Below are 56,423 nucleotides of genomic sequence, written 5' to 3'. Positions count from 1 at the left end.
GAGCCGCAGCGGCTGCGGGTCCTGGACCAGGACGCCGAGCAGCCCGGTGTGGCCGTCGGGGAGGCGGCCGATCCGCTGCCGCTCCTCGTCCGTCATGCCGGAGGTGAAGAGCTCGGTGATGCGGCGGCGCTCGGGGTCGACGACCCCGAGCGCCCCGTAGCGGGCTCCGGTCAGCTCGGTGGCGGAGTCCACGATGTGCTGGAGGGTGGCGCGGAGTTCGAGGTCGGTGCCGACGCTGAGGACCGCTTCGAGCAGCATGGGCAGGCGGGGGGCGTCCTCGTCCTCATCCATGATCGTCATGGTCTCATTGTCGTACGAATCATCCGCTTTCGAATGCTTCAGCGCTCGGCCGTTCCCGGGTTCAGTCCGTGTCGGCGAGCGGGTCGCGCTCCGTCAGCGGGTCGAGGACCATCGGCTGGACCTTGCCCTCCAGCATCGCGCCGAGCCCGAGGACCGCGCACACGTCCGGCCGTTCGGCGATGTGCACCGGCATGCCGGTCGCCTCGCGCAGCATCTGGTCGAGGCCCGGCAGCAGGGCGCTGCCGCCCACCATCATGATCCCGCGGTCCGCGAGGTCGGCCACCAGATCCGGCGGGCAGTCCCGCAGCACCTTCCCGATGCCGTCGAGGACCGCCGTCAGCGGCGTGTGGATCGCCTCCCGTACGGCCGCGGTGTCGACGGTCACCGAACGGGCCAGGCCCGTGGCGACGTCCCGGCCGTGGATCTCCGTCCAGGCGGGACCGTGGGGCGTCAGGCCGTTGCCGCTGAGGGCCAGTTGCAGGGGGCGCACCGACTGGCTCGGCAGCATCAGCTCGTGGTGGTGGCGCAGGTGCTGGATGACGGCGTGGTCGATGGCGTCGCCGCCGACCGGCATCCGCTCCGCCGTGACGATCGCGCCGAGCGAGAGCACCGCGACCTGCGTGGTCGCCGCCCCGCACACCAGGATCATGGTCGCGGTCGGCTGCTCGACGGGAAGCCCGCAGCCCACGGCCGCCGCGATCAGGGTGTCGACCAGCTCGACCCGGCGCGCCCCGAGACCCACGAGGGTCTCGACGGCGGCGCGCTGCGCCAGCGGATCGCTGTCGTGCGGGGTGCAGGCGGCCGCGCGCAGCCGGGGCTTGCGGCGCAGCTGCCGGCGCAGCTTCTCGCCCAGGAGGTGACGGAGCATCCGCTGCGCCATCTCGATGTCGACGACCGTGCCGCCCGAGACCGGGCGCACGACGCGGATGTAGTCGGGGGTGCGGCCGGTCATCTTCTCGGCGAGCGCGCCGACGGCGATCAGCGCGCCGGTGCGGGTGTTGACGGCGGCGACGCTCGGCTCGTCGACGACGAGTCCGGCGCCCTTGACGAAAACCCGGGTGCGGGCGGCACCCAGGTCGACGGCGACATGGCAACGACGCAGCTGTTCAAGGCTGACGGTCACGGCGGATCCTCCGGAGTGCGGTGCTGGCGCGGGCGAGGCGGGTCGCGATTCGCGGTCCTGTTCGCATCGTCCGGCCGTCCGGGCCGCGGCGCGCGCTGGGCTGAGCCGCCCGGGGCCCCGGTGCCGGGCGGTGCCTTACCTCCCACTCCGGGTGAGGAGGCTCCGCCGCGAGCCCGGAGGCGATCCGTCCCGAAGCGGGAGAATCACGACGCACCGCCGTCGACCTGCGGTTTCCACACAGGATCCTCACTTCCGCGCCTACCTGACGCCGGGCCCGGCCGCATAGCCTGCGGGCCCCATGGACTACTGCCACGCGTGCCGGCGGCATCTCAACGGGGCCCTCGCCTGTGCCGGGTGCGGGACGCCTGTCGAGGAACTGCGGTACGAGACCCCCCGCATAGCGGTCCCCACCCCGGACCGCGGCTACCGCGAGCCGGACCGGCCCGCGGCCTACGGCGAGCCCGACGGGCCCGCGCCCGAGCACGTCTACGAGCTGGACGTCCTCGAACCGCCGCGCCCGGCCACCGGCGGACGCCGCGCTGCCCGGGTCGCCGCGCAGGACCGCGCCGCCCGGGACCGCTCCGCCCCGCGCCGGGGGAGGAGGTCCCGCTCGCGCCGGGGCCGTACGGTCCTGGTGGGCACGGTGGGCCTGGTCCTCGCGGCCGGCTCGCTGACCTTGGGAAAGCTCGCCCTGGAGGAGCCCCCGCCGAACGGCGCCGCCACCGCCGTGGAGGAGCTGGAGGTCACCGAGACCCCGCTGCCGCCCGCGCCCGTGGAAGACACCGAACCGCCGAACGGACCGAGCCCTGCCCCGGTCACGGACGCCCCGGGCTCCCCCTCCGCGCGCCCCCACCAGGTGAGCGCGGACTCGACGGCGAGCGCGGGCGCGGGCGCGGGCTCCGGCACGGGCACGGACACGGGCTCCGGTTCCGGTGGGGGTACGGGGGCGGGTGCGGGCTCCGGTACGGGCACGGGCCCGGGTCCCGCCACCGGCCAGGGGGACGGCGGTGCCCCGCCCGAGGCCCCCACGACCACCGGACCGGCCTCCCCGCCCACCACGCCCACGGCGACGACCTCCGCGACGGCGAGCGACCCGACGCCGGGCGACTCGGACACCCCCGGCGCCCCCACGCCCTCGGCCTCGAGCCCCACCCCGACCCGCACCCCGACACCCACCCCGACCCCGACCTGCACCCGCTTCCTCTGGTGGTGCGTCTAGGGCGTGTTTCGAAAGTAGCGTCGTCCGCCCGGAGGGCGGGCGCGGCGGTGTCTGGTGCGTGCGATCGCAAGGCGGAGGGTCGCCCTCGTACTGGGCGTACGAGGGCGATCCCGACAACGCGGCGAGCGTGCGTGCCAGGCGCCGCCGCGCAGACGGGACTTTCGAAACACGCCCTAGGGCTCAGGGCCCGGCCCTACGCCACGTCCGCGCCCAGCATCCGCCTCAGCAGGTCCCGCAGGAGGGTCCGCTCGGTCTCCGTCAGTTCGCCGAGCGGCTCGCGGGCGAAGTCCAGGGACTCGCGGAGGCGGCGGGCCGTGTCGCGGCCCTCTTCCGTGGGGGCGGCCAGCTTGACGCGGCGGTCCGCCGGGTCCGGGCGGCGTTCCACCAGGCCACGGGCCTCCAGGCGGTCGACGATGCCGGTGATGTTGGAAGGCTCGCACTTCAGCTTCTGGGCGATGTGCCGCATCGGCAGCGGCTCCAGGGAGAGCAGGCCGAGGACGCGGGCCTGGGCGCCGGTCAGCGCGTGCTGCGCGGCCGCCTGCTCGTACTCCTCGTAGTAACGCGCGACGACCGTGCCGATGAGCTCGACGACTTCGAGGGTCAGGGGGTCCGTGCGTGGGGTGGCCATGGGCAGCAGTCTACCCAGATACTTGACAACCTGAAATATCTAGGCGCATGGTTGTTTGAGGTAGTGAACCTTTTGCAATCCGAAGCTTTTCTGGAGGCCGTGCTCATGTCCGTTCTTCCCGCGTCCAGCCGTGAGTGGCACCTCGTCGCCCGTCCCCACGGCTGGCCCGTGCCGTCGGACTTCGCCCTGCGCGAGACCCCGGTCACCGAGCCCGCCGAGGGCCGGATCCTCGTGCGCAACCTGCACTTCTCCGTCGACCCGTACATGCGCGGCCGGATGAACGACGTGAAGTCGTACATCCCGCCCTTCAAGCTGGACCACCCCATGGACGGCGGCGCGGTCGGCGAGGTCGTCGCGTCCAACGCCGAGGGCTTCGCCGTCGGCGACCACGTCCTGCACGGTCTGGGCTGGCGCGAGTACGCCGACGTCCCCGCCCAGCACGCCACCAAGGTCGACCCGGCGCTCGCCCCCCTCTCCGCGTACCTCGGCGTGCTCGGCATGACCGGCCTCACGGCCTACGCCGGCCTCTTCGAGGTCGCCTCCTTCAAGGAGGGCGACGCCGTCTTCGTCTCCGGCGCGGCCGGCGCCGTCGGCAGCCAGGTCGGCCAGATGGCCAGGCTCAGGGGCGCCTCCCGGGTCATCGGCTCCGCCGGCTCCGACGAGAAGGTCAAGTTCCTCGTCGAGGAGCTCGGCTTCGACGCGGCCTTCAACTACAAGAACGGCCCGGTCAAGGACCAGCTCCGCGAGGCCGCCCCGGACGGCATCGACGTCTACTTCGACAACGTCGGCGGGGACCACCTCGAAGCCGCGATCTCCTCGCTCAACGTGCACGGCCGCGCCACCATCTGCGGCATGATCGCCCAGTACAACGACACCGAGCCGGTCCCCGGCCCGCGCAACATGGCGATGATCATCGGCAAGCGGCTTCGGCTCCAGGGCGTCCTCGTCGGCGACCACTACGGCCTGCAGAACCAGTTCGTCCAGGAGGTCGGCGGCTGGCTCGCCTCGGGCGAGCTGAAGCACCGCGAGACCTTCGTCGAGGGCATCGAGAACGGCGTGGACGCCTTCCTCGGCCTGCTCCGCGGCGACAACACCGGAAAGATGATCGTCTCGGCGACCCGCTAGTCTTCCCTCAGCCGCCGCGATCGTGGGCGCGAGTCGACGGCGGAACGAACAAGGAAGACACCAGCATGTCGATCCAGCACTCCGACGTCCTCTACACCGCCGTCGCCACCGCCGAGAACGGCCGTGACGGGCGGGTGGCGACCGACGATGGTCAGCTCGACGTCGTCGTGAACCCGCCCAAGGCCATGGGCGGCTCCGGCGCGGGCACCAACCCCGAGCAGCTCTTCGCGGCCGGCTACAGCGCCTGCTTCCAGGGCGCGCTCGGCGTCGTCGCCCGCAACGAGAACGCCGACGTCTCCGGCTCGACGGTCACCGCCGAGGTCGGCATCGGCAAGAACGACGACGGCTTCGGGATCATCGTCAAGATCTCGGCGACCATCCCGAACGTGGACGCCGAGACCGCCAAGGGCCTCATCGAGAAGGCCCACCAGGTCTGCCCGTACTCCAAGGCGACCCGCGGCAACATCACGGTCGAGCTCGCGGTCTGATCCCAGGACGCGCAGCGCGTACGAGGGCCGCACCCCCGGCACCGGGGGTGCGGCCCTCGCCGTGTCCGGAGCGGCTGCGGCATCATGTCCGTGTCCTGCGGACAGGGGGAGTCGAGTGTCGTCGCACAACGGGCCGGAGCAGACCGGACACGGGCTGATCGGCGGGCGCTACCGCCTCGGCGAGCGGCTCGGCCAGGGCGGGACGGGCGTCGTCCGGCGGGCCACCGACGAACTCCTCGGCCGCCCCGTCGCCGTCAAGACGCTCGCGCTCGACCACGGCGCCGATCCGGCGGGCGCCCTGCGGGAGGCCCGGATCGTCGCCCAGGTCCGCCACCCCCATGTGATCGTCGTCCACGACGTCGTCGAGCACGAGGGCCGCCCCGCCCTGGTGATGGAGCTGGTCGACGGCGGCTCGCTCGCCGACCGGCTGGCCGCCGGCCGCGCCCTGTCCCCCCGGGAGGCCGCGCGCCTCGGCCTCGACCTCCTCGACGCGCTGTCCGCGGCCCACGCCCACGGGGTGCTCCACCGGGACGTGAAGCCCGCCAACGTCCTCCTGGAGAAGGGCACCGGCCGGGCCGTCCTCACGGACTTCGGCATCGCCAGCCTCCCCGGCGCCACCACGCTCAGCGGGACCGGGATCTTCGTCGGCACCCCCGAGTACACCGCTCCGGAGCGGATGAAGGGCGAGGACGGCGGCCCGGCCTCCGACCTGTGGTCGCTCGGCGCGCTGCTGTGCGCGGCCGCCACGGGCACGTCGCCGTTCCGCCGGGACTCCATCGGGGCCGTCCTGCACGCCGTCGTGTACGAGGAGATCCGGCCGTCCGACCGGATGGGACCGCTCGTCCCCGTCGTCCGGGGCCTCCTCGAACGTGACCCGGACCGGCGCCTGAGCGCCCCCGAGGCCCGCCGGATGCTCGCCGCCTGCGCCACGGGGGAGGAGGCGGCGGAGGGGACCCGGTCGGCGGCCGAGGGCCACCCGCCGACCGCCCGCGACGCCGGGCTCGCCACCACCCCGAGGCTCACCCCGGAGGCCGGTCACCCCACCGGAGGCGACCACCACCACCCCGGGGGCCACCCCCACAGCGGCCCCACGGACGGCGGCCCCGCAGCCCCCGGCCGCTCCCGCGCCCAGGCCGCCCTCGCGCTGCCCTTCGTGGCCGCCGTCCTCGCGGCCTCCGTCGCCGCCGTGACGGTCGCGGTGCTGCTCGCCGCCCGCGACGACCGGTCACCGGAGACGGGACCCGCCACCTCCACCCGTACGACGGCCCCCGCGCCCCGCCCCGTACCCGCCGGGTACACGGCCGTCGAGGACGAGCGGGGCTTCACCCTGGCCGTGCCCGCCGGGGCGCGCCGCTCGACCGACGGCGACCGGATCTTCTACACCACGGGCGACGGGGCCGTCTGGGTCGGGGTCAGGATCCGGGCGGTCCCGGCCGGCGGGGCGATCGGGGCGATGCGTACCGCCGCCGCGGCCGGCCCGGGTACGAACAAGGGGTACCGCGACGCCACCGTCGAGGAGGCGAGTCACCAGGGACTGCCGGCCGCCCGCTGGGAGTTCACCTGGGACGGCTTCACGCGCGCCGAGGGCCCCCGGCACACCGTCGACCTGTGCTGGGAGCAGGCCGGGACCCTCTACGACCTGTGGGTTTCGGCCCCGGTGGGCCGCGCCGCCGAGGCCCGGGGCCACTTCGACACGGCCCTCGATTCCTTCCGTACGAGCGGCGGTTAGGGTGACCCCCATGCGTGATTTCGGGGTGGGTTTCAAGTACTTGATGCGGGGCCAGAAATGGGTCGGCAGGCACGGGCGCTGGTTCGGCTTCGGGCTGCTGCCCGGACTCGTGACGCTCGTCCTCTACTCCGGCGCGCTCGTCGGTCTCGGCTACGGCGCCGACGACCTCGCCGCCTGGGCGACGCCCTTCGCCGACGACTGGAGCTCGCCCTGGCTCGACGTCGTCCGCGGCACCCTGACGGCGCTCGTCTTCGCCTTCGGGCTCTTCCTCGCGGTGATCACCTTCACCGCCGTCACCCTCCTCGTCGGGCAGCCCTTCTACGAGTCGCTCTCCGAGGAGGTCGACCGTGGCGAGGGCGGCGACGTCCCCGAGTCGGGTCTGCCGCTCTGGCGCGAGCTGTGGATCTCGGCCCGAGACAGCCTGCGGGTCCTGCTGCGGGTCGCGTTCTACGGCGTCCTGCTCTTCGCCTGCGGGTTCATCCCCGTCGTCGGCCAGACCGTGGTCCCCGCCATAGGGTTCTGCGTCTCCGGTTTCTTCCTCGCCGAGGAGCTGACGGCCGTCGCGCTCCAGCGCCGGGGAGTCGAGCTCAAGGAGCGGCTGCGGCTGCTGCGCGGGCGCCGGATGGCCGCCCTGGGCTTCGGAGTTCCGCTGACCCTCGCCTTCCTCGTGCCCTTCGTCGCCGTCTTCCTCATGCCGGGCGCGGTCGCCGGGGCCACCCTGATGGCCCGTGACCTGCGCGGCGAGACGGCCGGGGGCGCTCCTGGGGAGGACGGCCGGGAAAACGATCGAGAAGACGGCAACCTTCCTTCCTCCGGTGGCGACCAGGGGGTGCACCACTTCCCCCACTGAAGAAGGAACCATGACGTCACACAAGCGGAAGACGGGCCGCCGCCGCGCGGTCATCGGCGGCCTGAGCGCCCTCGGCATCACCGGCGCGGCGATCGTCACCACCAGCCTGCTCGCCCCGGCGGGCGCGGCGAGCGCCGTCGCGGCCTGGCCGGAGGCGAGGGGCAGCAAGCCGGTCGCCACGACCATCGAGGTCTCCGGCACGTACGACGGGAAGCTGAAGCGCTTCTACGGCACCGGTGAGCTCGGCTCGGACGGCCAGGACGAGAGCCAGAAGCCGCTGTTCGTCCTCAAGGACGGCGCCGTCCTCAAGAACGTGGTCCTCGGCACCCCGGCCGCCGACGGCGTCCACTGCCTCGGCAGCTGCACCCTGCAGAACGTCTGGTGGGAGAACGTCGGCGAGGACGCCGCCACCTTCAAGGGCACCTCCGCCTCGTCCGTGTACGCGGTCTACGGCGGCGGCGCGAAGGGCGCCTCCGACAAGGTCTTCCAGTTCAACGGCGCGGGCAAGCTGGTCGTCACCAAGTTCCAGGTCGCCGACTTCGGCAAGCTCGTTCGCTCCTGCGGCAACTGCAAGAAGCAGTACCCGCGCACGATCCTGATCAACGACGTCGACGTCACCGCGCCCGGCAAGTCGATCGTCGGCGTCAACGCCAACTACGGCGACACCGCGACCTTGCGGAACATCCGGATCCACGGCGACGCGCAGAAGAAGATCAAGCCGTGCACCCGCTTCACCGGCAACAACACCGGCAAGGAGCCCCAGGAGACCGGCACCGGCCCGGACGGCACCACCTGCCGCTACGCCGCCGGGGACCTCTCGTACGACTGATCCCAGCCGAGCCCCCGGCCCTCCCGCGTCCCATCCCCGAGGGCCGGGCTCATCCCGGAGGACCGGGCTCATCCCGGAGGACCGGGTTCGTCGGGATCGTCCCGGGCCGCCGCGACCGTCCACGGCCGCCCGGTCTCCTCGTGCCTCAGCCCACCTCGGCGACCACGAAACCGGGCTTCTCCGGCCCCGCGTCCGCGATCCGTTCGCCGTCCGGGCCCCAGACCCCGGCCCTGCCCGTGCCGACCCCGTCCTCGTTGGGCCCCAGGACGTTGCCGAGCACCACGTACAGGCCGAAGTCCCGGGCCCGTACCGGATAGACGCTCTCGAAGGAGTCGTTGTCGGCGGAGAGCACCGAGCTCGCCAGGTACACGGTGCAGCCGTCGGCGGCGGCCCGCTCGGCCAGCTCGGGGAAGCGGTTGTCGTAACAGGTGGCGAGGGCGAACCGGACCCCGTCGAGCGTGAACCGCCCGTCGGTGTCGCCCGGCGCGAAGACCTCCGCCTCGACCCCGTACAGGTGCCGCTTGTCGTAGCGGGCGAGGAGCGAGCCGTCCGGACCGATCACGAGCGTGGTGATCCCGGCACCCGAACCACCCGTCCGCACCGGCCCGTTGATCACAGCCGCCGCCCCGGCGGCCCGGCAGGCCTCCCGTACGGGTTCGAGCCGGGGGTCGTTCTCGGTGAGGGCCAGCGCGGGCGTGTCCCGGATCAGGGACGGCTCGTACCCGGTGAGCGCCAGCTCGGCGAAGACCACGATCCGGGCCCCCTCCGCCCCGGCCGCCCGGACCAGACCGGCGATCGTACGGACGTTGGTGTCGATGTCCCCGGCGACCGGGGCGAACTGGGTGGCAGCGACGATCATGACCGTCATCCTCTCGTGAGGATCTGTAAGGGTCAACGCAGGAGGGAGTCTGTTAGCTCCTGTGCCGTCTCGCGGAGTACGGCGAGGAAGGCGGTCGCCGCGACCGTCGGGAGCGGCGGGGTGGCCGCGCAGATCCGGCGGTACGGGACGTCCTCCGGGTGGATCGTGACGAGCGCGACGTCCGGGCGCACCGAGGACGCCGCGAGCGCCGGGACGAGCGTGACGCCGAGGCCCGCCGCGACCGCGCCGAGCTTGGCGATCCAGTCATGGGCGAGCAGCCCCGTGCGCGGCCGGAAGCCGGCCGTGACGGCCGGCCGGAACAGCGTGTCCTCCAGGCGCTCGTGGCCGACGATCCACTCCTCGTCCGCGAGCTCCGCGAGCCGCACCGCCCGCCGCCCCGCGCAGCGGTGCCCCCGCGCCAGGGCCACCAGCATCGGCTCGTCGAGCAGATGGCGCAGCGTCACCGCCGGTGGCGGGGGAGTGCCCTGCGGCGGGGCGACCACCGCGAGGTCCTCCTCCCCGGCGGCCACCAGGCCCAGGTGCTTCACGGAGGGTCCCTCCACCCGGCTGACCGTCACCCCCGGATGCCGCTGCCGGAACGCGGCCTGCGCGCGCGGCACCAGGGCCGCCGTGGCGCTGGAGAAGGCCCCGAGCCGCAGCAGCCCGCCGTCCAGGGAGCGCAGCGCCTCCAGCTCCGCCCGGGCGGCGGCGAGCCGGTCCCGGACCGCCTCCGCGTGCGGCACCAGCACCCGGCCCGCCTCGGTCAGCCGCACCCCGCGCGGCAGCCGCTCGAAGAGTTCAGCGCCGACCTCGTCCTCCAGGGACTGGATCTGGCGGGAGACCGCGGACTGGGTGTAGCCGAGGACGTGCGCCGCGGCGGTGAAGGAGCCCGCGCGGGCGACCGCGAGGAAGACCTCGTACAAGCCATGAGAACCAGGCATGCCGACCATGCTAGACATTCGCTTGTGGCATGCCTCGGGCGACCCTAGCGTCGGGGGCATGGACACCACATCTCAGAAGATCGCCTTCCTCGGCCTCGGATCCATGGGCCTGCCGATGGCCCGCCGCCTGCTGGGCGCCGGCCACCCCCTGACCGTCTGGAACCGTACGGCCGCCAAGGCCGCCGCCCTCGTCGCCGACGGCGCCGTCCGCGCCGCGACCCCCGCCGAGGCCGTCCGGGACGCCGACGTCGTCGTCACGATGCTCGCGGACCCGGCCGCGGCGCTCGCCGTCGCGGACGAGCTGATCCCGGCGCTGCGTCCCGGCACCCACTGGATCGACACCTCGACGGTCGGTCCGGACACCGTCGCCGCCCTCGCCGCCCGACTCCCCGCCGGGGTCACCCTGATCGACGCGCCCGTCATGGGCAGCGTCGACCGCGCGGCCGCCGGCGAGCTGATGATCCTCGCGGGCGGCGACACGGCGCCCGTCGCCGCCGTCCTCGGCCGGCTCGGCACCGTCACGCCCTGCGGAGGCCCCGGTGCGGGCGCCGCCCTCAAGCTCGTCCTCATCAACGCCGTCATCGGCGGGGTCGCCCTCGTCTCCGAGGCCCTCACGCTCGCGGGCGCGCTCGGCCTGCCCCGCGAGCTCACGCTGCGCACCCTCGGCGCGGGCCCCCTCGCGGGCGCCGTCGACCGGGCCACCGCCGCCGGCTCGTACTTCCCGGTCGCCCTGGCCGCGAAGGACGTCGCCCTGGCCATCTCGTCGGCGAAGCTCCCCGTCCTGGAGGCCGTCCACGCCCTCCTGACCGGAGACCCGGCCCTCCTCGGCGAGGACCTGGCGGCGGTCGCCCGTTAACGCGGTTCCCCGCCGCCGCGCAGCAGCCGCAGGAAGTCCCGGAACGCGCCCGGCATGTCCACCGCCGACGGGTCCAGGAGCCACTGGTACTGGAGGCCGTCCATCACCGCCGTGAGCAGCGGCGCCGCCCGCTCCGGGGTGAGGCCGCCCGGCAGCCGCTCGCCGAACTCCAGGCGCAGGACGTCCGCCATGTTGGCCCGCACCTGCGCGTACCGCTCGGTGAAGAACTCCCGCGCCGGGTGCCCGTCCGTGACGCTCTCGCCGAGCAGCGCGGAGAAGGTCTGCACGATCCCGGGCCGCATCGCGTTGTACTCGACGAGGGACTCCAGAAGGTCGAGCCGCCAGCCCTCGCGGTCCCGGCCCCCGCTCGTGTCCCAGCGGTCCCGCTCCTCCAGGACCGCGACGAGCAGCGCCTCCTTCGTCGGGAAGTAGTGCAGCAGCCCCTGCTGGGTCAGCCCGACGCGCTCGGCGACGGAGCCCAGGGTGGCGCCCCGGTAGCCGCGCTCGGCGATCACTTCGAGGGCGGCGCGCAGGATGTCCGCGCGCCGTTCCTCGCTCCTGGCCCGCACCATCGCCGTGGCCCCCTTCCGCAGGTTCGTCGAACAGGACCGTACCCCCTCCCCCTCCCTCATAAGTAACGAAGTCATCACGTTGCCTACCGGTCTACAGGTAGTGGGGGCACGATGAGCCCATCGGGGTCATCGGCACGTCAACGAGGAGGTACGGCCATGGTGGAGCGGACGCCACTTCGAGGCATACAGCGAGGACCCGTACCTCACCGGCGCCATCGGCACCGGTTACGTCCAGGGCGTCCAGGAAGGCGGCGTCGGCACCACCGTCAAGCACTTCGTCGCCAACGACGCCGAGACCGACCGCTTCACCGTCGACAACAGGATCGCGCCCCGCCCCCTCCGCGAGCTCTACCTCGCCCCCTTCGAGGCCATCGTCAAGAACGCCCACCCCTGGGGCATCATGACCGCGTACAACCAGGTCAACGGCGTGTCGATGACCGAGCACCACCAGCTCGTGAACGAGGTCCTCCGCGGCGAGTGGGGCTTCGACGGCTGCAACGTCTCCGACTGGATGGCCGCCCGTTCCACCACCGCCGACATCGAGGGCGGCCTCGACGTCGCCATGCCAGGACCCACCACCGTCTACGGCGAGGCCCTCGCCGCGGCCGTCCGCGTCGGCGAGGTCGAGGAGGCCGCCGTCGACACGGCCGTACGCAACGTCCTGCGGCTCGCCGCCCGCGTCGGCGCCCTCGAAGGCGCCCCGCCGGTCGTCACGGAGCACCCCGCCGCCATCGACGGCGACGCCCTCGCCCGCGAACTCGCCCGCCGCGGCTTCGTCCTCGTACGGAACGAGAACGGCGCCCTCCCGCTGAAGAACGGCACCGTCGCCCTCTCCGGCGCCGCCGCACGCGACGCCCGGATCCTCGGCGGCGGCTCCGCCCAGGTCTTCCCCGACCACGTCGTCTCCCCGCTCGACGGCCTCACCGCCGCCCTCCCGGACGGCGCCCTGACCTTCAGCCTGGGGGCAGACCCCAGCGAGGAACTCACCCCCGCCGACCAGGGCTTCAGCCTCCGAGCCGTCTGCCGCGACGCCGACGGCACCGTCCTCGGCGAGGGCTCCCTGCCCAACGGCCAGGTCCAGTGGATCGGCGACGACCTGCCCGAGGGCGTCACCCACGAGAACCTCGCCTCCATCGAGGTCGTCGGCACCTTCACCCCGCGCGAGTCCGGCGAGCACTCCTTCGGCACCCGCGGCCTCGGCGCCTACACCCTCACCGTCGGCGGCGAGACCCTCTACGACGGCGTGCAGGCCATGGGCCCCGAGACCGACCCCTTCGAGGCGTTCTTCGGCTCCCCGGTCGAGCGCGCCAAGGTCGCCCTCACCGCGGGGGAGACCGTCGAGGTCTCCCTGCTCCACACCCTGGACACGGAGTTCGCGGCCCCGCTCCCGGCCGTCATGTTCTCCTTCGTCCACCTCGGCCCCCGCCGTGACCCCGACGAACTGATCGCCGAGGCCGTCGAAGCCGCCCGCGCCGCCGACACCGCCGTCGTGGTCGTCGCCACCACCGAGCGCGTCGAGTCCGAGGGCTTCGACCGCGAGGACCTCGCCCTCCCCGGCCGCCAGGACGACCTCGTACGGGCCGTGGCCGCCGCCAACCCGAACACCGTCGTCGTCGTCAACGCCGGCTCCCCGGTCGAGCTGCCCTGGCGCGAGGACGTGGCCGCGATCCTGCTCGGCTGGTTCCCCGGCCAGGAGGGCGGCGCCGCCCTCGCCGACGTCCTCACCGGCGCCGAGGAGCCCGGCGGCCGCCTCCCCACCACCTGGCCCGCCACCCTCGCCGACGCCCCCGTCACCGAGGTCACCCCGACGGACGGCGAACTGCCCTACTCCGAGGGCGTCTTCATCGGCTACCGCGCCTGGGACAGGGCCGGCGTCGTCCCCGCGTACCCCTTCGGCCACGGCCTCGGCTACACCACCTGGTCGTACGACTCCCTGATCGCCGCCGCCGGCAAGGCCACCGTCCGGATCACCAACACCGGCGACCGGCCCGGCCGCGAGACCGTCCAGATCTACCTGGCCCCGGCCTCCGACCGCACCGAACGCCCCGCCCGCTGGCTGGCCGGCTTCGCGAGCGTCGAGGCCGCGCCCGGCGAGACCGTCGAGACCGAGATCGCGCTGCCCCGCCGCGCCTTCGAGATCTGGGACGAGGAGAAGAACGGCTGGACCCTCGTCACGGGCGCCTACGAGGTCGTCGCCGCCCACTCCCTGACGGACGCGCGACTGACCGCCACCATGGAGGTCTGACCTCCCCGGGACCGGCCCCGGGGCGGCACCTGACAACCGCCCCGGGGCCCCTCACTCCTTCGTGATCCGCCGGTACGCCAGCTCCGCGAGCCGCGCCTGCCCGTCCCTGCTCGGATGGAACCAGTCCCAGGGGCTCAACTGCCCGCCGTCGAAGCGGAAACCGAAGACGGCCCCGCCGTCGTACCGGCAACGCGCGTCCTTCGCGCAGACCTCCTTTAGGACCTCGTTGTACGCCACCACCCGGTCCCGCACCGCCGACCGGCGCCGCTCGGCCGCCGGACCCAGGTCCTCCGCGTCCGCCAGCATCGCGCCGCAGACCCCCAGCCTCCACACCTCGAGCCCCCGCGGACTCACCCGCCCCGTCGACCACAGATGCTTCAGGTCCGGCACGCTCGCCACGTACACCTGCGCCTTCGGCGCGCCCGCCCGCAGCCGGGCGAGGGCCGCCTCGAAGGAGGCGCGGAAATCGGCGACCGGGGTCATGAGGTCCGGGGTGGGCCGGCAGGCGTCGTTCGCCCCCATCATCACCGTCACCAGCTCGGGCCTCTCGGCCGCCGCCCCGGCCATCTGCCCGGGAAGCTCCGCCATCCGGGCGCCCGTGCGGGCCAGGTTCCAGCTGCGGGTGGCCACCTTCTCCGGGCCGAGCAGCCGCAGCGCCAGACTGTTGACGGCGGTGTCCGTCCCGGTCGCCCACGACACCTCGGGGCAGTCCGCGAGGAGCGAGCACGCGTCGAACGCGCGGGTCACGGAGTCGCCGACGGCCGCCACGGAGGCGGGGGAGACGTCCCACAGGGGTTCCCGCTCCGGCGTCGGGCGGACGGTCGGGCGGGCGCTCGGCGCCGCTGCTTCCGGGCTCCCGGCCGTGCAACCGGAGATCACCCCTCCGCACAGCAGCGCCGCCGTCGCGGCGGCGACAGCGGTACGGAATCGGCGTCGGCCGCGCATCCAGGGTCCCTCCTTCGGCGTCCTCGCGGGTGAAAGCTTCGTGTTCACCAGCCCCCGGACCGACCGTACGTCACACCGATGACGGTGCGGCACGGTAGCTTTTCCCCCGTCGAACCAGAGGCACCTTTGCCGACCGGCTCCGGTAAATTACATCACGTCACATGCTGTCCCCTTTTTGATGGTTTGCGATGTTCTGCCCCTGATGCTGTTTACTGAGGCCGCTGGGAAAAGGCGAACCTCGTCCCACACTGGAGGTCCCGGTGACGACACGTGGAGTCCTGTACGTTCACTCCGCACCGCGCGCGCTGTGCCCGCACGTCGAATGGGCGGTCGGGGGCGTCCTCGGTGCGAGGGTCCAGCTCGACTGGATCCGCCAGCCGGCGTCCCCCGGCACCTGGAGAGCCGAGTTCTCCTGGCAGGGCCAGACCGGCACCGCCTCCAAGCTCGCCTCCGCGCTCCGCGGCTGGCAGATGCTGCGCTTCGAGGTCACTGCGGAACCCTGCTCCACCGCCGAGGGCGAGCGCTACAGCGCCACCCCCGACCTGGGCATCTTCCATGCCGTCACCGGCATGCACGGGGACATCCTGATCCCCGAGGACCGGCTGCGGGCCGCCCTCGCGCGCTCCGCGCAGGGCGAGACCCAGCTGGAGGCGGAGATCGCCAAGCTCCTCGGGAAGCCCTGGGACGACGAGCTGGAACCCTTCCGGTACGCGGGCGAGGGCGCCCCCGTCCGCTGGCTGCATCAGGTCGTCTGACGCCGAGAACGCCCTGAGGCCCGCGCGGGCCCCGTGCGCGATGCCCCGGGACCCTCGGCCCTCGCCTGCGCCGACCCACACGAAAGGCCCACCCCCGACACCGGGGATGGGCCTCACGCGTCAGGCGCGGATCAGACCGTGCGGAACGCCAGCACCACGTTGTGGCCGCCGAAGCCGAACGAGTTGTTGATCGCGGCGATCGTGCCCTGCGGGAGTTCGCGGGGCTCGTCGCGGACGATGTCCGCCTCGACCTCGGGGTCCAGCTCGTCGACGTTGATCGTCGGCGGCGCCAGGCGGTGGTGGAGCGCCAGGACCGTCGCGACGGTCTCGATGCCGCCGGCACCACCCAGGAGGTGACCGGTCATCGACTTCGTCGCGGAGATCGCGACGTGGTCCAGGTCGTCGCCCAGGATCTTCCGCAGCGCCTTGATCTCGGCGACGTCACCCTGCGGCGTCGACGTGGCGTGCGCGTTGAGGTGGACGACCTCGGACGGCTTGAGGTCCGTCGAGTCCAGCAGGTTCTGCATCGCGGCGGCGATGCCCCGGCCGGTCGGCTCGGGCTGCGCGATGTGGTGGCTGTCGGCCGACAGGCCCTGCCCCAGCACCTCGCAGTAGATCCGGGCGCCGCGCGCCTTCGCGTGCTCCTCGGACTCGAGGATCACCACGCCCGCGCCCTCGCCGAGCACGAAGCCGTCGCGGCCCGTGTCGTACGGACGCGAAGCCTTCGTCGGCTCGTCGTTGCTCTTGGACATCGCCATCATGTTGGCGAAGGCGGCGATCGGCAGCGGGTGGATCGCGGCCTCGGTACCGCCGGCGACGACCACGTCGGCACGGCCGGTACGGATCATCTCGACGGCGTAGCCGATCGCCTCGGCACCCGACGCGCACGCGGAGACGGGAGTGTGGACGCCCGCCCGGGCGTTCACCTCCAGGCCCACGTTCGCGGAGGGGCTGTTCGGCATGAGCATGGGCACGGTGTGCGGGGAGACGCGGCGTACGCCCTTCTCCTTCAGCACGTCGTACTGGTCGAGCAGAGTCGTTACGCCACCGATGCCGGAGGCGATGACGGAGCCGAGCCGCTCGGGCACGATCTTCTCGTCCTCACCGGCCGGGCCGGTGTAGCCCGCGTCGGCCCACGCCTCGCGGGCCGCGATCAGCGCGAACTGCGCCGAGCGGTCCAGCTTGCGGGCGAGCGGGCGGGGCAGCACGTCGCCGGGGTCGACCGCGGCGAGCGCCGCGATCTTGACGGGCAGTTCGGCGAAGCGCTCGCCCTCGAGGGGCTTGACGCCGGAGCGTCCCGCGATCAGACCTTCCCAGGTCGATGCGGAGTCGCCACCCAGCGGTGTGGTTGCGCCGAGACCGGTGACGACCACGGTGCGATTGGTCGAGCTCACAGGAATTCTTTCTCCACGTGTGTGATGGTCGGAGTACGGCGCCACCGCCGGGTGGCGGACCGAGTCAGCGAGGGCCGAATCAGGCCTGGTGCTTCAGGATGTAGTCAGCGGCGTCGCCGACCGTCTTGAGGTTCTTGACGTCCTCGTCGGGGATCTTCACGTCGAAGCGCTCCTCGGCGGCGACGACGACCTCGACCATGGACAGCGAGTCGACGTCCAGGTCGTCGGTGAAGGACTTGTCCAGCTGGACGTCCTCGACCGGGATGCCGGCGATCTCGTTGACGATCTCGGCGAGGCCCTTGACGATCTCGTCCTGGGTGTGAGCCATAGTGGCGCTCCTTCTTGCGGTTACTTCGGTAAGGGGGGCTTCCGGAAGATCCGGTGTGCCTAGGGGAGGGTAACGACCGTCGCGGCGTAGACGAGACCCGCCCCGAAGCCGATGACGAGCGCGGTGTCGCCGCTCTTCGCCTTCCCGGTCGCCAGGAGCCGCTCCATCGCGAGCGGGATCGAGGCGGCCGAGGTGTTGCCGGTGGTCTCCACGTCGCGGGCGACCGTGACGTGCTCCGGCAGCTTCAGAGTCTTCACCATCGAGTCGATGATCCGCATGTTCGCCTGGTGCGGGATGAAGACGTCCAGGTCGTCCGCCGTGATGCCGGCGGCGTCCAGCGCCTGCTGGGCGACCTTCGCCATCTCGAAGACGGCCCAGCGGAAGACCGCCTGGCCCTCCTGCGTGATGGCGGGGAACTTGATCTCGCCCTGCTCGTTGAGCGGCAGCTGCGAGACGTCACCGGTGGGGGTCCGCCCTGCTCCAGCCGAGCCGAGAGCTTGGGGGAGGAACTCGTTCCACGGCACGGTCTGCTTGATCGTCTCGGACTTGTCGCCCTCGGAACCCCAGACCGTGGGGCCGATGTGCGGCTCCTCGGAGGGGCCGACGACCACGGCGCCGGCGCCGTCGCCGAACAGGAAGGCCGTCGCGCGGTCCTCCAGATCCGTCAGGTCGCTGAGCCGCTCCACGCCGATGACGAGGACGTACTCCGCCGAACCCTCGACGATCATGCCCTTGGCAAGCGTCAGACCATAGCCGAAGCCCGCGCAGCCGGCGGAGATGTCGAAGGCGGCCGGCTTCCCCGCGCCGATCTTGTCGGCGATCTCGGTGGCGACCGCCGGGGTCTGCTTGAAGTGCGAGACCGTGGAGACGATCACGGCGCCGATCTGCTCGGGGGTGATCCCGGCGTCGGCGATGGCCTTGCCCGAGGCCTCCACCGACATGGCGGCGACCGTCTCCTCCGGGGAGGCCCAGTGGCGGGTGGCGATGCCGGAGCGCGAGCGGATCCACTCGTCGGACGAGTCGATCTTCTCGAGGATCACCTCGTTCGGCACGACCCGGGTGGGGCGGTAGCCGCCGACACCGAGGATCCGCGCGTACGGGGCGCCCTTGCTGGGCTTGATCTTCGACATGTTTCTCGACACTCCTTGTCAGACGGCCGCGTGCTCGGCGATGAGCGTACGGGCCGCGTCGAGGTCGTCGGGAGTCTTGAGCGCGACCGTGGCCACGCCCGGCAGGGCCCGCTTGGCGATACCGGTCAGGGTGCCGCCGGGGCACACCTCGATCAGCGCGGTCGCGCCGAGCGCCTGGAAGGTCTCCATGCACAGGTCCCAGCGGACCGGGTTCGCGACCTGGCCGACCAGCCGGGCCACGACCTCGGCGCCGTCGGTGACGACCTGCCCGTCCTTGTTGGAGACGTAGCGGGTGACCGGAGCGGCCGGGGACAGCTGCTTTGCCGCCTCCTCCAGCCTGGCCACGGCCGGGGCCATGTGGTGCGTGTGGAAGGCGCCCGCGACCTTGAGCGCGACGACCCGGCGGACGCCCTCGGGCTTGTCCGCCTCCAGGGCGGCCAGCTGCTCCAGGGTGCCGGCGGCCACGATCTGGCCGGCGCCGTTCACGTTGGCCGCCGTCAGGCCGAGCTTCTCCAGATGCGGGACGGTCACCTCGGGGTCGCCGCCGAGCAGCGCCGACATGCCCGTCGCTGTGATCGCGGCGGCGTCGGCCATCGCGAGTCCGCGGGTACGGACGAGGCGGAGCGCGGCGGTGTCGTCGAGGACGCCCGCGAACGCGGCGGCGGTGAACTCGCCGACGCTGTGACCGGCGACGACGCCGGGAGACACGTCACCGAGGGCCGCGGCGGACAGCAGGCCGGCGGCGACGAGGAGCGGCTGCGCCACGGCGGTGTCGCGGATCTCGTCCGCGTCCGCCTTCGTGCCGTAGTGGGCGAGGTCGAGCTCGATGGCGTCGGACCAGGCCGCGATGCGGTCGGCGGCGCCGGGGAGTTCGAGCCAGGGGGTCAGGAAGCCGGGCGTCTGGGCGCCTTGGCCGGGAGCGACGAGTACGAGCACCCTCACACTCTCTCTTGGGGACGGCTCCGAGCGCCCGTGGGGACAGGGACCAAGAACCGTCGGGGGAATTGTTGGTGTTCGACAAAAGTCTAGGACTGCGGATCTCCGTCGGCCAAGCGTCCCAGGATCAGGGCGATCCGCAGCGTGAACGCGGAGCGCACGTCGGAGGGTGACCAGCCGGTGACGTCGGTCACACGTCGAAGCCGGTAGCGCACGGTGTTCGGGTGGACGAAGAGCATCCGGGCCGCGCCTTCCAGGCTGCTCGCCTGCTCCAGGTAGACACTGAGAGTTTCGAGGAGCGCCGAGCCCGCTTCCTCCAGTGGTCTGTAGATCTCCTCCACCAACTGCTCGCGCGCCGAAGGGTCGGAGGCGATGGCGCGCTCCGGAAGGAGATCGTCCGCCAGGACCGGCCGGGGCGCGTCCTGCCACGCCGAACAGGCCTTGAGACCGGCCGCCGCGGCCTGCGCGGAGCGGGTCGCGGCGAGCAGGTCGGGGACGATGGGGCCGGCCACGACCGGACCCTGCGCGTACGGCCCGATCAGGGCCTTCGCCACCGCGAGGGGGTTGTCGTTGCCGCCCGCGATGACGACGAGCCGGTTGCCGAGGACGCCGGTGAGGACCTGCAGCTTGGCGTGCCGGGCGGCGCGGCGGATCGCCTCCACCGTCAGCTCGCTGTCCCCGTCGGGGGCGGTGCCGAGGACCACGCACACATGGTCGGGCGAGTTCCAGCCGAGCGCGGCGGCCCTCGACACGGCCCCCTCGTCGGCCTCCCCCGAGAGCACCGCGTTGACGACGAGCGATTCGAGTCGCGCGTCCCAGGCACCCCGGGCCTCGGCGGCCTGCGCGTACACCTGGGCGGTCGCGAACGCGATCTCGCGCGCGTAGACGAGGAGCGCCTCCCGGAGCACGGACTCGTCCCCGGGGGCGGCGACCTCCTCGATCGCCGACTCCATGACCTCGATGGTCGTGCGGACCATCTCCACCGTCTGCCGCAGGGTGATCGCGCGGGTCAGCTCACGGGGCGCCGTGCCGAAGACGTCGGTGGAGATGGCCTGCGGGGTCTCCGGGTGCCGGAACCACTCGGTGAACGCGGCGATGCCGGCCTGCGCGACCAGCCCGATCCACGACCGGTTCTCGGGCGGCATCGCGCGGTACCACGGCAGCGTCTCGTCCATGCGGGCGATGGCACCGGCGGCGAGCCGCCCGGAGGACTGTTCGAGGCGTTTCAGGGTCGCGGCGTGCGGATGGGGGGCGTTCACGGGTTCAGGCACGGGGACAAGACTGCCTTATCGGGACGCGGGCATGCGGGGTCGGGGCCGCCTCCCCGCGCTACGGTACGGCCGTGATACGCATCCAGCGCGCGGGTGACCGGTACCCCGGGGGCGACCCGGGGGCCGGGATCGAGACCCGGCACGCCCTGTCCTTCGGGCCGCACTACGACCCCGACAACCTCCGCTTCGGCGCGCTCCTCGCCTGCAACGAGGAGCGGCTCGCACCCGGTGCAGGCTTCGACGAGCACCCCCACAGCCACACGGAGATCGTGACGTGGGTGGTGGAGGGCGAACTCACGCACCACGACACGGCGGGACACACCACGGTGGCCCGCCCCGGCGACCTCCAGCACCTGAGCGCGGCGGCCGGCGTGCGCCACGTCGAGCGCAACGACGCCGCCGTCCCCCTGGTCTTCGTCCAGATGTGGCTCGCCCCCCTGTCGCCGGGCGGGGAGCCCTCGTACGAGGTGGTACGCGGCCTCGGGGACTCGTACGCCCTCCCGGCGGCGGGCGCGGTCCTGCACGTGGAGCGCCTGAGGACGGGCGAGTCCGCCGGGCTGCCGGCGGCGGACTTCACGTACGTACACGTGGTGCGGGGCGGGGTGTCGCTGGGCGACACGGAACTCGCCCCCGGCGACGCGGCCCGGCTCACCGGCACCCCGGGACTCGCCCTGACGGCGACGGCGGACGCGGAGGTCCTGATCTGGGGGATGCGGGCGCCTTGACGCCCCGCTGCGGGCGGTCGTCCCGCCAGGGGCGGCGCCCCCGCTCCCCCCACGTTGTGGGCAGGCGTTCCGCTGGGGCGATGGGGCCCCTGCTCGAGCGGAGCCGAGAGCTTGGGCCGTACGCCGCCCGCACCGGGCGAGGCGCAAGCCGGTACGGCGCCGCGTCAGCGCAGCGCGCTCTTTGACTTCCAGGCCGGCCAGGACAGGTTCCACGCCCCGTAGCCGTTGCCCTCCGCCACCGTCCCCTTCGTCTCGCGGCCCTTGATCTCGAAGGGATCGCCGACGTTCACCGCCGCGTAGAAGGAGGCGGCGTCGGCGTCGCTCATGCCTATGCACCCCGAACTCCGGTTGGCGCGCCCGAAGTACGCCGCGTTCCACGGAGCCGCGTGCGCGTACATGCCCGACCAGGTCAGCCGCATCGAGTAGTCGACGTCCTTGTCGTAGGCGTCGCCGAGCCCCACGGTCTCCGAGTTCATGTTGATCGTGCCCTCCTTCGCCATCAGCACGGCCGTGCCCCGCCAGGACCGCTTGTCGCCGCCGGGGGTGCCGCCGGAGACCGGGATCGTACGGACCGCCCGCCCGTCGCGCTCCACCGTCAGCCGGTGGGCGTCGAGGTCGACCTCGACCACCTGCGCGGCGCCGACGGTGAAGCCGGTGCGGTAGTCCCGTACGAACCAGCCGCCACCCGAGTCCGTACCGTCGAGGTCCGCTTCGAGGGTGACCTTCGTGCCCGGCTTCCAGTACGCGCGAGGACGCCAGTCCACCCTGTCCCGGCCCGAGTAGTCCTTGATCCAGCCCCAGGAACCCTCGGTGCCGTTCGAGGTCGTCACCTTGAGCTGCCTCTCCACGTCCGCCTTCCGCGTCACCGGCAGGTCGAAGACGATGGAGAGCGGGTGGGCGATGCCGACGGTGGTGTTCTTGCCCGGGGCCAGGGTCAGCTTGTTGACCTTGTCGGGCTCCGGGGTGGCGAAGGACGACCGGCTGGTCGACTCCCTGCCGTCGGCCGTACGGGACGTCACCTCGACCGTGTACGAGGTGCCCGGTGCCGCCTTGCGGTCCGATGCCCAGCTCGTACCGCCCTTGTCCGTACGGCCCTCCAGAACACCGCCGTCGCCGTCGACGACCCGTACCGCCGTGAGGGTGCCGCCGGTCGCGGTCACCGCCACCGGGCTGCCGGCCGTCTTCCTCACGACCGTCACCTTCGCCGGCGGCGCGTCCGACGCCCCGGACGGGCCCCCGTTCGCGGCCTGGGCCGTGCAGGCGGTGAGGGACACGGTCAGCGCGACGGCCGCCAGGACGGGACGGGCTGTGCGTATCGGCAGCACGGAAGACCTCCGCGGTGTGAGGGAGAAAGGGTGGGATGTCCTGGACTGTAGGCCCCTTCCGTACCTTCTCGGGGCGTCGGACGCCTCTGTGACGAGGGCTGCGGCACAACGGTCATCGTCCGGTCACCATCACCGCGCGCACCCGTCGCATTCGGCTGTGAGCCTGCTGTGCGCCCCACCACCGAGGGGCGGAACAAGGAGGCTCCCGTTGTGTCAGCGCTGCTCGTGACGGCCGCACCCACCGACCGCCGCGCCCCCGCGGGACCGGTCAGGCTCGGGCCCGTGACCCCCGAGGCGTACCGGGCGTTCCTCGGCTCCCGCCACGGCGCGGACGGGCCCAGCTTCCTCCAACTCCCCTCCTGGGCCCAGGTCAAGGACGGCTGGAGCCACCGACTCGTCGGATGGGGACGGGAAGGCGGCGAGCTCTCGGGTGTCGCGCTCGTCCTCCTCCGGCCCTTCCCCGGCACCCGGAAGTACTTCGCCTACCTCCCCGAAGGACCCGTCGCCGACTGGGCCGACCCCGACCTGGACGGCTGGCTCGCCCCGCTCCTCGGCCACCTCCGCTCCCTCGGCGCCTTCGCCGTCCGCATGGGACCCGGGCCCGCCTACCGCCGGTGGAACGCCGCCACCGTCAAGGCCGCCACCGGACCCGGCCGCCGGCTCTCCGACGTCCTCGCCGACGAGGTCGACCCGCTGGGAACCGCCGTCGCCGAACGGCTCCGGGCCCGCGGCTGGCGCAGGTGCGGCGGCGACTCCGAGGACGGGGCCGACGCCCAGCCCCGGCACGTCTTCCAGGTCCCGCTCACCGGCCGCACCACCGACGACCTGTGGACCGGCCTCAACCAGGAGTGGCGGCGCAACGTCCGCAAGGCGCGGAAGTCCGGCGTCGAGGTCGTCGTCGGCTCCGCCGCCGACCTGCCCGAGTTCTACCGGCTCCTGCGCGTCACCGAGGAACGCGACGGCTTCCGCCTCGGCCGCTCGCTCGCCTACTACGAGCGCCAGTACGCCGTCCTCAACGCCGAACAGCCCGGCCGCATGAAGCTCTACCTCGCCCGCCACGAGGGCGAGATCCTCGCCGCGCACACCATGCTCGCCGTCGGCGGCCGCGTCTGGTACCAGACCGGCGCCTCCGCCGACCACCGCCGCGAAGTGCGGCCCTCCAACGCCCTCCAGTGGCGCATGCTGCTCGACGCCCACGCCCTCGGCGCCGCCGTCTACGACCTCCGCGGGGTACCCTCCACCCTCGATCCGGACGACCGCGCCCACGGCCTCCTCCGCTGGAAGCTCGGCACGGGCGGACAGGTCGTCGAGACGCTGGGGGAGTGGGAGATTCCGATGCAGGGCACGACCAACGGGGCGCTGTACCGCGCCTTCCACGCCTATCTGGCCCGTCGATGACGGCCACCACGCTCACCGCTCCCACGCGGGCGAAAGCCTCCGCGCTGCGCAGCGGCGCCCTCATGGCCGCCGGCTCCCTCGCCTCCCGCGCCACCGGCTTCGTACGGGCCTCCGTCGTCGCCGCCGCACTCGGCGCGGGCTACGTCGCCGACGGGTACGCGGTCGGCAACTCCGTCCCCACCATCGTCTACATGCTGCTCCTCGGCGGCGCCCTCAACGCCGTCTTCGTCCCCGAACTCGTCAAGGCGGCCAAGGAACACGAGGACGGGGGCGTCGCCTACACCGACCGGCTCCTCACCCTGAGCGCGCTCGCCCTGACCGCGCTCACGGCGGCCGCGGTCCTCGCCGCTCCGCTCATCGTCGACACGTACACCGACTACACGGGCGCGCAGCGGGACATGACCATCGCCTTCGCGCGCGCGTGCCTGCCGCAGATCTTCTTCCTCGGACTCTTCACCCTGCTCGGCCAGGTCCTCAACGCCCGGGGCCGGTTCGGCGCCATGATGTGGACCCCGGTCCTCAACAACGTCGTCACCGTCACCGTCTTCGGCCTCTTCCTGGCCGTCAGCGACGGTGGCGAACTCACCCCCGGGGAGACCGCCCTCCTCGGCTGGGGCACCACCGCCGGCATCGCCGTCCAGGCCCTCGCCCTGCTGCCCTCGCTGCGCGCCGCCGGCTTCCGCTGGCGGCCCCGCTTCGACTGGCGGGGCAGCGGCCTCGCCGCCCCGCTGCGTTCGGCGGGATGGCTGGTGCTGCTCGTCCTCACGAACCAGGGCGCGTACTGGGTGACGACGTGGCTCGCGACCTCGGCGGGCGGTTCGGTCAGCGGCGGAGGCCTCGCCGCGTACAACAACGCGTACCTCCTCTGGACGGTCCCGCACGGCATCGTCACCGTCTCCCTCGTCACCGCGCTGCTGCCCCGGATGAGCGGGGCGGCGGCCGACGGCGACCTCGCGGGGGTCCGGCGGGACGTCGCCTACGCGCAGCGCACCAGTGCGGCGGCGATCGTCCCCGCGGCCTGCGCGCTCCTCGCGCTCGCCGTCCCGCTGATGACGGTGGTCTTCCGGTACGGGGCGACCACGGGCGACGACATCCGCGCGATGTCCTGGACCCTGGTGGCCTTCGCGCCCGGCCTGGTCGCCCTGTCCGGCCAGTACGTGTGCACCCGCGCGTTCTACGCCCTGAGCGACACCCGCACCCCGTTCTTCCTGAACCTGGTCATCGCCGCCCTGAACGCGGGCCTCTCCCTGACCGCCTACCACCTCCTCCCGACCCGCTGGGCGGTCACGGGCATGGCGGCGGCGTACTCGCTGGCGCTGTGGGCGGGCTGGGCGGTCACGGCGTACGTCCTGGGGCGGCGGCTGGGTGACGGCCCGTCCGGCGGGACGTTCCCCGCGCTGGCCCGGCTCCTCGTCGCGGCGGTGCCGGCGGCGGGGTACGGACTGTTCGTCGCGGACGCGGCGGGGGTGGCGGGGCCGGTGGTGGCGGGCGTGGCGGGAGCGGCGACGGTCCTGGCGACGTTCGCGGTCCTGTCCCGCCCGCTCGCCCTCACGGAACTCCAGACCCTCCTGACGGCGGCCACGACCCGCTTCCGCGCCGCGACCCATCGGGCTTGACGAGCCCGGCCGGTGGGGGCCTGAGCCCGTGCGGGGCGCTGCTCCGGCCCACCCGTCGTGTGGGCGGCCCGCCCGCCCGTCACCCTCCCCGGCAGGGGACGACATCGACCTTGGGATACTCCAGCCATGCCCCGCGTGCTGCTCATAGAAGACGACCCGTCCGTCCGCGAAGGCGTAGAGCTCGGCCTCCGCCGCCGCGGCCACGACGTCCGCACCGCCCCCACCGGCGAGGCGGGGCTCGCCGCGCTCGGGGAGTTCCGGCCCGACCTGCTGCTCCTCGACCTGATGCTGCCCGGCATGAACGGCGTCCAGGTCTGCCGCCGGGTACGGGAGAGCAGCCAGCTGCCGATCATCATGCTCACCGCCCGCGGCGACGACTTCGACGTCGTCATCGGCCTGGAGGCCGGGGCCGACGACTACATCGTCAAGCCCGCCCGTACCGAGGTCATCGAGGCCCGGATCCGCGCGGTCCTGCGGCGCATCGAGGAGCCCGCCGCCGGCCGGTCCGCCGTGGAGTTCCACGGGGAACTCGCCGTCGACCGGGCGGGCCTGACCGTCGCGAAGGCGGGCGAACGCGTCGCCCTCGCCCCATCCGAGCTGAAACTGCTGCTGCACCTCACGGCCGCCCCCGAGCAGGTCTTCAGCCGGCAGCAGCTCCTCGAACACGTCTGGGAGCACAGCTACCACGGGGACGCCCGCCTGGTGGACGCCTGTGTCCGTCGGCTGCGGAACAAGATCGAGGACACCCCGGGCGAACCCCGGTACATCCAGACCCTCCGGGGCTTCGGCTACCGCTTCGGCCCCCTGTGAAGGCCCGCAGGAGCCCGGAGCACCCGGAGGGACGGGGCCGCGCCCGCCGCCCCCGGCTCCGCCCCTTCGGCCTCCGTACCCGCCTCGTCCTCGCCTTCCTCCTCGTCGCGGCCGTCGGCTGCGGCACCACCGCCGCGCTCACCTACCGCGCCGCCCGCACCGCCATCCTGGAGCAGACCCAGGACACCGCCGTCTCCGCCCTGCGTGACCAGATCGAACCTCTGGCCATCACCCTGCCCGTCGACGCCGACTCCCTGCGGGAAACGGCCATCGCCATCGCCGGCCAGGGCAAGCCCCGTCCCTGGCGGGTCTACGCCGAGTACGGCACCGTCCGCGTCTCCTCCACCGACCGGCCGACCTCCTCCGTCATCACCCCGCAACTGCGGGCCCGGGCCCAGGGCCGCTCGGCCACCCCGCACGGCAGTTTCCAGCGGGTCGTGAAGAACGGCACGCCGTATCTGACGGTCGCCGTCCCCGCCGTGTTCCGGACACACGCGACGAAGGGGACGGGCCAGCCCACCGGCCTCGTGTTCTACGCCGTCATGGAACTCGACGAGGAGGAGGCCAACATCGAGGCCATGGTGACCGCGGCCCGCGACGGCGCCCTCCCGGCCCTGGCCGTGGCCCTGATCCCCGCGCTCATCGCCTCCCGCGGAGTGCTCCGCCCCGTACGGGAACTGCGGCGCGCCGCCCACAGCATGGGCCGCGGCCGGCTCGACACCCGCATCCACGCCAAGGGAAGCGACGAACTCGCCGACCTCGCTCGCACGTTCAACGAGTCCGCCGCCCAGCTGGAACGTTCCGTCACGGAGCTCCGCGACGCCGAGGCCCGCGCCCGCCGCTTCGCCTCCGACGTCTCGCACGAGCTGCGCACCCCGCTCGCCGGCATGCTCGCGGTCACCGAGGTCCTCGACGAGGACGCCGCGAGCCTCGACAGCGACACCGCCCGCGCCGTCCGGCTGATCAGCGCCGAGACCGGGAAGCTCGCCGTGCTCGTCGAGGACCTGATGGAGATCTCCCGCTTCGACGCGCGCGCCGCCGAGCTCCACACCGACGAGGTCGACGCCGCCGACTGCGTCCGCAAGACCCTCCAGCACCGGCACTGGACCGACCCGGCCCGGGTCGTCACGTACCTTGAGGAGGGGATCAGGGCGCGGCTCGACCCGCGCCGCTTCGACGTCGTCGTCGCCAACCTCGTCGGCAACGCGCTGCGGCACGGGGCCGCGCCGGTGACGGTCAGGGTGCACGCGGAGGGGGACGAGCTGGTGACGGAGGTCGCCGACCGGGGGCCGGGCATCCACCCGGACGTCCTGCCGCACGTCTTCGACCGCTTCTACAAGGCGGACCGGGCCAGGACCCGTTCGGCGGGCAGCGGCCTCGGTCTGGCGATCACCCTGGAGAACGTCCGGCTGCACGGCGGCACCGTCCACGCCGCCAACGACCCGGCGGGCGGCGCGGTCTTCACCGTACGGATGCCGCTGTGAGGCGCCGGACCGCCGCCGCGGCCCTCCTGGGCACGGTCGCGCTCACCGCCTGCGGCATCCAGGAGACCGACGTCGTCGAGGCGGGCGGCGCCGCGACCGTCGCCGTCCGCCCGCAGCCCGAGTTCCGGATGGTGCTCTACTTCCTCGGGCCGGACGGCCGGCCGGCCCCGGTGGTCCGCGATTTCGGGCAGCCGTTCCCCGACTCGACGTTCACCGCGAGCGGCTCCCTCGCTGACGCGGAGCACCGGAACGGCTCGGGCCTCGGCTCCGGGCAGGCGCAGGAGACGCCGGGCTCGCGGGTCGCCACCGACAAGGTGCTCGCGGTGCTCCTCGCCGGCCCGGCCGCCGCCGACAAGGCGGCGGGCCTGACCACGGGACTCCCGGTGTCCGAGGAGACACCGCACGTCGAGGAGGTCCCGGGGGACGGCCGGACCCCGGAGGGACGCCGCGTCGTCCGGCTCCGGGCGCCGTTCCCCGTCAGGGACCTGCCGGAGGCGGCCGTCCAGCAGCTGGTGTGCACGGCGGCGTACGCGGAGGACGGCGGCGGCAAGGTCGAGGTGAGCGTCACGGGCGCCGACGGCATCCTCCCGAAGACGCGCTGCGAGAGCTGAACCCCCGGGGGTCAGCGGGCCCGCAGATCCGCCAGCACCGCGTCCGTGAACGGCGGCCACGCCTCCACCGCCCACGCCCCGAAGGGCCGGTCGGTGAGGGCGACGCACGCGGCCCCTGTGCTGTTCCCACCCGCCCACCGGGCGTCCGGGTCGATCCACAGGAACGTTCCGGCCTGCCCGAAGTGCCCGAAGGTGCGCGGCGAGGAGCTCGCGCCCGTCCAGTGCGGGGACTTGCCGTCGCGGATCTCGAAACCGAGCCCCCAGTCGTTCGGCTTCTGGTGCCCGTAGCCGGGCAGGATGCCGGTCAGGCCGGGGTACGTGACGGTCATCGCGTCCAGGACGGTCCGCGCGTCGAGCAGCCGCGGCGCCTGCACCTCGGCGGCGAACCGCACGAGGTCGTCCACGGTCGACACGCCGTCCTTCGCGGGCGAGCCCTCCAGGATCGTGGAGGTCATGCCGAGGGGCTCCAGGACCGCCTGGTGCAGGTACTCGGCGAAGGGGATGTCGGTCGCCTTGGCGACGTGGTCGCCGAGGGCCTCGAAGCCGGTGTTGGAGTAGATCCGTCGGGTGCCCGGCGCGGCCATGACCCGGTTCTCGTCGAAGGCGAGCCCCGAGGTGTGGGCGAGGAGATGGCGGACGGTCGAGCCCTCGGGCCCGGCCGGCTCGTCGAGGTCGATCGCCCCCTCCTCGTACGCGACGAGGACGGCGTACGCCGCGAGCGGCTTGGTGACGGAGGCGAGCGGGAAGCGCCGTCCGGTGGGGCCGTGGGACCCGGCCAGGGTGCCGTCCGCGCGGACCACGGCGGCGGCCGCGGTGGGGACGGGCCAGTTCTCGATCGACGCCAGGCTCGGCAAGCTGCTCTGCATGGGCCCGAGCCTACTTGCTTCGAGTGCGCTCCAACGTTTTAGCGTGGGGCCCATGAGCGTGATCGAGAGCACGACCAGGCTTGCGGGCAAGGACCGCTACACCATCAGTGAGGTGGCCGCCCTGACGGGCCTTTCGGCGCACACCCTGCGCTGGTACGAGCGGATCGGCCTGTTGCCGCACGTGGACCGGTCGCACACCGGGCAGCGCCGCTTCACCGAGCAGGACCTCGGCTGGCTGGCCTTCGTCGGCAAGCTGCGGCTGACCGGGATGCCGGTCGCCGACATGGTCAGGTACGCCGAGCTGGTGCGCGCGGGGGACCACACCCGGGACGAACGGCGGGAGCTCCTGGAGGCCACCCGGCGGGACGTCCTCACCCGGATCACCGAGCTCCAGGACACGCTCGCCGTGCTCGACATCAAGATCGGCCATTACGGGACCGTATGCGGAGGAACACCTTCATGACCAGCGTGACCAGGATCGACACCGTACGCCTCGGCCAGGACGGACCCCGGATCGGCGTCCAGGGCTTCGGCGCCATGGGCATCAGCGAGTTCTACGGCGACACCGACGAGGCCGCCGCCCGCGACACCCTCGACGCGGCCCTGGAGGCCGGCGTCACCCTGATCGACACCGCCGACATCTACGGCAGCGGCGCCAACGAGGAGTTCCTCGCCCCGTTCCTCGCCGCCCACCGCGACGAGGTCACCCTCGCCACCAAGTTCGCCATAGAGCGCCGCGCCGACGACCCGGCCTACCGGGCCGTCCGCAACGACCCCGCCTACATCAAGAAGGCCGCCGAGGACAGCCTGCGCCGCCTCGGCGTCGAGACCATCGACCTCTACTACATGCACCGCCGCGACCCGGAGGTCCCCTTCGCCGAGTCCGTCGGCGCCATGGCCGAGCTCGTCCAGGAGGGCAAGGTCCGCTTCCTGGGCCTGAGCGAGGTCACCGGGCCCGAACTGCGCGAGGCCCACGCGGTGCACCCGATCGCCGCCCTCCAGTCGGAGTGGTCGCTCTTCTCCCGGGACGTGGAGCGCAGCGCCGTCGGCGCCGCCGCCGAACTCGGCGTGACCTTCGTGCCGTACTCGCCGCTCGGCCGGGGTTTCCTGACCGGTGCGTTCGCGGACGCCTCCAAGGAGCTGTCGGGCGACGACTTCCGTCGGCACCAGCCCCGGTTCTCCGGTGAGAACGCCGAGCGGAACGCGGCCCTCCTCGACCCGGTCCGGAAGATCGCCGCCGCCCACGGCGCGACGCCGGCCCAGATCGCCCTCGCCTGGGTCCAGCAGCGCGCGGCCGTGCACGGCCTCACGGTCGTCCCCATCCCCGGCACCCGCAAGCGCTCCCGCCTCCTGGAGAACGCCGCCGCCACCCGTATCGTCCTCACCGCCGCCGAACTCGCCGAACTGGAACCGATCGCCGGCCAGGTGGCGGGCGACCGCTACCCGGACATGAGCTCCACGTCGGCGGCCCGGGAGGCGTAGTACCCGCGCGCTCACGCCAGCCCCAGGGCGAAGACCGCGAAGCCCGCCGCGAGGAGCCCCGCCAGGGTGCGGCGGGCCGGACCGGTCTTCGCCCACGGGGCCTCGAAGGCGCGCGCGTACCGGCCGATCAGGACCAACAGGCCGGCGAAGACCGGCATCCAGGCAAGACGGGCGAGGATCCAGCCCACCGAGTCCGGCGCGCCCACCAGGCCCGCGACCTCCCCGGCGTACGAGGCGGGGATCGCGGCCGTGAGCATCGCCGTCTGGTGCCAGCACAGGATCGTCATCGCGGACAGGTTGACCATGACGACCGGCGCCCACAGCGCGGGCCGCTTCAGGAGCCCGCCGAGCCGGCTCCTGAGCAGGATCGCCGCACCGCTCTGCGCGGCGGCGAGGGCGAGGACGAGCAGCGACGGCGGGTGCGAGTTGGTGCGGGCCTCGCCGGGGACACCGACCATCGACGCCGGGTAGCCGAAGACCAGCAGGAGGGCGGCGAACAGCGCGGCGCCGCCGAGCAGCAGCCCCCACGCGTGGCGCCGGCCGACCCGGCCCTCGCCCCACGAGACGCCGAGCTGATACGCGAAGAGCCAGCCGGGCAGGATGTTCAGGACGCTCAGCCAGGACGGCACGGCATCGGCGTACGGCCCGTACCGCAGGAAGTCGACGACGGCGACCGAGCCGAGCAGCGGCGCCGCGGCCCAGACCCCGAGACGGCGGGCCGCCCGCACGCACCACGGGGTCAGCGCGGTCACCACCGTGTACACCCCGACGAACCAGAGCGGCTGGATCACCAGCGTGGACGCCGTCCGCAGCGTGTCCACCGGCACCCCGAGGCCGAAGTGCAGGACGGGCAGCAGCGCCGCCCACACGGCCGTGACCCCGAGCACCGGACGGCCGAGCCGGGCGAGCCTGCCGCCCAGCCACGCGTGCGTGGAGCCCGTCCGGCGCCGGTACGACAGGACCGACGCGTAGCCGCCGACCAGGAAGAAGATCCCCAGCATCTGAAGGACCCAGCTGACGGGCGCGAGACCGGCGAAGGTGCCGAGCGGGCTGGCGTTGTGGATCGCACCGTCGGCGGAGAGCGTGAAGCCGCCGAGCAGCCAGTGCCCGGTCGGCACGGCGATCAGGGCGAGGGCGCGCAGTCCGTCGATCGCCCGGTCGCGGTGGGAGGGCGTGGAGGACTCGATCCTCTCGACGAGCCCGTTCATCGGACGTCCCCCTCGGCGATCGCGGCGAACGCACGGAGGGAGGCGGTGCCGGGCGCGAAGTAGCCGCCGTGCCCGGTGGCGTCCCCGGCCGGGACCCGGCGCGCCCCGAAGGCCGGGTCGGTGGGGTCGGCGCCGTGCCCGAGCCCCGCGAACTCGACGTTCGGGATCCGGTCGATCCAGTCGGTGGGGTCCTTCGCCGCCCAGACGCGGGCGGAGGTCCCGAGCTCGGCGACGTTCCCGGCGCGCATCCCGGGGGATCCGAAGACCACCAGATCCTTGGCCTTCAGTCCGTGGGCGGCGAGACCGCAGACCACGGAGCCGTAGCTGTGGCAGAACAGGGACGGCTCGGCCGCGCCGACCGCGGCGAGCCCGTCCACGAACCGGGTCAGCCGCCCGGCCCCGGCCTCGGCGAGCCGGCCGGTGGCCGCGTCCAGGCCGACACCCACGGGCGTGGTGTATCCGGCCCAGGCCACGACGGCCGTGTGACCACCGGTCGCCCGGCGCAGGGCGGCCGCCATGTCCGCGAGCGGCCGCACGTGCCCCGCGTCGACGTCGGAGCCGGGCACGATCACGGCCACCCGCTCGGCCCGCGCCAGGTCCCCGTAGACCAGGGCCACCTGCCCCCGGCCGCGCGGATCGTGGGCGAGGACCCGCGCTCCGCCGAACTCCCCGTGCGTGGAGCGGGCGTTGGCCTCGTACCTCAGCTCCAGGGGCGCCCCGTCGAGATTCCCGACGACCGTCGGGTGCGTGCGCGCCAGCTCCCGCTGCCGTACGGGACTCAGCCCGGCGAAGAAGCGCGCGACCCCGGCCGGGTCCATCCGCTCCGGGTCCGGCAGCCCCGCGGCCCGCCACGCCGCCGTCCCCGCCGGCGCCCCGGTCACGGCCTCCTGGCTGTTCCCGGACGCCCAGCCGGCCGTCCCTGCGATCACACCGGCCACCACGGCGGTGGTGATCAGGTTCCTCGAAAAGCGGCGCATCGGCCCGCCCTCCCTCGCTCTCGTCGTTGGCGAGAGGAAGGTAGGAAGACGAGGGGTGACGACACGTCACACCGGGGAGCCAACTCCCCACTGATACCCGGGTAGGGGGTGGAGGAGCGGCCAACCCCCTTGTCAGGGTGGGGGTTTCCCCCCTCGCGTCAGCGGGACTCGCCCGGCGTCACCAGGCCCGACTCGTACGCGAAGACCACCGCCTGCGCCCGGTCGCGCAGGTCCAGCTTGGCGAGGACCCGCCCGATGTGGGTCTTCACCGTCTGCTCGGCGAGGACCAGACCGTCCGCGATCTCCTGGTTGGACAGGCCCCGGGCGATCAGCTCCAGGACCTCCGTCTCACGCGGGGTGAGCCCGTTCAGGCGCAACGCCGTGGTGTCCCGGCGGGGCGCCGGGCGCGAGGCCGCGAAGTCGGCGATGAGACGGCGGGTCACGGACGGGGCGAGCAGCGCCTCGCCCGCCGCCACCACCCGTACCGCCGCGATCAGATCGGCCGGCGGCGCGTCCTTGAGGAGGAAGCCGGACGCGCCCGCGCGCAGCGCCTCGTACACGTAGTCGTCGACGTCGAAGGTGGTCAGCATCAGGACCTTCGGCCGGTGCGTGACCCCGGCCGGCGGATGCAGGATCTCCCGGGCGGCCGCGAGCCCGTCCAGCTCCGGCATCCGCACGTCCATCAGGACCACGTCCGGGTGCGCCGAGCGCGCCACCTCCACACCCTGCCGCCCGTCCGGCGCCTCGCCGACCACGTCGATGTCGGCCTGCGCGGAGAGCAGCGCGGCGAAACCGGCCCGCACCATGGCCTGGTCGTCGACGATGATCACGCGGATGGTCACTCGGAGTCCTTCGTACGCAGGGGGAGCCTGGCCGCGACCCGGAAGCCGCCGTCCGGCAGCGGCCCGGTGTCCAGCGAGCCGCCGGTCAACCGTACGCGCTCCCGCATGCCGACGAGCCCGTGCCCGGTACCTGCGGCACCCCGCTCGACGGAGGAACCCTCCTCCAGGGAAGGCCCGTTGACGACGAGGACCGTCAGCCACCCCTCGTCCGCCCGGACCGACACCCGGGTCGACGCCCCCGGCGCGTGCCGCACGACGTTGGCCAGGGCCTCCTGCACGATCCGGTACGCGGACAGGTCCACCGTCTGCGGCACCTCCCCGAGGTCGGCGGCGAGCCGCAGCTCGGCCGGCACGCCCGCGCGTACGGTCGCCTCGACGAGCTGCTGCACCCGGTCGAGGCCCGGCTGCGGGGCCCGCTCGCCCTCGCCGCCGTCACTGCGGAGGACGGAGAGCAGCCGGCGCATCTCGGCCAGCGACTCGCGCGCGCTCGCCGCGATCGACGTGAACTCCTCACGCGCCGCCTCCGGGAGCCCGGGGATGCGGTACGGCGCCGAGTCCGCCTGCACGGTGATCACGGACATGTGGTGGGCGACGACGTCGTGCAGCTCGCGCGCGATCCTGGCCCGCTCCTCCAGGAGCGTGCGGCGGGCCCGCTCGGCCTCGCTGATGGTCTCCTGTTCGGCGAGCCGCCGCTGGGCGTCGCTCCGCGCGCGCACGGCCGAGGCGAGGAGCAGCAGCACCCCGCTCAGGACGAGCAGCAGGGTGTGGACGCTCGTGTACCCGGCGGGCCGGAAGGCCTCCAGCACGTATCCGGCCACGCCGGTCGCCAGCCACACTCCGAACAGCCCCCGGCGGGACTCACGGAGCCCGAGCGCGACCATCAGGGCGCAGTAGCCGACCACGAGCGGAGGCGGCCAGGGCCAATAGTCGGCACCGGTTCCGTCGGCGCCGAGCAGCGCGACCGCGCCGAGCACATCGGCGACGAAGACGATCCACCAGGCCTGGAGGGGACGGGCGACGGCGAGCAGGAGGGGCAGGGTCTGGGCGGTGCCGATCGCCCCGGCCAGAGCACCGTTGACGCCGTAGTCACCCATGAGCAGGACGACGGTGGAGGGCAGGAGCGCGGAGACGAACGCGAACGCGACGACGTACGGCAGCAGCCGCACCCGCCGGCTCGCGGCCCCCGCGAGCAGCGGAGCCCCCGGCGCGGCCGGGGTGGTGAGCGCGACCCCCAGCCCCTGGAACGTCTCGCGGGCCCGACCCCCGAAACGACGACGGACGACGGACAGGGAAGCGGCGGGCGGCTCGGGCCGCGATGCGGTAACCATGACGGGCCCAGGGTAGGCAGCCCCCCTGGCGGCGGGCGTCATACCGGGGAGGGGGGTGGGACCTGATACCGGGGTATGACCTCCCCCGTCGCGGCGGCCGTCTCGCCCGGGGCGGCGCCCCCGCCCCGGGCAAGGCGCAACCCCCCTCAAAGCTCCGCCAGGAGCTCCGCCTTCTTCGCCGAGAACTCCGCATCCGTCACCAGCCCCGCCCGATGCAGCTCACCCAAGTGCCGAATCCTTTCAGCCACCACCCCCGGATCCCGCTGCTCCACGTCCCGCGCCCCCGCCGCGACCGGCACGGGTACCGGCGCGCGGTCCTTGCCCCGGATCGCGGCGAGAACCGACGCCGCGAAGGTCAGGGACTCGTACACCGGCCCGTAGCGGCCGAGCACGACGCACGCCGGGTCCTGGTCGGGCGGGAGGGTCCGGGGCCCGCCGCCCCGGGGGACGAGCCGCAGGTACCCGTCGTCGCCGTCCGGCGCGCGCCACTCGACCCCGCAGAGGTCCCGTACAGGAAAGACCTGGTCACCGGCCTTCCACTTCTCGGAGGACGCCCTCGTCCCGGACCAGCGGAACGCGACCTCCGAGGTCCCGTCGAAGCCCGCCTTCCCGTCGTACGCCTTGAAGGACTGCGGCCCCGACGGCGGCTCCACCAGGAACCGTTCGGCGGGCGCGAGGCCCCCGTCGACCGCCGCGTACGCCTCGTATCCGGCGGCCCCCGCGGCCCCCGGATGCGACGCGAGCAGCGCCCGCAGCTCGTCCCGGTAGTGCCCGGCGAGCGCCTCGCGTTCCGCCGGGAGCACCAGACGGTACGGATCGCTGCCCTCCTTGAGCTGCCCCGCGGCCGCCTCCATCAGCGGATCGGCGCCCGGCCTCGGCATGGCGCGCAGCACGACGGTGCCCCGCTTGCCGGGCGAGAGCGTCACCGACGCCAGCGCCTCGTGCGGTACGCGTCGCTCGCGCAGCGCCTGGAAGAGCTTCGGCGTGCGGATCCCCCGTTCGAAGCGGATGACGAGGGCGTCGCTCTCGAGCTCCCAGGTGGCATGAATTCCGGCCAGCACATCACCCATACGCCTCATCGTAAGCGGCGTGTGCCTTCGCGTCGCCCCTGTGAAAGGTCCTGAAATTGCGTGATCTACGCGCGTCAGAGCCCTTCCGCGCCGGATATTCCGTCGTGGCAAGCGCTGTCGGCACGTGCGCAGACCAGTCGGCGGTAGGCCCCGACGCCCAGCGCGGCGAAGTTGCCGAGGCTCTCCGTACCCGGCTCGAAATAGCCGCTGTGCCCGAGCGCACCGCGCGCGGAGAGCAGCCGGGCGCCGAACTCCGGCGCGACCGGGTCCGCGCCGTGTCCGACACCGCCCACCTCCAGGTGCGGCACGTCCGCTATCCAGTCGTCGGCGTCCCGCATGGCCCACACGCGCGCGGGGCTGCCGAGGTCGGCGGCCGTGTCGACCCGCATCCCGGGGCTTCCGGCCACGGCCACGTCGGTCACGCGGGCGGGCAGCCGGGGTGCGGCGACCCCGCACAGTACGGAGCCGTAGCTGTGGCAGAAGAGCGCCACGCGCGCGTGCGGGGGCAGTGACTCGGTGAGACCCACCAGGCGTACGGCTCCTTCCTCGGCGAGCCGGCCGGTGACCGCGTCGACGCCGATCCCGGCCGGCGCGGTGTAGTCGGCCCAGGCGATCACCGCCACGCGCGCGCGTGGGGCGGCCCGCCGCTCGGCCGTGTAGAGGGCCTCGGCCATGCCGGCGGGGGCGCCGTACCGGCCGTGGGTCTTCTGGAAGGTGAGGAGGTTGGTGTCGACGCCGGGCACGATCACCGAGACGCGCCGGGCCCTCTCCAGGTCCCCGAGGACCTCGGCGGCCCGCCCCGTACCGGTGGGGTCGAAGGAGAGGACCTGACGGCCGGGCCGCAGCAGTGAGGCGAAGCGGTCGACCCGGCGCCGCGCCTCGTGCCGGCCCTCGGCGGAGAGCCTGGGGTCGTCGACCCTGCTCCGCTCGGCGGCGTACGCGTGGGCGAGGGTGATCCGGTTGGCGCGGTAGCGCAGGGCGAGGGGGGCGCCGTTGAGGTTGCCGACGACGAGCGGGTGCCGGACGGCGAGCCGGGCGCCGCGCGCGGGGCCGAGTGCCGCGAAGAACTCGGCGACGGTACGGGCCGGGGCGGCCGGGTCGGGCAGCGGCCGGTGGTCGATCCCGTCCCGCGCCCAGGCGGCGAGCGCGGCCTCGCGGGACGACCACGGTACGGGCCGGTGCCGGATGGTGGTCCACCCGGTGGTCGCGAGGAGCACGAACACGACGGCGAGCGCGAGCAGCGCGCGCGTGGCGACGAGGGCGGGCGAGGTGTCGACGGAGGTCACGGGCGGCCACCCTACGGTGCGTGACTCCGGCTCTTACGGGGGCGGGGTACCCGGTTCGGGCGCTTGTCAGGCCCGGTCGCGCCCGTGCGGGTCCGACGTCTTCCCGGCCCCGTCCCGCCAGCTCGGGGCGAGCGCCGGGCCGAGGTGGTCGAGGTAGTTCTCGGTCAGCGCGCGGATGGCCTCCAGGCTCTGGTCCGTGCCCCGGCCCCACATCTGCCCGGTCACCCTCATCACCCCGCTGAACGCCGCCACCGCGATCCGGGGCCGCGGGTCCTCGTCGACGTCGAGGCCCTCGCGCGCGGCGATGATCCGGGCGATGGTCTCCTCCATCTCGGTGGAGCGGCGCAGATGGACGGCGAGCAGCGCGGGCGTCGACTCGATCATCTTGTACGTGCTCAGGTGCAGTTCGACCGGGACGACCTCCGCGATCGCCTCGCCGATGGTGTCCCAGGCGCACAGGACGGCGTTGCGCATCGCGTCGAGCGGGGCCTCCGCCGGGGGCCGCTGCCGGAGGGCGTCCACGAACCGCTCCTCCACCATCTGCTGGACGGCGAAGGCGACCTCCTCCTTGGAGGAGAAGTACCGGAAGAAGGTGCGCTGGGAGACCTCCACGGTGTCGACGATCTCGTCGACGGTGGTCCGCTCGTACCCCCGGGTGGTGAAGAGCTCCAGGGCCACCCGGGTCAACGCGTCGCGCGTGCGCTGCTTCTTCCGCTCGCGCAGTCCGGGCACGGTCACGTGGAGGCCTCTCTCCCTGCGTTTCGTCCTGCTCAGCGTACCTGTGAGCTACGTGACAGTTACCGACGTGTGAATCGCTTTGTCAATTGTCAGTGACTGTCACTACCCTCCTTCGCATGACTAGTCAGACCACCGTGGAAAAGGCCCCGCAGGGTCAAGGGGACGCCCGGGAACCCGTTCCGGTCCCGGCGAAGGGGCTGCGCGGCCACCCGTGGTTGACGCTCTTCGGCGTTGCCGTCGGCGTCATGATGGTCGCGCTCGACGGCACGATCGTCGCCATCGCCAACCCCGCCATCAAGACCGACCTCGGCGCCACCCTCGCCCAGGTCCAGTGGATCACCAACGGCTATCTGCTCGCGCTCGCCGTCGCGCTGATCACCGCAGGCAAGCTCGGTGACCGCTTCGGTCACCGGCAGACCTTCCTCATAGGCATCGCCGGTTTCGCCGCCGCCTCCGGCGCGATCGGCCTGTCCCACTCCATCGGGGCCGTGATCGCCTTCCGCGTCCTGCAGGGCCTCTTCGGCGCCCTGCTGATGCCGGCGGCGCTGGGCCTGCTGCGGGCCACCTTCCCCGCCGAGAAGCTGAACATGGCGATCGGCATCTGGGGCATGGTCATCGGCGCGTCCACGGCGGGCGGCCCGATCGTCGGCGGCCTGCTCGTCGAGCACGTCAGCTGGCAGTCCGTCTTCTTCGTGAACGTGCCGGTGGGCGTCGTCGCGCTCGTCCTCGGCCTGCTCATCCTGAAGGACCACCGCGCGGAGAACGCGCCGCGCTCCTTCGACGTCCTCGGCATCCTGCTGCTCTCCGGCGCCATGGCCTCCCTGGTCTGGAGCCTCATCAAGGCCGGCGAGTCCTGGGGCTGGTCCAGTGGCAAGACCTGGGGCTGCCTGATCGGCGCGCTGTTCCTCTTCGCGGTCTTCGCCTTCTGGGAGACGAAGGTCAAGGAGCCGCTGATCCCGCTGGGCATGTTCCGCTCCGTGCCGCTCTCGGCCGGCGTGGTCCTCATGGTCCTGATGGCCTTCGCCTTCATGGGCGGCCTCTTCTTCGTGACCTTCTACCTTCAGGGCGTGAAGGGGCTCAGCCCGGTCGACAGCGGTCTGCACCTGCTGCCGCTGACCGCGATGATGATCGTCTCCTCGCCGCTGGCCGGCGCGCTGATCACCAAGTTCGGGCCGCGCGTGCCGCTCGTCGGCGGCATGGTCTGCACGGCTGTCGCCATGTTCGGCATGATCACGCTCACCGCCGGGACCGGCACCCTCGCCATGTCCCTCTGGTTCGCCCTCCTGGGCCTCGGCCTCGCCCCGGTCATGGTCGGCGCGACCGAGGTCATCGTCGGCAACGCGCCGCTCGAGCTGTCCGGTGTGGCCGGCGGTCTCCAGCAGGCCGCCATGCAGGTCGGTGGCGCGCTGGGCACGGCGGTGCTCGGCGCCGTCATGTCCTCCAAGGTCGCCGACTCCTTCGCGGGGAACTGGAAGGAGGCCGGCATCCCGACCCCGGCCGACCCGCGGCTGGAACAGGCCGCCGAGTTCGGCATGGCCCCGCCGGAGCTGGCCCAGGCGCCGGGCATGACCCCGGAGATCTTCCAGCGGATCACCGGCGTCATCCACGACACCTTCCTCGACGGCATGGGCCTGGCCTTCACCGTCGCCGGTGCCGTCGCCGTCGTCGCGGCGCTCGTCGCCACGCTCACCAAGCGGGGGGAGAACGCGGAGGCGGGCGGCATGGGCGGTCACATCTGACGCCCGCTCCTCAGGGTTCCCGTAGGGGGCCGTCACCCGTTCGCGTGAACGGGGGCGGCCCCTCTTCCATCGCGGGGAGACCTCCGCCATTCTCGTGATTACGGAGAGTGACGAATCGGGGGTTCGCCAGTATGTATACGAAGACAGTCATGATGATCACGGCCGCCCTGGCCGCCCTTCTGACGGCACCGGCCACCGCCCCGGCCGCCGTAGCCGCGCCGGCAGCGGCAGCTGCGGCGGCCGGGACCGCTCTCGGAGCGTGCGGGCCCGGCCGGCTCTGCCTCTGGCCGAGGCCCGACTTCAAGGGCAGGCCGTGGACGTACGAGCTGGCCACGACCGACATCGACAGCTGTGTCGCCCTGCCGGCCGGCGCCTCGGCCCAGTCCCTCGCGAACCGCACGGGGCGGCCGGTCACGACGTACCAGTCGGCGGAGTGCGGGGAGACGGGGGAGTTCGAGACGTATCCGGGGCGGGGGACCTGGGCGCCGCAGACGGCCTACGAGGTCAGAGCGTTCAAGCTCTGGGAGCGGTAGGCGAGGGGACGTCGTGCGGCTCGTCCGGTCCCGGCGGTCCCGGCGGGGCCGTCGCGACCGAGAGTCGCGCGACCTCGGCGCGGAGCTCGCGCACCTCCTGGGTGAGCGCCTCCAGAAGCTCCGTCTGCCGCCGCTCCACCGCGTCGTCGCGGTCGAACCGGGAGATGAACCAGGCCGCGATGTTGGCCGTGACGACACCGAGCAGGGCGATGCCCGAGAGCATCAGGCCCACGGCGAGGACCCGCCCGAGGCCCGTCGTCGGGGCGTGGTCGCCGTAGCCGACCGTGGTCATCGTGGTGAAGGACCACCAGACCGCGTCCCCGAGCGTCTTGATGTTGCCGTTCGGAGCGTCCCGTTCCACGTGCAGCACCGCCAGCGAGCCGAACATCATCAGCCCGACCACCGCGCCCGCCACATACGTGGTGAGCGTTATCTGCGGGGCCATCCGGGCCCGCCGGCCCACGAGGAGGAGCGTGGAGACGACCCGCAGCAGCCGGAGCGGCTGCACCATCGGCAGTATCACCGCGAGCAGGTCCAGCGGATGGCTGCGCACGAAGCGCCAGCGGTCCGGGGCGAGTCCGAGACGGACCAGGTAGTCGAGCGCGAAGGCACCCCAGACGACCCACTCGACGTGGGTGCACAGGCGGTGCACCCACGGCTCGGCGCCGGGAGCCACGATCGGCACCGCGTAGGCGATGCCGAACGCGACCGCGAGCACCAGGAGCGGCGTCTGGGTGCGCTCTTCCCAGCGGAGCTTCATGACGGGCATGAACGGCATCGTAGGGAACGGCGAAGGGCGGCGGGACCACGTCCCACCGCCCTCACCAGCTGAAACGGCGTGGCTGCCGTCAGGCGTCGCCGCCCGCGGCGCCCGGGTCGGCGGCGGCCACGTCGAGGAGCTGGTAGCGGTCCACGGCCTGCTTCAGGGCCGAGCGCTCGACCTTGCCCTCGCGGGCGAGCTCGGTCAGCACGGCGAGCACGATCGACTGCGCGTCGATGTGGAAGTAGCGGCGGGCCGCACCGCGCGTGTCGGCGAAGCCGAAGCCGTCCGCGCCCAGCGAGGTGTACGGGCCGGGCACCCAGCGGGAGATCTGGTCCGGCACCGACCGCATCCAGTCCGAGACCGCGACGAACGGGCCCTCGGAGCCCTGGAGCTTGCGCGTCACGTACGGGACGCGCTGCTCCTCGTCCGGGTGGAGCAGGTTGTGCTCCTCGACCGCCACGGCCTCGCGGCGCAGCTCGGTCCAGGAGGTCGCGGACCAGACGTCGGCCTTGACGTTCCACTCCTCGGCGAGGATCCGCTGCGCCTCGATCGCCCACGGCACGGCGACGCCCGAGGCCATGATCTGCGCGGGGATCGCGCCCGCCTCGCCGGCCTTGAAGCGGTGGATGCCCTGGAGGATGCCGTCCACGTCCACGTTCTCGGGCTCGGCGGGGTGCTGGATCGGCTCGTTGTAGACGGTCAGGTAGTAGAAGACGTCCTCGGCCTCGGGGCCGTACATCCGGCGCAGACCGTCCTTGACGATGTGCGCGATCTCGAAACCGTACGCCGGGTCGTAGGCGATGCAGGCCGGGTTGGTCGAAGCGAGGAGGTGGGAGTGGCCGTCGGCGTGCTGGAGGCCCTCGCCGGTCAGCGTCGTCCGGCCGGCGGTGGCGCCGAGCACGAAGCCGCGCGCCAGCTGGTCGGCCATCTGCCAGAACTGGTCGCCGGTCCGCTGGAAGCCGAACATCGAGTAGAAGACGTACACCGGGATCAGCGGCTCGCCGTGCGTGGCGTACGCCGAACCGGCGGCGATCAGCGAGGCCGTGCAGCCGGCCTCGGAGATGCCGTCGTGCAGCATCTGGCCGGTCGGCGACTCCTTGTAGGCGAGGAGGAGTTCGCGGTCCACCGCCTCGTACTGCTGCCCCAGCGGGTTGTAGATCTTGGCGCTCGGGAAGAACGCGTCCATGCCGAAGGTGCGGTACTCGTCGGGGGCGATCAGCACGAAGCGCTTGCCGATCTCCTTGTCCCGCATGAGGTCCTTCAGGATGCGGACGAAGGCCATCGTGGTGGCGATCGACTGCTGCCCGGAGCCCTTCTTGGCCGCCGCGTAGGCCTTGTCGTCGGGGAGGGCCAGCGGCTTCGCCCGCACGACCCGGGTGGGCACGTACCCGCCCAGCGCCCGGCGGCGGTCGTGCATGTACTGGATCTCCTCGGAGTCCCGGCCGGGGTGGTAGTACGGCGGCAGACCGTCCTCCAACTGCCGGTCCGTCACCGGGATGTGCAGCCGGTCGCGGAAGCGCTTGAGGTCGTCGACCGTCAGCTTCTTCATCTGGTGGGTCGCGTTGCGGCCCTCGAAGTTCGGTCCCAGCGTCCAGCCCTTGACGGTCTGCGCGAGGATCACGGTCGGCTGGCCCGCGTGGGCCTTCGCCGCCGCGTAGGCCGCGTAGATCTTCTTGTGGTCGTGGCCGCCGCGGCCCAGGTGCAAGATCTGCTGGTCCGACATGCCCTCGACCATGGCCCGCAGCCGGTGGTCGTCGCCGAAGAAGTGGTCCCGGATGTAGCCGCCGGTCTCCGTGGCGTACGTCTGGAACTGGCCGTCCGGGGTGGTGTTCAGCTTGTTGACCAGGATGCCGTCGCGGTCCTGCGCGAGCAGCGGGTCCCAGGAGCGGTCCCAGATCAGCTTGATGACGTTCCAGCCGTTGCCCCGGAAGATCGACTCCAGCTCCTGGATGATCTTGCCGTTGCCGCGGACCGGGCCGTCGAGCCGCTGGAGGTTGCAGTTCACGACGAAGGTGAGGTTGTCCAGACCCTCGCGGGCGGCGATGGACAGCTGGCCGAGCGACTCGACCTCGTCCATCTCGCCGTCGCCGAGGAAGGCCCAGACGTGCGACTTGGAGGTGTCGGCGATGCCGCGCGCCTCCATGTACCGGTTCATCCGCGCCTGGTAGATCGCGCCGAGCGGGCCGAGACCCATCGACACGGTCGGGAACTCCCAGAAGTCCGGCATCAGCCGCGGATGCGGGTACGACGAGAGACCGTTCGGGAACTTCGACCTCTCCTGGCGGAAGCCGTCCAGCTGGGTGTCGCTCAGCCGGTCGAGAAGGTACGCGCGGGCGTAGATACCGGGGGAGGCGTGCCCCTGGAAGAAGATCTGGTCGCCGCCGTCACCCTCGTCCTTGCCGCGGAAGAAGTGGTTGAAGCCGACGTCGTACAGGGAGGCCGAGGAGGCGAAGGTCGCGATGTGACCGCCGACGCCGATGCCGGGGCGCTGGGCGCGCGAGACCATCACGGCCGCGTTCCACCGGGTGGCGTTGAGGACCTTGCGCTCGATCTCCTCGTTGCCCGGGAAGAACGGCTCGTCCTTGGTGGCGATGGTGTTGACGTAGTCCGTGCTGCGCATCTCGGGCACGGCCACGCGCTTCTCGCGGGCCCGCTCGATCAGCCGGAGCATGAGGTAGCGGGCACGCTCACGGCCCCGCTCGTCGACGGCGGCATCGAGGGAGTCGAGCCATTCCTGGGTCTCTTCCGGGTCGAAATCCGGGACCTGGCTGGGAAGGCCGCCAATGATGATCGGGTTGCGATCGGATCCGGGAGCCACGCTCTTCCTTCGCTGTTCGGTGGAGCCCACGAGGCCACGGGGGTGGTGGGGATGTCCATCGTGTACCCGGACGGCGGCGGACGTCACATTTACCCAGGGGTAACCCCCGGGGGGTGCCCCGCCGTGCCCTCCAGACCTCCGGCAGACCTCCGGGTGCGGTCAAATCGCAACCTTACGCCCAACCCGCGCATGCGTTTCGTGCGGACGTTCGGCAGACTGAAACCGCAGACGTCCTTAAAACCGGACGAATCATGTGTGCCTGATCACGGAGGAGGGTCCGACGATGCCGGAAGTTGGGGCGAGACGGCCCCAAACGTCACCGTTTCGGCGGTCTCGGAGGCCGGGTACTTGCGCGATCCGCCCCGGCACGTGTGGACTACGGCCAGCGCCGCGCGCATACGCGTGGCCCACAGCATTTACCGAATGAGCAGGAGGCAAGCCGTGAGCGCGACCGCGGACCACGCGGAGGAGCGGACCAACCCGGCAGCGAGGCTGGGGTTCGAGCCCGGACAGGTGGTCCAGGAGATCGGCTACGACGACGACGTCGACCAGGATCTCCGTGAAGGCATCGAGTCCGTCATCGGAACCGACCTCGTGGACGAGGACTACGACGACGTCGCCGACGTCGTCGTGCTGTGGTTCCGTGACGAGGACGGCGATCTCACCGACGCACTGGTGGACGCCATCGGTCTTCTGGAAGACGGCGGCAACATCTGGCTGCTGACCCCGAAGACCGGCCGTGACGGCTACATCGAGCCGTCCGACATCCAGGATGCCGCGCAGACAGCTGGTCTCTCCCAGACCAAGAGCATCAGCATCGCCAAGGACTGGACGGGCACCCGCCTGGCCGCTCCCAAGCGCTGATCACCACGCTAGCGAGAAGCCCCCGCCGGTCCACCGGCGGGGGCTTTCGCGCGCAGGCCGTAGGGTGGGGTTCACCGGTACGGCCCAAGGCCCGGGCCCCGTCGAAAGGGACGCGTACGCGATGGCGATCGAGGTCGGCACCAAGGCCCCGGAATTCGAGCTCAAGGACAACCACGGCCGGACCGTGCGGCTCTCCGACTTCCGCGGCGAGAAGAACGTGGTGCTGCTCTTCTATCCCTTCGCCTTCACCGGCGTCTGCACCGGTGAGCTGCGCGAGCTCCGCGACAACCTCGACGCGTTCGTCAACGACGACACCCAGCTCCTCGCCGTCTCCAACGACTCCATCCACACCCTCCGCGTCTTCGGCGACCAGGAGGGCCTGGAATTCCCGCTGCTCTCCGACTTCTGGAAGCACGGCGAGGCCTCCCGGGCGTACGGCGTCTTCGACGAGGAGAAGGGCTGCGCGGTCCGCGGCACCTTCGTCATCGACAAGGCGGGTGTCGTCCGCTGGACCGTCGTGAACGCCCTGTCGGACGCCCGCGACGCCGGCGACTACGTCAAGGCCCTCGAAGCCCTCTGAGCGTCCCCGGGTCCGACACCCTCGGATTCACCGGGCGAATCGACTGTTTCGACCGGGAACCCGTCACTAGGATCCAGTCGTTGATCCGATGCCAACGCACCACCGGGGGCGCTGCCCCTGAAAACCTATGGAGGGACTCGTGGGAGTCAGCCTCAGCAAGGGCGGCAACGTCTCGCTGACCAAGGAGGCCCCTGGCCTCACCGCCGTGACCGTCGGTCTGGGCTGGGACGTCCGCACCACCACCGGTACGGACTTCGACCTCGACGCCAGCGCCATCCTGGTGAGCGAGGAGGGCAAGGTCCGCAACGACCAGGACTTCGTCTTCTTCAACAACCTGAAGAGCGCGGACGGCTCGGTCGAGCACACCGGTGACAACCTCACCGGCGAGGGCGAGGGCGACGACGAGCAGGTCAAGGTCAGCCTGGCCACCGTGCCGGCCGACGTCGCCAAGATCGTCTTCCCGGTCTCGATCTACGACGCGGAGAACCGCCAGCAGTCCTTCGGCCAGGTGCGCAACGCGTTCATCCGCGTCGTGAACCAGGCCGGCGGTGCCGAGATCGCGCGGTACGACCTCTCCGAGGACGCCTCGACCGAGACCGCCATGGTCTTCGGCGAGCTCTACCGCCACGGCGCGGAGTGGAAGTTCCGCGCCGTCGGCCAGGGGTACGCCTCGGGTCTGCGCGGCATCGCGCAGGACTTCGGCGTCAACGTCTGAGCCGAACCCTTCGAACCGTCCGGCGCCGCACGTCCCGTGCGGCGCCGGACGTGCCTCATCACCACCGGGGAGGAACAGCATCATGGGCGTCACGCTCGCCAAGGGAGGCAATGTCTCCCTCTCCAAGGCCGCACCCAACCTCACCCAGGTCCTCGTGGGGCTCGGCTGGGACGCGCGCTCCACCACCGGAGCCCCCTTCGACCTCGACGCCAGCGCGCTGCTGTGCCAGGCCGGCCGGGTGCTCGGGGACGAGTACTTCGTCTTCTACAACCAGCTCCGCAGCCCCGAGGGCTCCGTCGAACACACCGGCGACAACCTCACTGGTGAGGGTGACGGGGACGACGAGTCCCTCCTCGTGGACCTCACCAAGGTGCCGGCCCACTGCGACAAGATCGTCTTCCCGGTGTCGATCCATGACGCCGACAACCGCGGCCAGAGCTTCGGCCAGGTCAGCAACGCATTCATCCGCGTCGTGAACCAGATGGACGGCCAGGAACTCGCCCGGTACGACCTCTCCGAGGACGCCTCCACCGAGACCGCGATGATCTTCGGCGAGCTCTATCGCTACAACGGCGAATGGAAGTTCCGGGCGGTGGGACAGGGGTACGCGTCCGGGCTCCGGGGCATCGCTCTAGACTTCGGGGTCAACGTTTCGTAAAGCCTGTAATTTCACGATGGGGTAGACAGTGATTCTGAAAACCTTCGGCTGGTCGTTCGCGATCACTGTGCTCGGCTTGGCCGCGGCGGTGGCCTACGGGGGATGGAAGGCGTTCGGGATCGTCGCGATCCTCTGCGTCCTCGAGATCTCCCTCTCGTTCGACAACGCGGTGGTCAACGCCGGAATCCTGCAGAAGATGAATGCCTTCTGGCAGAAGATCTTCCTCACGGTCGGCGTGCTCATCGCCGTCTTCGGCATGCGGCTCGTCTTCCCCGTCGTGATCGTCGCCATCAGCGCCAAGATCGGCCCCATCGAGGCCGTCGACCTCGCGCTCAACGACGCGGACAGGTACCAGGAACTGGTGACCGACGCGCACCCGTCGATCGCCGCCTTCGGTGGCATGTTCCTGCTGATGATCTTCCTCGACTTCATTTTCGAGGACCGTGACATCCAGTGGCTGCGCTGGATCGAGCGCCCGCTGGCCAAGCTCGGCAAGGTCGACATGCTGTCGGTCTGCATCGCCCTCGTCGTCCTGCTGGTCAGCGCGATGACCTTCGCCACCCACGCCCACCAGCACGGCGGTATGCACGTCGACAAGGCCCAGACGGTCCTGATCTCCGGCATCGCCGGCCTCATCACGTACCTCGTCGTCGGCGGTCTCTCCGGCTACTTCGAGAACAAGCTGGAGGAGGAAGAGGAGCGCGAGCACGAGGCCGAGGAAGAGGCCAAGCGCAGCGGCAAGAAGGTCTCCGCGGTCCAGCTGGCCGGCAAGGCCGCCTTCTTCATGTTCCTCTACCTCGAGGTCCTCGACGCCTCCTTCTCCTTCGACGGTGTCATCGGAGCCTTCGCCGTCACCAACGACATCGTCCTGATGGCGCTCGGCCTCGGCGTCGGCGCCATGTACGTCCGTTCGCTGACGGTCTACCTGGTCCGCCAGGGCACCCTCGACGACTACGTCTACCTGGAGCACGGCGCCCACTACGCGATCGGCGCCCTCGCCGTGCTGCTCCTGGTCACCATCCAGTACGAGATCCCCGAGGTCATCACCGGCTCCATCGGCGTCATCCTCATCGCCTGGTCCTTCTGGTCCTCCGTCCGCCGCAACAAGCGGATCGCGGCGGCCGAGGGAGGCTCAGGCTCCTCGGACGACAAGACAGAGGTGCCGTCCGGGGTGTGACACCCCCGGCAGCGAGGAACGCTTCACTGCGGGGCGGCCGATGCACCGGCCGCCCCGCAGGCATGTGCGCGGTGCAGACGACCAGTGGGGGGTGAAGGCGGCATGGCCTTCTGGGACAACCTTTTTCCGCCGAAGACGGCGCACTTCGACTCGGGCAGCGCCGCGTCGAACTCGATCGACCTGACGAAGCGGCGCCCGTCCGTCTCGCTCACCAAGCAGGGCGCGGCCACCGGCAACCTCCGGGTGAACCTGTCCTGGCGGATGCGCACCTCCGACATCGAGGGCCGCTCCCGCCAGAGCGGACGGCTGCTGCGGAACCCCGCCCAGCTCTTCAAGCCCGAGGTCGTCCAGGCCCACACCCAGGGCATGGTCAACGTCGACCTCGACCTGGGCTGCCTCTACGAGCTCACCGACGGCAGCAAGGGGGTCGTGCAGCCGCTCGGCGGCTTCTTCGGGGACCTCAACACCGCCCCGTACGTGAAGCTCAGCGGCGACGACCGCTTCGGCGGCTCCTCGGGGGAGACGATCTTCGTCAACCTGGACTGCCGGGACGAGCTCAAGCGCCTGCTGTTCTTCGTGTACATCTACGACCAGACACCGGCCTTCGACCGGACGCACGCCAAGGTCACGCTCTACCCGAGCAACGGCCCCCGGATCGAGATCGACCTCGACGAGCGCGCCCCGCAGGCCCGCTCCTGCGCCGTCTTCTCCATGGAGAACGTCAAGGGCGAGCTGATCGTCCGCCGCGAGGTGCGGTTCGTCTACGGCTTCCAGGCCGAACTGGACCGGCTGTACGGCTGGGGACTCCAGTGGGGACGCGGCTACAAGACCAAGGCCTGACCCCTTGCCCCTCGGCTCAGGTCCGGACGAACTGCGGGCCCATCGGCGGCATGCGGAAGTCCGGCGCCGGGTTCTGCGCAGGCGCGGTCACCGGCTGCGGGTAGCCGTACGCGGGGGCTGCCGGGGCGTTCACGGGCGGCTGCGGGTAGCCGTAGGCGGGCGCCCGGTCAGGCATGGGCGGTACGGTCGGCTGCGGCGGTACGGGGGTGTGGACCACGGTCGCGTCGAGATCTGGCCCGTGAGGACCGGTGGCGGGGGAGCCGGGGCCTGCGGCGGGCTCCTGGGTCCCGGAGGCGCCGGAGGCGTCGCCAGTGGAACTCAGGGCGTCCTGAGCGTCCTGGGCCGCCTGCGCGGCCTCCTGCGCGGCGTCCTCGTCGACCGAGATGCCGAAGTCCGTGGCGAGACCGACGAGCCCCGTCAGGTACCCCTGCCCCACCGCGCGGAACTTCCAGCCGTCCCCGCGCCGGTACAGCTCGCCGCAGATGACCGCCGTCTCCTCGCCGGTCTCGGCCGTCACGTCGAACAGCGCCAGCGGCTCGTGGTCGGGACCCGCCCCCGCGTCGTACAGCAGGATCCGCAGGTCGGAGACGGACCGGAAGGTGCCGCCGTCGGAGGAGGCCGCGATCACCACCCGGTCGACCGAGGCTTCGAGCCCGGCCAGGTCGGCCTCCACGGTGTCCGTCAGCCCCTCGGCGACCCGCTTCTTCGGCAGCCGCCGCACCAGGCCCGAGGGGTGGCGCGGCTGGTTGTAGAAGACGAAGTCCTCGTCGGACCGCACGCGCCCCGACGGCCCGAGGAGCAGGGCCGAGGCATCCACGTCGGGGACCCCGGGGCCCGGGGTCCAGCGGAGCACGGCCCGTACGGCCGCGGTGTCGAGAGGGACGTTGGAGCCCTTCAGCATCGCGTGCGTCATGACCGCAATCCTGCCCTCCCGTCCGACCCGCGGACAACGCGGGGGCGCCACCGATGCCGGGCCGGGGCGACGGATGCTGACGAGTTACCTGAATTTCATGCAGGGTGGGAACTACGGACACCCGCACCTACGTACTATTACCGGCCACATGTCATCAGGGCCCGAACCGGCAGACGGGGGACTCACATGCGTCATTTCGGGCACATCCCGTCCGCGGTGCGGACCGGGCTGTTCCACCGCGAGCCGGTCGAGTTCACGGCCGACTCGCCCGCCCGCACGCTGGCGGTGGCCCTCGGCGCCACGCTCTACAGCCCCGCCACCCGGCCGCGGCTCGCGGACGCCGTGCGCAAGCAGGCCGCGCGGGGAGTGGTCTCGATGGTGCTCTGCCTGGAGGACTCGATCAGCGACGCCGAGGTCGAGGCGGGCGAGGCCAACCTCGTCCGGGAGTTCGCGGACCTCGCCGCCGGGGCGTCGACGCACGCCGACACCGACACGGGCGCTCCGACGGGCTCGGACTCCGCCACCGGGACCGGGACGTCGACGCACGCCGACACCGCCACCGGGCCCGTGGCGCTCACCGGCACCGACACCGCCACCGGGCCCGTGACGGCCGCCGACACCGCCACGGACCTGCCCCTGCTCTTCATCCGGGTGCGCGAACCGCGCCAGATCACCGACCTCGTCGACCGCCTCGGCGCGTCCGTGCGCCTGCTGTCCGGATTCGTGCTGCCCAAGTTCACCGAGGCCCGAGGTCACGCCTTCCTCGAAGCGCTCGCCCAGGCCGAGCGGACCAGCGGCCGGCGCCTCTTCGCCATGCCCGTCCTGGAGTCCCCCGAACTCCTCCACCTGGAGACCCGGGCCGAGACCCTCGCCGGCATCGCCGCGATCACCGACAAGTACCGCGACCGCGTCCTCGCCCTCCGCCTCGGTGTCACCGACTTCTGCTCCGCCTACGGGCTGCGTCGCTCGCCCGACATGACCGCCTACGACATCAAGATCGTCGCGAACGTCATCGCCGACGTCGTCAACGTCCTCGGCCGCTCCGACGGCACCGGCTTCACCGTCACCGGCCCCGTCTGGGAGTACTTCCGACCCGGCGAGCGCATGTTCAAGCCACAGCTGCGCCGCAGCCCCTTCCTCGAAGGCCGCGCCGAGGACCTGCGCACCGCCCTGATCCAGCACGACCTCGACGGACTGCTCCGCGAGATCGAACTCGACCGGGCCAACGGCCTGCTCGGCAAGACCTGCATCCACCCCACCCACGTGGTGCCGGTGCACGCCCTGTCCGTGGTCAGCCACGAGGAGTGGAGCGACGCCCAGGACATCCTGCGGCCCGACCGGGACGGCGGCGGAGTGCTCCGTTCCGCCTATACGAACAAAATGAACGAGGTGAAGCCGCATCGCGCGTGGGCCGAGCGCACCCTCCTGCGCGCCGAGGTGTTCGGCGTCGCCAAGGAGGACGTCGGCTTCGTGGATCTGCTCACCGCCGGCCTGGCCGGCTGACGAAGGGACGTCGACGACGTGGTGTGGACCGGAACGTGGGTCGCGGAGCGACTGGGCGTCGAACTGATCGGCGACGAGGAGCTGCCGGCCCTGTTGGGCCTCGCACTGCGGCGCAACCCCAAGCGGGCGCACCTGCTGGTCTCCAGCGTGCTCGGCAAGCACGTGCCGCAGCGCCCCTCGGTCGTGTACGGCTCCGGGCTCACCCTCGGCCGGCGCGTCCGCGAGCTCCTCGGCGACGAGGAGGCCGCCCGGTCCGTCGTCCTCGGGTACGCGGAGACCGCCACCGCCCTCGGGCACGCCGTCGCCGACGGCCTCGGCCTCGCCCCGTACCTCCACTCCACCCGCCGCCCGGTGCCCGGCGTCGCCCGCGCGGGCGGCTTCGAGGAGTCCCACTCCCACGCCACCTCGCACCTCCTGCTGCCCGAGGACCCGAAGCTCCTCGTGGGCGACGGGCCGCTGGTCCTGGTCGACGACGAGTTCTCCACCGGCAACACCGTCCTCAACACCATCCGCGCCCTGCACGAGCGCTACCCGCGCGAGCGGTACGTCGTCGTGGCCCTGGTCGACATGCGCTCCGCCGCCGACCTCGGCCGCCTGGACGCGTTCGCGACGGAGATCGGCGCCCGCGTCGACCTGATAGCCGGCGCCGCGGGAACGGTCCGGCTCCCGGAAGGGGTCCTGGAGAAGGGCCAGGCACTGGTGGCGGAGCACGAGACCGCCTCCGTACGACTGCCCTCCCCGCCGGCGCCCCGGCAGGAGGCCGTACGGGTGGAGCTGGGCTGGCCCGCAGAGCTCCCCGACGGCGGGCGGCACGGCTTCACGACCGAGCACCGGGAACGCCTGGAGGCGGCCCTGCCCACGATGGCGTCCGCGCTCACCGAGGCGCTGCGGGACGTGGGAGCGGTCACCGGGGGACGTGACCGGGGAGCCGAGGAGGCCGCCCAGGACGCCCCGGGCCGGCCCCGGCAGCCCCACGAGAGTCCCGCGGGAAACGCGACGACCCCCGCGGGTCCCCGCGTCCTCGTCCTCGGCTTCGAGGAGCTGATGTACGCGCCGCTGCGCCTCGCCACCGCCCTGGAGGGCGCCGGCCACGACGTCCGCTACTCCACCACCACCCGCTCGCCCGTCCTCGCGGTCGACGACCCCGGTTACGCGATACGCACCCGGCTCGTCTTCCCCGCCCACGACGACCCCGCAGACGGCCCCGGCGAGCGCTACGCCTACAACGTCGCGGGCGCGGGCTTCGACGCCGTCGTCCTCGTCGTCGACTCCGCCGCCGACACCCCGGCCCTGCACGCCCCGGACGGCCTGCTCGCCCAGCTCGCCGCGCACATCCCGCGCGTCGTGCTCGCGGTGATCCCGTCCTACACCCCCACGGTCTCCGCCACCGAAGCTCCCGAAAGGAGCTCCATGCTGCCCGAGCCCCTCCGCGGCCCCGCCTTCTCCTCGTACGCACCCGAAGAGGTCGGCTGGCTGCTCCAGGACCTCTCGGACGTCGAACTCGAAGCGCCCACCGAGGAACGCGAGGAGGCCATCCAGAGCGGCGGCGCCCACTACGCCGAGTCGCTCCCCGTCGAGTACCAGCCCAGCGAGCGCTACCAGGAGCTCTTCCACGCCGCCCTGGAGGGCTCGGCCGCCCGGATCGCCCGCGCCGTCGGCACGGTGACCGAGACCGTGCTCGCCGAGCGGTCCGCACGGCCGGTCCTGGTCTCCCTCGCCCGGGCGGGCACCCCCGTGGGCGTCCTCATGCGCCGCTGGGCGCAGGCCCGCCACGGTCTCGACCTCCCGCACTACGCCGTCTCCATCGTGCGCGGCCGCGGCATCGACGCCAACGCGCTGCGCTGGCTCGCCGCCCACCACGACCCGGCCGACGTCGTGTTCGTCGACGGCTGGACCGGAAAGGGCGCGATCACCCGCGAACTCGCGGAAGCGGTCAAGGAGTTCGAGGGCTTCGACCCGGAGATCGCGGTCCTCGCCGACCCGGGCTCCTGCGTCCGCACCTACGGCACCCGCGAGGACTTCCTCATCCCCTCCGCCTGCCTCAACTCGACGGTCTCCGGCCTGATATCGCGTACGGTCCTCCGCTCGGACCTGGTCGGGCCCGACGACTTCCACGGCGCCAAGTTCTACCGGGAGCTGGCCGAGTCCGACGTCTCCGGGGCGTTCCTCGACGCCGTCGCCGCCCGCTTCGACGAGGTCGCCGCGACCGTCGACACGGACGTCAAGGAACTCCTCGTCGCCGACCGCACCCCCACCTGGGAGGGCTGGGCGGCCGTCGAGCGGATCAGCGAGGAGTACGGCATCCACGACGTCAACCTGGTCAAGCCGGGCGTCGGCGAGACCACCCGCGTCCTGCTCCGCCGCGTCCCCTGGAAGATCCTCGCCAAGCGGGGCGCCGACGCCGACCTCGCGCACGTCCGGCTGCTCGCCGAGCAGCGCGGTGTGCCGGTCGAGATGGTCGACGAACTCCCGTACAGCTGCGTGGGCCTGATTCACCCTCAGTACACCCGGGGTGCGACAGGCGCCGACGGCAAGGCGGTGGTGTCCCAGTGAGCACACCCACGAGTACGCCGACGGGCTCGACGCCCACGCTGGTCGCGAGCGACCTGGACCGCACCCTCATCTACTCGAGCGCGGCCCTCGCCCTCGGCATGCCGGACGCCCAGGCGCCCCGGCTGCTCTGCGTCGAGGTCCACGAGTCCAAACCGCTCTCCTACATGACCGAGGACGCGGCCGAGCTCCTCGCGCGGCTCACCGCCGAGACCGTCTTCGTGCCCACCACCACGCGCACGCGCAAGCAGTACCAGCGCATCCAGCTGCCGGGCACCGCGCCGGCGTACGCGATCTGCGCCAACGGCGGGCACATCCTCGTCGACGGCGTCTCCGACCGCGACTGGCACGAGTCCGTCCTGCGCAGACTCGACGACGAATGCGCGCCGCTCTCCGAGATCCGCGCCTACCTCACGGCCACGACGGACCTCTCCTGGGTGCGCAAGCACCGGGTGGCCGAGGACCTCTTCGCCTACCTCGTCGTCGAGCGGGAGCGGCTCCCCGAGGACTGGCTCGCCCGCTTCGGCGGCTGGGCGGGCGACCGCGGCTGGACCGTCTCGCTCCAGGGCCGCAAGGTGTACGCCGTACCGAAGCCGCTCACCAAGAGCGCGGCCGTCCGCGAGGTCGCCCGCCGCACCGGAGCGACCCTCACGCTGGCCGCCGGGGACTCGCTCCTCGACGCCGACCTGCTGCTCGCCGCGGACCGCGCCTGGCGGCCGGGCCACGGCGAGCTGGCCGACAGTGACTGGACTGCACCCCACCTCGACGTCCTCGCGGAGCGCGGCGTGGCGGCGGGGGAGGAGATCCTCCGCCGCTTCCGCGCGGCGGCCGCCGGCTGACCTGAGGGTCAGCCGCAGCAGCCCCCACCGCAACAACCGCCGCCGCCACCGCCCTGCGCGGGGGCGGCGGTGCCGCTTCCGCCGACGGCCACGGCCGACAGCAGCTTCACGGTGTCGTCGTGCCCGGCGGGGCAGGAGGCGGGAGCGGAGGACTCGGCCATGGGACGGCTGAGTTCGAAGGTGTCGCCGCAGGTGCGGCAGCGGAATTCGTAACGAGGCATGGCACCAGGCTAACGGCGGACCGCTCCCGGCATCAGTACCCGCCGCCCGCCCCCCTCAGTGGGCGGCGCCGGACCCCCGCTCCTCCCGGATCTGGCCGACGACCCGCGCGGCGGCGGCGCGGACGGCCTCCAGCTCGGTCAGGAAGTGCCAGTAGTCGGGGTGGCGGCCCTCCAACCCCTCCACGGCCCGGTCGAGACGGGCGACGGCCTCGTCGAGGGGCCGGGCGTGGCGGGGGTCGGGCGTGTTCCGCCCCGCCATCGCGAGCCGCTGAGCGTCCCGTACGGCGAACCGCGTGCGGTCGATCTCCGCCTTGGGGTCCTTCGCGACGGCGTCGAGGCGGCGCAGCCGCTCCCCGGCGGCCGACACGGCCTCGTCGGTCGAGTCGAGGAGCGCGCGGGCCGTGGAGAGCAGCGAGGTGGCGTCGGGCCAGCGCTGCTCGGCCCGCGCCTCCCCGGCCTCGGCGAGCCGCTCCCCGGCCTGCCGGAGGGTGACGACGGCCTGCTCCGGCACGTGCTGGAGGTCCTGCCAGCAGGCGGCCGCGTACCGACGCCGCAGCTCGGAGAGGACGGGCTCCACACCTCCGGCGCGGGTGGTGAGCGCTTCGGTGCGGGTACGCAGCGACACGAGGCGCTTGTCGATCTCGGCGGCCCGCTCGGGCAGCCGCTCGGCCTCCGCCCGTACCGCCTCGGCGTCCCGCAACACGCGGTCGGCGCGCTGCAGGGTCTCGGGAACCCCGTGCCGGCCGGCGCCCTCGTTCAGCAGGGTCAGCTCGGGTCCGAGCCGGGCGAGCCGTACGGCGAGGTCGTCGGCGCGCAGCCCACCCTCCCGTACGGCGTCCAGCGCGCCACTGGCACCCCGCAGCGCCTGCCGGGCGCGCTCGACGGCGGGCGCGAGCTGGGCGAGCTGCGTCTCGGCGCGCCCGAGGAGCGGGGCGAGCCCCTCCTCGAACCGGTCCAACTCGCCCTTGACGCGGTCGAGCTCCTCCTTGGCCCGGGTCAGTTCGGCGCGGGCACGGGAGGCGGTGGCGGCGTCCAGCTCGTCCCGATCAAGATCATGCGCGTCGACGGCACCGATATAACCCTGACTGACCTCGTCGATCCGCCGCCCGAGCGCCTCGAACCCGTCGACGGCGCGGCGCGCCTCGGGCGAGCTGTCCACGGCGGTGATCGTCTCGATGGAGATGCGGAGCCCGCGCTGGGCGGTGTCGAGCTCGTAGAAGGCGGCCGCGGCGGCGTCCTTGGCGGCCTGCGCCTCGGCCCGCTGCCCCTCACCACGCCCCCCGAACCACCGGCGCGTCCCGCCCCCGGCGAAGGCCTGCGGCAGCAACGCGGCCACCAGCAGGGGCAACGCGAGAGCCAACCGCAACCCGGAGGAACCCCTGGGCGCCGATGCCCTCCCGATCAGGCCGCGCTCGCGACGC

53 protein-coding genes and 1 pseudogene (1 of these 54 cut by a window edge) are annotated in these 56,423 nt (G+C 72.6%); 28 read left to right on the top strand and 26 right to left on the bottom strand.

Translation table 11 applies throughout. The features are described from left to right. Positions 1-300, bottom strand: the beginning of a protein-coding gene (locus ACZ51I_RS03115) for a GAF domain-containing protein (RefSeq protein WP_468871138.1). It extends 1,224 nt beyond the left edge of the window; the window shows 300 of its 1,524 coding nt (coding positions 1-300); its start codon is at positions 298-300; its stop codon lies beyond the left edge, outside the window. A 61-nt stretch (positions 301-361) separates the two neighbouring features. Beyond that, positions 362-1,423: a rod shape-determining protein MreB gene (gene mreB, locus ACZ51I_RS03110; protein WP_468871137.1), complete on the bottom strand. Its 1,062-nt coding sequence runs from the start codon at positions 1,421-1,423 to the stop codon at positions 362-364. Between the two features lie 298 nt (positions 1,424-1,721). On the opposite strand from mreB, the gene ACZ51I_RS03105 reads away from it, so the two are divergent. Next, positions 1,722-2,642, top strand: a complete 921-nt coding sequence (locus ACZ51I_RS03105) for an SCO2400 family protein (protein ID WP_468871135.1) — start codon at positions 1,722-1,724, stop codon at positions 2,640-2,642. A 193-nt stretch (positions 2,643-2,835) separates the two neighbouring features. Here the strand turns inward: ACZ51I_RS03105 and ACZ51I_RS03100 are convergent, their stop codons facing one another. After that, complete coding sequence (locus ACZ51I_RS03100; RefSeq protein ID WP_468871133.1) at positions 2,836-3,270, bottom strand: MarR family winged helix-turn-helix transcriptional regulator; 435 nt, start codon at positions 3,268-3,270, stop codon at positions 2,836-2,838. Positions 3,271-3,375: 105 nt separating this feature from the next. On the opposite strand from ACZ51I_RS03100, the gene ACZ51I_RS03095 reads away from it, so the two are divergent. From ACZ51I_RS03095 to ACZ51I_RS03075, 5 genes are all read left to right on the top strand, one after another. After that, complete coding sequence (locus ACZ51I_RS03095; protein ID WP_468871132.1) at positions 3,376-4,395, top strand: NADP-dependent oxidoreductase; 1,020 nt, start codon at positions 3,376-3,378, stop codon at positions 4,393-4,395. A 65-nt stretch (positions 4,396-4,460) separates the two neighbouring features. Beyond that, entirely contained in the window at positions 4,461-4,883 is a 423-nt protein-coding gene (locus tag ACZ51I_RS03090) for an organic hydroperoxide resistance protein (RefSeq protein ID WP_468871130.1), read from the top strand. Positions 4,884-4,998: 115 nt separating this feature from the next. Further along, complete coding sequence (locus tag ACZ51I_RS03085) at positions 4,999-6,612, top strand: serine/threonine-protein kinase (protein ID WP_468871129.1); 1,614 nt, start codon at positions 4,999-5,001, stop codon at positions 6,610-6,612. Positions 6,613-6,622: 10 nt separating this feature from the next. Then, positions 6,623-7,462, top strand: coding sequence for an EI24 domain-containing protein (locus tag ACZ51I_RS03080; protein WP_468871128.1), 840 nt, complete (start codon positions 6,623-6,625; stop codon positions 7,460-7,462). 10 nt (positions 7,463-7,472) lie between these two features. Continuing rightward, on the top strand, positions 7,473-8,291 hold the full coding sequence (locus ACZ51I_RS03075) for a pectate lyase (RefSeq protein ID WP_468871127.1): 819 nt from the start codon (positions 7,473-7,475) through the stop codon (positions 8,289-8,291). Between the two features lie 145 nt (positions 8,292-8,436). On the opposite strand, the gene ACZ51I_RS03070 is transcribed toward ACZ51I_RS03075, so the two are convergent. Beyond that, positions 8,437-9,150, bottom strand: a complete 714-nt coding sequence (locus tag ACZ51I_RS03070; protein ID WP_468871126.1) for a carbon-nitrogen hydrolase family protein — start codon at positions 9,148-9,150, stop codon at positions 8,437-8,439. Positions 9,151-9,182: 32 nt separating this feature from the next. Then, positions 9,183-10,100 (bottom strand): LysR family transcriptional regulator, encoded by a 918-nt coding sequence (locus tag ACZ51I_RS03065; protein ID WP_468871124.1) that lies wholly within the window; start codon positions 10,098-10,100, stop codon positions 9,183-9,185. Here ACZ51I_RS03065 and ACZ51I_RS03060 point away from each other — a divergent pair. After that, positions 10,090-10,947, top strand: coding sequence for an NAD(P)-dependent oxidoreductase (locus tag ACZ51I_RS03060; protein WP_468871123.1), 858 nt, complete (start codon positions 10,090-10,092; stop codon positions 10,945-10,947). The two genes, ACZ51I_RS03065 and ACZ51I_RS03060, sit on opposite strands and share 11 nt — an antisense overlap. Here the strand turns inward: ACZ51I_RS03060 and ACZ51I_RS03055 are convergent. Next, positions 10,944-11,519 carry a TetR/AcrR family transcriptional regulator gene (locus tag ACZ51I_RS03055; RefSeq protein WP_468871122.1) on the bottom strand — a complete coding sequence of 192 codons (576 nt, stop codon included), beginning with the start codon at positions 11,517-11,519 and terminating at the stop codon, positions 10,944-10,946. The genes ACZ51I_RS03060 and ACZ51I_RS03055 overlap by 4 nt on opposite strands. Before the next feature lie 166 nt (positions 11,520-11,685). On the opposite strand from ACZ51I_RS03055, the pseudogene ACZ51I_RS03050 reads away from it, so the two are divergent. Beyond that, positions 11,686-13,764 (top strand): annotated as a pseudogene (locus ACZ51I_RS03050) (beta-glucosidase); the annotation flags it as partial. 51 nt (positions 13,765-13,815) lie between these two features. On the opposite strand, the gene ACZ51I_RS03045 reads toward ACZ51I_RS03050, so the two are convergent. Then, positions 13,816-14,709: an SGNH/GDSL hydrolase family protein gene (locus ACZ51I_RS03045; RefSeq protein ID WP_468871121.1), complete on the bottom strand. Its 894-nt coding sequence runs from the start codon at positions 14,707-14,709 to the stop codon at positions 13,816-13,818. Positions 14,710-14,969: 260 nt separating this feature from the next. Between ACZ51I_RS03045 and ACZ51I_RS03040 the strand changes: the two genes are divergently transcribed. Then, complete coding sequence (locus ACZ51I_RS03040) at positions 14,970-15,464, top strand: DUF3145 domain-containing protein (RefSeq protein ID WP_468871119.1); 495 nt, start codon at positions 14,970-14,972, stop codon at positions 15,462-15,464. A 131-nt stretch (positions 15,465-15,595) separates the two neighbouring features. On the opposite strand, the gene fabF is transcribed toward ACZ51I_RS03040, so the two are convergent. The 5 genes from fabF to fasR all read right to left on the bottom strand — a co-directional run bounded on the left by fabF (position 15,596) and on the right by fasR (position 20,523). Continuing rightward, positions 15,596-16,858, bottom strand: coding sequence for a beta-ketoacyl-ACP synthase II (gene fabF / locus ACZ51I_RS03035; protein ID WP_468871118.1), 1,263 nt, complete (start codon positions 16,856-16,858; stop codon positions 15,596-15,598). A 79-nt stretch (positions 16,859-16,937) separates the two neighbouring features. Beyond that, positions 16,938-17,186 (bottom strand): acyl carrier protein, encoded by a 249-nt coding sequence (locus ACZ51I_RS03030; protein WP_468871116.1) that lies wholly within the window; start codon positions 17,184-17,186, stop codon positions 16,938-16,940. A gap of 59 nt (positions 17,187-17,245) precedes the next feature. Then, positions 17,246-18,316 carry a beta-ketoacyl-ACP synthase 3 gene (locus ACZ51I_RS03025; protein WP_468871114.1) on the bottom strand — a complete coding sequence of 357 codons (1,071 nt, stop codon included), beginning with the start codon at positions 18,314-18,316 and terminating at the stop codon, positions 17,246-17,248. Between the two features lie 18 nt (positions 18,317-18,334). Further along, positions 18,335-19,252: an ACP S-malonyltransferase gene (locus tag ACZ51I_RS03020; protein WP_468871113.1), complete on the bottom strand. Its 918-nt coding sequence runs from the start codon at positions 19,250-19,252 to the stop codon at positions 18,335-18,337. A gap of 89 nt (positions 19,253-19,341) precedes the next feature. Further along, on the bottom strand, positions 19,342-20,523 hold the full coding sequence (gene fasR, locus ACZ51I_RS03015) for a fatty acid biosynthesis transcriptional regulator FasR (RefSeq protein WP_468871111.1): 1,182 nt from the start codon (positions 20,521-20,523) through the stop codon (positions 19,342-19,344). Between the two features lie 71 nt (positions 20,524-20,594). Here fasR and ACZ51I_RS03010 point away from each other — a divergent pair, with 71 nt between their 5' ends. Next, complete coding sequence (locus tag ACZ51I_RS03010; protein WP_468871110.1) at positions 20,595-21,248, top strand: pirin family protein; 654 nt, start codon at positions 20,595-20,597, stop codon at positions 21,246-21,248. A 164-nt stretch (positions 21,249-21,412) separates the two neighbouring features. Here ACZ51I_RS03010 and ACZ51I_RS03005 read toward each other — a convergent pair whose 3' ends face one another. Next, the gene (locus ACZ51I_RS03005) at positions 21,413-22,573 is read right to left on the bottom strand and encodes a L,D-transpeptidase family protein (RefSeq protein ID WP_468871108.1); all 1,161 of its coding nucleotides are present in this window, start codon (positions 22,571-22,573) and stop codon (positions 21,413-21,415) included. A gap of 210 nt (positions 22,574-22,783) precedes the next feature. Here ACZ51I_RS03005 and ACZ51I_RS03000 point away from each other — a divergent pair, with 210 nt between their 5' ends. The 5 genes from ACZ51I_RS03000 (at position 22,784) to ACZ51I_RS02980 (ending at position 28,492) form a co-directional block, all read left to right on the top strand. Then, positions 22,784-23,971 carry a lipid II:glycine glycyltransferase FemX gene (locus ACZ51I_RS03000; RefSeq protein WP_468871107.1) on the top strand — a complete coding sequence of 396 codons (1,188 nt, stop codon included), beginning with the start codon at positions 22,784-22,786 and terminating at the stop codon, positions 23,969-23,971. Next, positions 23,968-25,587, top strand: a complete 1,620-nt coding sequence (murJ, locus tag ACZ51I_RS02995; RefSeq protein WP_468871106.1) for a murein biosynthesis integral membrane protein MurJ — start codon at positions 23,968-23,970, stop codon at positions 25,585-25,587. Before ACZ51I_RS03000 ends, murJ begins: the two co-directional genes overlap by 4 nt. Before the next feature lie 126 nt (positions 25,588-25,713). Further along, the gene (locus ACZ51I_RS02990) at positions 25,714-26,397 is read left to right on the top strand and encodes a response regulator (protein ID WP_468871105.1); all 684 of its coding nucleotides are present in this window, start codon (positions 25,714-25,716) and stop codon (positions 26,395-26,397) included. After that, a complete protein-coding gene (locus ACZ51I_RS02985) occupies positions 26,394-27,881 on the top strand; it encodes an ATP-binding protein (RefSeq protein ID WP_468871103.1) in 1,488 nt (495 codons plus the stop codon). The genes ACZ51I_RS02990 and ACZ51I_RS02985 overlap by 4 nt, the downstream gene beginning before the upstream one ends. Then, entirely contained in the window at positions 27,878-28,492 is a 615-nt protein-coding gene (locus tag ACZ51I_RS02980) for a hypothetical protein (protein WP_468871102.1), read from the top strand. The genes ACZ51I_RS02985 and ACZ51I_RS02980 overlap by 4 nt, the downstream gene beginning before the upstream one ends. Before the next feature lie 11 nt (positions 28,493-28,503). On the opposite strand, the gene ACZ51I_RS02975 is transcribed toward ACZ51I_RS02980, so the two are convergent. Continuing rightward, entirely contained in the window at positions 28,504-29,358 is an 855-nt protein-coding gene (locus tag ACZ51I_RS02975; protein ID WP_468871100.1) for a serine hydrolase domain-containing protein, read from the bottom strand. A gap of 52 nt (positions 29,359-29,410) precedes the next feature. On the opposite strand from ACZ51I_RS02975, the gene ACZ51I_RS02970 reads away from it, so the two are divergent. Both ACZ51I_RS02970 and ACZ51I_RS02965 read left to right on the top strand, forming a co-directional pair. Then, complete coding sequence (locus ACZ51I_RS02970; protein WP_468871098.1) at positions 29,411-29,821, top strand: MerR family transcriptional regulator; 411 nt, start codon at positions 29,411-29,413, stop codon at positions 29,819-29,821. Beyond that, on the top strand, positions 29,818-30,840 hold the full coding sequence (locus tag ACZ51I_RS02965) for an aldo/keto reductase (RefSeq protein ID WP_468871097.1): 1,023 nt from the start codon (positions 29,818-29,820) through the stop codon (positions 30,838-30,840). The genes ACZ51I_RS02970 and ACZ51I_RS02965 overlap by 4 nt, the downstream gene beginning before the upstream one ends. An 11-nt stretch (positions 30,841-30,851) precedes the next feature. Here the strand turns inward: ACZ51I_RS02965 and ACZ51I_RS02960 are convergent, their stop codons facing one another. From ACZ51I_RS02960 to ACZ51I_RS02930, 7 genes are all read right to left on the bottom strand, one after another. Further along, entirely contained in the window at positions 30,852-32,048 is a 1,197-nt protein-coding gene (locus ACZ51I_RS02960) for an acyltransferase family protein (RefSeq protein ID WP_468871096.1), read from the bottom strand. Further along, the gene (locus tag ACZ51I_RS02955) at positions 32,045-33,025 is read right to left on the bottom strand and encodes an alpha/beta hydrolase (RefSeq protein ID WP_468871094.1); all 981 of its coding nucleotides are present in this window, start codon (positions 33,023-33,025) and stop codon (positions 32,045-32,047) included. Before ACZ51I_RS02955 ends, ACZ51I_RS02960 begins: the two co-directional genes overlap by 4 nt. A 158-nt stretch (positions 33,026-33,183) precedes the next feature. After that, positions 33,184-33,867 (bottom strand): response regulator, encoded by a 684-nt coding sequence (locus ACZ51I_RS02950; RefSeq protein WP_468871093.1) that lies wholly within the window; start codon positions 33,865-33,867, stop codon positions 33,184-33,186. Next, entirely contained in the window at positions 33,864-35,237 is a 1,374-nt protein-coding gene (locus tag ACZ51I_RS02945; RefSeq protein WP_468871092.1) for a sensor histidine kinase, read from the bottom strand. Before ACZ51I_RS02945 ends, ACZ51I_RS02950 begins: the two co-directional genes overlap by 4 nt. Positions 35,238-35,341: 104 nt before the next feature. Further along, on the bottom strand, positions 35,342-36,265 hold the full coding sequence (locus tag ACZ51I_RS02940) for a DUF4429 domain-containing protein (protein WP_468871090.1): 924 nt from the start codon (positions 36,263-36,265) through the stop codon (positions 35,342-35,344). Between the two features lie 74 nt (positions 36,266-36,339). Further along, entirely contained in the window at positions 36,340-37,551 is a 1,212-nt protein-coding gene (locus ACZ51I_RS02935) for an alpha/beta hydrolase (protein ID WP_468871088.1), read from the bottom strand. 66 nt (positions 37,552-37,617) lie between these two features. Next, entirely contained in the window at positions 37,618-38,289 is a 672-nt protein-coding gene (locus ACZ51I_RS02930) for a TetR/AcrR family transcriptional regulator (protein WP_468871087.1), read from the bottom strand. A 116-nt stretch (positions 38,290-38,405) separates the two neighbouring features. On the opposite strand from ACZ51I_RS02930, the gene ACZ51I_RS02925 reads away from it, so the two are divergent. Next, positions 38,406-40,028: an MFS transporter gene (locus ACZ51I_RS02925; protein WP_468871085.1), complete on the top strand. Its 1,623-nt coding sequence runs from the start codon at positions 38,406-38,408 to the stop codon at positions 40,026-40,028. 149 nt (positions 40,029-40,177) lie between these two features. After that, complete coding sequence (locus ACZ51I_RS02920; protein WP_468871084.1) at positions 40,178-40,561, top strand: peptidase inhibitor family I36 protein; 384 nt, start codon at positions 40,178-40,180, stop codon at positions 40,559-40,561. Here ACZ51I_RS02920 and ACZ51I_RS02915 read toward each other — a convergent pair. Together ACZ51I_RS02915 and aceE are read right to left on the bottom strand one after the other, a co-directional pair. Beyond that, positions 40,542-41,330: a potassium channel family protein gene (locus ACZ51I_RS02915; RefSeq protein WP_468871083.1), complete on the bottom strand. Its 789-nt coding sequence runs from the start codon at positions 41,328-41,330 to the stop codon at positions 40,542-40,544. The two genes, ACZ51I_RS02920 and ACZ51I_RS02915, sit on opposite strands and share 20 nt — an antisense overlap. 79 nt (positions 41,331-41,409) lie before the next feature. Next, positions 41,410-44,142, bottom strand: a complete 2,733-nt coding sequence (aceE, locus tag ACZ51I_RS02910; RefSeq protein WP_468871082.1) for a pyruvate dehydrogenase (acetyl-transferring), homodimeric type — start codon at positions 44,140-44,142, stop codon at positions 41,410-41,412. Between the two features lie 441 nt (positions 44,143-44,583). Here aceE and ACZ51I_RS02905 point away from each other — a divergent pair, with 441 nt between their 5' ends. The 6 genes from ACZ51I_RS02905 to ACZ51I_RS02880 all read left to right on the top strand — a co-directional run bounded on the left by ACZ51I_RS02905 (position 44,584) and on the right by ACZ51I_RS02880 (position 48,976). Next, positions 44,584-45,006 (top strand): DUF3052 domain-containing protein, encoded by a 423-nt coding sequence (locus ACZ51I_RS02905; protein ID WP_189802002.1) that lies wholly within the window; start codon positions 44,584-44,586, stop codon positions 45,004-45,006. 121 nt (positions 45,007-45,127) lie between these two features. Then, a complete protein-coding gene (locus tag ACZ51I_RS02900; protein WP_468871080.1) occupies positions 45,128-45,586 on the top strand; it encodes a peroxiredoxin in 459 nt (152 codons plus the stop codon). A 139-nt stretch (positions 45,587-45,725) separates the two neighbouring features. Beyond that, positions 45,726-46,301, top strand: coding sequence for a TerD family protein (locus tag ACZ51I_RS02895; protein WP_026058190.1), 576 nt, complete (start codon positions 45,726-45,728; stop codon positions 46,299-46,301). 82 nt (positions 46,302-46,383) lie between these two features. After that, a complete protein-coding gene (locus ACZ51I_RS02890; protein ID WP_468871078.1) occupies positions 46,384-46,959 on the top strand; it encodes a TerD family protein in 576 nt (191 codons plus the stop codon). Positions 46,960-46,987: 28 nt separating this feature from the next. Beyond that, positions 46,988-48,136 carry a DUF475 domain-containing protein gene (locus tag ACZ51I_RS02885; RefSeq protein WP_468871077.1) on the top strand — a complete coding sequence of 383 codons (1,149 nt, stop codon included), beginning with the start codon at positions 46,988-46,990 and terminating at the stop codon, positions 48,134-48,136. A gap of 102 nt (positions 48,137-48,238) precedes the next feature. Then, positions 48,239-48,976 (top strand): TerD family protein, encoded by a 738-nt coding sequence (locus ACZ51I_RS02880; protein WP_468871076.1) that lies wholly within the window; start codon positions 48,239-48,241, stop codon positions 48,974-48,976. Positions 48,977-48,992: 16 nt separating this feature from the next. On the opposite strand, the gene ACZ51I_RS02875 is transcribed toward ACZ51I_RS02880, so the two are convergent. Continuing rightward, positions 48,993-49,889, bottom strand: a complete 897-nt coding sequence (locus tag ACZ51I_RS02875; protein WP_468871075.1) for a TerD family protein — start codon at positions 49,887-49,889, stop codon at positions 48,993-48,995. Positions 49,890-50,075: 186 nt separating this feature from the next. Here ACZ51I_RS02875 and ACZ51I_RS02870 point away from each other — a divergent pair, with 186 nt between their 5' ends. From ACZ51I_RS02870 to ACZ51I_RS02860, 3 genes are read left to right on the top strand one after another with little or no spacing between them, the layout of a single operon-like run. Beyond that, positions 50,076-51,392, top strand: coding sequence for an HpcH/HpaI aldolase/citrate lyase family protein (locus ACZ51I_RS02870; RefSeq protein WP_468871073.1), 1,317 nt, complete (start codon positions 50,076-50,078; stop codon positions 51,390-51,392). Positions 51,393-51,410: 18 nt separating this feature from the next. Then, entirely contained in the window at positions 51,411-53,945 is a 2,535-nt protein-coding gene (locus ACZ51I_RS02865) for a phosphoribosyltransferase (protein WP_468871072.1), read from the top strand. Further along, the gene (locus ACZ51I_RS02860; protein WP_468871070.1) at positions 53,942-54,781 is read left to right on the top strand and encodes an HAD family hydrolase; all 840 of its coding nucleotides are present in this window, start codon (positions 53,942-53,944) and stop codon (positions 54,779-54,781) included. Before ACZ51I_RS02865 ends, ACZ51I_RS02860 begins: the two co-directional genes overlap by 4 nt. Positions 54,782-54,789: 8 nt before the next feature. Here ACZ51I_RS02860 and ACZ51I_RS02855 read toward each other — a convergent pair whose 3' ends face one another. Both ACZ51I_RS02855 and ACZ51I_RS02850 read right to left on the bottom strand, forming a co-directional pair. Then, entirely contained in the window at positions 54,790-55,002 is a 213-nt protein-coding gene (locus ACZ51I_RS02855; protein ID WP_468871069.1) for an FmdB family zinc ribbon protein, read from the bottom strand. A 55-nt stretch (positions 55,003-55,057) separates the two neighbouring features. Next, positions 55,058-56,407, bottom strand: a complete 1,350-nt coding sequence (locus ACZ51I_RS02850) for a hypothetical protein (protein ID WP_468871681.1) — start codon at positions 56,405-56,407, stop codon at positions 55,058-55,060. Between the last annotated feature and the right edge of the window lie 16 nt (positions 56,408-56,423).

The sequence above is a fragment of the Streptomyces sp. NPDC034084 genome (assembly GCF_055575535.1).
Note: the sequence above shows the minus strand (reverse complement) of the source record. Positions and strands in the feature narration are given on the sequence as shown.

What these genes read in the sequence shown, in the direction of transcription:
- ACZ51I_RS03105 (WP_468871135.1), top strand. Translation starts at nt 1,722, where the DNA reads ATGGACTACTGCCACGCGTGCCGGCGGCATCTCAACGGGGCCCTCGCC.
- ACZ51I_RS03100 (WP_468871133.1), bottom strand. Translation starts at nt 3,270, where the DNA reads ATGGCCACCCCACGCACGGACCCCCTGACCCTCGAAGTCGTCGAGCTC.
- ACZ51I_RS03095 (WP_468871132.1), top strand. Translation starts at nt 3,376, where the DNA reads ATGTCCGTTCTTCCCGCGTCCAGCCGTGAGTGGCACCTCGTCGCCCGT.
- ACZ51I_RS03090 (WP_468871130.1), top strand. Translation starts at nt 4,461, where the DNA reads ATGTCGATCCAGCACTCCGACGTCCTCTACACCGCCGTCGCCACCGCC.
- ACZ51I_RS03080 (WP_468871128.1), top strand. Translation starts at nt 6,623, where the DNA reads ATGCGTGATTTCGGGGTGGGTTTCAAGTACTTGATGCGGGGCCAGAAA.
- ACZ51I_RS03075 (WP_468871127.1), top strand. Translation starts at nt 7,473, where the DNA reads ATGACGTCACACAAGCGGAAGACGGGCCGCCGCCGCGCGGTCATCGGC.
- ACZ51I_RS03070 (WP_468871126.1), bottom strand. Translation starts at nt 9,150, where the DNA reads ATGATCGTCGCTGCCACCCAGTTCGCCCCGGTCGCCGGGGACATCGAC.
- ACZ51I_RS03060 (WP_468871123.1), top strand. Translation starts at nt 10,090, where the DNA reads ATGCCGACCATGCTAGACATTCGCTTGTGGCATGCCTCGGGCGACCCT.
- ACZ51I_RS03065 (WP_468871124.1), bottom strand. Translation starts at nt 10,100, where the DNA reads ATGGTCGGCATGCCTGGTTCTCATGGCTTGTACGAGGTCTTCCTCGCG.
- ACZ51I_RS03055 (WP_468871122.1), bottom strand. Translation starts at nt 11,519, where the DNA reads ATGGTGCGGGCCAGGAGCGAGGAACGGCGCGCGGACATCCTGCGCGCC.
- ACZ51I_RS03045 (WP_468871121.1), bottom strand. Translation starts at nt 14,709, where the DNA reads ATGCGCGGCCGACGCCGATTCCGTACCGCTGTCGCCGCCGCGACGGCG.
- ACZ51I_RS03030 (WP_468871116.1), bottom strand. Translation starts at nt 17,186, where the DNA reads ATGGCTCACACCCAGGACGAGATCGTCAAGGGCCTCGCCGAGATCGTC.
- ACZ51I_RS03025 (WP_468871114.1), bottom strand. Translation starts at nt 18,316, where the DNA reads ATGTCGAAGATCAAGCCCAGCAAGGGCGCCCCGTACGCGCGGATCCTC.
- murJ (WP_468871106.1), top strand. Translation starts at nt 23,968, where the DNA reads ATGACGGCCACCACGCTCACCGCTCCCACGCGGGCGAAAGCCTCCGCG.
- ACZ51I_RS02990 (WP_468871105.1), top strand. Translation starts at nt 25,714, where the DNA reads ATGCCCCGCGTGCTGCTCATAGAAGACGACCCGTCCGTCCGCGAAGGC.
- ACZ51I_RS02975 (WP_468871100.1), bottom strand. Translation starts at nt 29,358, where the DNA reads ATGCAGAGCAGCTTGCCGAGCCTGGCGTCGATCGAGAACTGGCCCGTC.
- ACZ51I_RS02970 (WP_468871098.1), top strand. Translation starts at nt 29,411, where the DNA reads ATGAGCGTGATCGAGAGCACGACCAGGCTTGCGGGCAAGGACCGCTAC.
- ACZ51I_RS02965 (WP_468871097.1), top strand. Translation starts at nt 29,818, where the DNA reads ATGACCAGCGTGACCAGGATCGACACCGTACGCCTCGGCCAGGACGGA.
- ACZ51I_RS02960 (WP_468871096.1), bottom strand. Translation starts at nt 32,048, where the DNA reads ATGAACGGGCTCGTCGAGAGGATCGAGTCCTCCACGCCCTCCCACCGC.
- ACZ51I_RS02955 (WP_468871094.1), bottom strand. Translation starts at nt 33,025, where the DNA reads ATGCGCCGCTTTTCGAGGAACCTGATCACCACCGCCGTGGTGGCCGGT.
- ACZ51I_RS02945 (WP_468871092.1), bottom strand. Translation starts at nt 35,237, where the DNA reads ATGACGCCCGCCGCCAGGGGGGCTGCCTACCCTGGGCCCGTCATGGTT.
- ACZ51I_RS02940 (WP_468871090.1), bottom strand. Translation starts at nt 36,265, where the DNA reads ATGGGTGATGTGCTGGCCGGAATTCATGCCACCTGGGAGCTCGAGAGC.
- ACZ51I_RS02925 (WP_468871085.1), top strand. Translation starts at nt 38,406, where the DNA reads ATGACTAGTCAGACCACCGTGGAAAAGGCCCCGCAGGGTCAAGGGGAC.
- ACZ51I_RS02920 (WP_468871084.1), top strand. Translation starts at nt 40,178, where the DNA reads ATGATGATCACGGCCGCCCTGGCCGCCCTTCTGACGGCACCGGCCACC.
- ACZ51I_RS02915 (WP_468871083.1), bottom strand. Translation starts at nt 41,330, where the DNA reads ATGCCCGTCATGAAGCTCCGCTGGGAAGAGCGCACCCAGACGCCGCTC.
- ACZ51I_RS02900 (WP_468871080.1), top strand. Translation starts at nt 45,128, where the DNA reads ATGGCGATCGAGGTCGGCACCAAGGCCCCGGAATTCGAGCTCAAGGAC.
- ACZ51I_RS02890 (WP_468871078.1), top strand. Translation starts at nt 46,384, where the DNA reads ATGGGCGTCACGCTCGCCAAGGGAGGCAATGTCTCCCTCTCCAAGGCC.
- ACZ51I_RS02880 (WP_468871076.1), top strand. Translation starts at nt 48,239, where the DNA reads ATGGCCTTCTGGGACAACCTTTTTCCGCCGAAGACGGCGCACTTCGAC.
- ACZ51I_RS02875 (WP_468871075.1), bottom strand. Translation starts at nt 49,889, where the DNA reads ATGACGCACGCGATGCTGAAGGGCTCCAACGTCCCTCTCGACACCGCG.
- ACZ51I_RS02870 (WP_468871073.1), top strand. Translation starts at nt 50,076, where the DNA reads ATGCGTCATTTCGGGCACATCCCGTCCGCGGTGCGGACCGGGCTGTTC.
- ACZ51I_RS02855 (WP_468871069.1), bottom strand. Translation starts at nt 55,002, where the DNA reads ATGCCTCGTTACGAATTCCGCTGCCGCACCTGCGGCGACACCTTCGAA.